A 57,095-nucleotide genomic window follows, 5' to 3' on the forward strand; every position below is an offset into this window, starting at 1 on the left:
CTGGTGGCCCAGGTGGTGAGGCTGGTGCCCAAAGAAGCGGACAAATACGGCTTCGTGCTCTGGGTTGATGAGCAGAGCCATCTCTTGCTGCGGGTTGACATGGTGGATCGGGAAGGCAACCTGGTGGAACAGGTGCTGGGCGTGGATCTGGACAGGCAATCGACCCCGGCTCCCTGGCTGGTGACCCTGGCCAACAGCAAGTTGCCCGAGGCGCTGGCGTTGGAAGACGCCTATCCCACGCCCCAGCAGACCCTGAGCTGGCACCTGACCTGGTTGCCGGTTGGATTCAAGGTACTCTCTCAGGATCGGCACCAGCTTGTCAGCACCAGCCAGCCGGTGGACTACATGATGCTCTCCGATGGCCTGGTGGATCTCTCAGTCTATGTCTCCCGAGTCGATCCCAAGCAGGCGGTGCGCCAGCAGTTGATACGCCAGGGCGCCACCTCGCTGGTGAGTTATGTCAACGAGGTCGGGGTGGAGATCACCGTAGTAGGTGAGGTCCCGGCCGAGACCGCAAAACGCATCGCCGAATCGGTGCAGCCGCTGGCTCGCAACGAGGCGGTGCAATAAAGTTCCCTCCGAGATACACCTATTTGGCTTGCCGCGGCGGAATGGGCGTGTTCAGATTGGATAAATCCACTGCTGTTAGTCTGGAGCCGTCAGGTGAGTAACATGAGCGAAGAGCTGGCGACCGTGGTCGCCATCGAGGGGACCCATGCCTGGGTGGAGTGCGAACGGCGCTCCGCCTGCAGTGGCTGCCATCAGCAGTCCAACTGCGGTACCGGCACTGTCGCCAAGGCCTTCCCCATGAAATCGCAGCGACTGCGGGTTGCCCTCACCGGTGAGGTGAATGTTGGCCAGCAGATCCGCCTCGGCATTCCCCAGGCGAGCATATTGCGCGGTGCGGCGCTGGTGTATGTGCTGCCGCTGTTCTGCCTGCTGCTCGGTGCCATTTTGGGTCAGCTCTGGCTGGCACCGCTGTTGTCGGCGGGGGAAGGGGTAACCATTCTCAGTTGCCTGCTCGGTGGCACCCTGGGTTTTTTACTGGTTCGTTACTTTTCCGCAAGGCTAGAGCAAGGGGAATATGGTCCTCGCATGCTCGGTGTGGTCCTCAGTACCCGCCACCTCTCCTGACACTGGCCAGATTCGATTTCTGGCTCTTTCATGCTCGGCGTGGCGCTCTATGCCAGCCAGCACGCGTGATTGGTAAGGTGCTATTTCTGGTGCCCGTCGACTAAAGATTGGCCGTCGACCGGGTTATCCAGTAAAATCCTGCCCTCATATCCGACCCTAACTTAATTTTGAGTGATTCTTGCTCGATGAAATACATTCGTAACTTTTCGATTATTGCGCACATCGACCACGGTAAATCGACCCTGTCGGACCGTCTGATCCAGACTTGCGGCGGCCTGTCCTCCCGCGAGATGCAGGCTCAGGTGCTTGACTCCATGGATCTGGAGCGCGAGCGCGGCATTACCATCAAAGCACAGAGTGTGACCCTGAACTACCAGGCACAAGACGGTAACACCTACCAGCTGAACTTTATCGACACCCCCGGCCACGTGGATTTCTCCTACGAAGTCTCCCGCTCATTGGCGGCCTGTGAAGGGGCGCTGCTGGTGGTGGATGCCGGTCAGGGGGTTGAGGCACAGACTCTGGCCAACTGCTACACCGCCATGGAGATGGAGCTGGAAGTAGTGCCAATCCTGAACAAGATCGATCTGCCGGCTGCCGAACCCGAGCGGGTCGCCGAAGAGATCGAAGACATCGTCGGTATCGATGCCATGGAGGCGGTGCGCTGCTCCGCCAAGACCGGCCTGGGTGTCGATCTGGTACTCGAAGAGATAGTGGCCCGCATTCCGGCGCCGGTCGGTGATCCCGATGCACCGCTGCAGGCGCTGATCATCGACTCCTGGTTCGACTCCTATCTCGGCGTCGTCTCCCTGGTGCGCATCAAGAACGGTTCGCTCAAGAAGAACGACAAGATCAAGGTGATGAGCACCGGTCAGGTGTGGGGTGTCGATCGCATCGGTATCTTCACGCCCAAGCAGGTGGATACCCAGGGCCTGGGTTGTGGCGAGGTAGGTTGGGTCGTCTGCGGCATCAAGGACATCCACGGCGCGCCTGTGGGCGATACCCTGACGCAAGCCAAGAATGGTGCCGACAAGGTGCTGGCGGGCTTCAAGAAGGTCAAGCCGCAGGTGTATGCGGGCCTGTTCCCCATCTCCAGCGACGACTACGAGTCCTTCCGTGACGCGCTGGACAAGCTGTCCCTGAACGATGCCTCCCTGTTCTTCGAGCCGGAAAGCTCCACCGCGTTGGGCTTCGGCTTCCGTTGTGGCTTCCTCGGCATGCTGCACATGGAGATCATCCAGGAGCGCCTGGAGCGGGAATACGATCTGGATCTGATCACCACGGCGCCGACCGTAGTGTATGAAATCGAGCTCAACGACGGCTCGACCATCCACATCGACAGCCCGTCCGCCATGCCTCCGGTAAACAACATCAAGGAGATGCGCGAGCCCATCGCCGAGTGCAACATCCTGCTGCCGCAGGAGTACATGGGCAACGTCATCACCCTCTGTATCGAGAAGCGTGGCGTGCAGACCAACATGGTCTACCACGGCAAGCAGGTGGCGCTGACCTACGAGATCCCGATGGCGGAAGTGGTGCTCGATTTCTTCGACCGCCTGAAATCTACCAGTCGCGGCTACGCCTCCCTGGATTACGGCTTCAAGCGCTTCGAGACCTCCGACATGGTGCGCCTCGACATCATGATCAACGGCGAGCGCGTCGATGCCCTGGCCATCATCACCCACAAGGAGAACGCTCAGTATCGCGGTCGCCAGGTGGTGGAGAAGATGCGTGAGCTGATCCCGCGCCAGATGTTCGACATCGCGATTCAGGCGTCTATCGGCAACCAGATCATCGCCCGCAGCACCGTCAAGGCCCTGCGCAAAGACGTGACCGCCAAGTGTTACGGTGGTGACGTGAGCCGGAAGAAGAAGCTGTTGAACAAGCAGAAAGAAGGCAAGAAGCGGATGAAGTCTGTCGGCCGTGTCGACGTGCCGCAAGAGGCCTTCCTCGCTATCCTCCACGTTGGCAAGGACTAACTAGATGGCAAGCACCTTTTCCCTGATCCTGGCGATTGTCACCGTCCTGACCGGCATCATCTGGACCGTTGACAAGCTGGTCTGGTCCAAGCAACGGGCGGCCAAGATTGCGGCGGCCCGCGCCAATGCCGGCCCGAATGTCGACGAGAAGACGCTGGCCAGTGTGGCCCCCATGCCGGTCTGGATCGAACAGACTGGCGGGGTCTTCCCGGTCATCGCGCTGGTGCTGATCCTGCGTTCCTTCATCTTCGAGCCGTTCCAGATACCGTCGGGTTCCATGATGCCGACCCTGCTGGTGGGTGACTTCATCCTGGTGGAGAAGTTCGCCTACGGTCTCAAGGATCCCGTGACCAACACCCAGTTCCTCGAGACAGGCAAGCCTGTTCGCGGCGATGTGGTGGTGTTCAAGTATCCGCTGGATACCCGGGTGGACTACATCAAGCGGGTGGTCGGCATGCCGGGAGACAGGGTCATCTATCGCAACAAGGAGCTGATGATCCGGCCCAAGTGCGAGGAGCAGGCAGGGAAAACGTGCCCGGGCTTCAAGAAGCTCGACGTCAAGTTTGAACAACGGGGCGAGTTCAGCCAGATGGGGATCCCGCTGGATCGCTACACCGAACAGCTCGGCAACGTCCCTCACGAAACCTTGCGCAATCCCCTGATGCCGGATCTGGTGGATCGTTACTACCGCCAGCCGGGCACCTACCCGGATGAGTGGGTGGTGCCGGAAGGCCACTATTTCGTGATGGGCGACAACCGCGACAACAGCACCGACAGCCGGTTCTGGGGCTTTGTGCCCGAGCAGAATCTGGTGGGCAAGGCCGTTGCCATCTGGATCAGCTTCGAATTTGAGCGCGAGGAAGGTTCCAGCTTGCCAAGCTGGGTGCCGACTGGCGTGCGCTTCAACCGCATCGGCGGAATACAGTAAATGAATATCAAGATGAACAGACTGCAGTCCCGTCTCGGGCATGTCTTTCAGGATCAGGAACGACTGACCCGGGCCTTGACGCACCGCAGCGCCGGCTCCCGTCACAACGAGCGACTGGAATTTCTGGGTGACTCCATCCTGAGTCTGGTGATTGCCGACGAACTCTTCCATCGCTTCCCGCAAGCGGCGGAAGGGGATCTCAGCCGGATGCGCGCCACCCTGGTGCGCGAGAAGACCCTGGCCGAGCTCGGCCGGGAATTTGACCTCGGCGATCATCTGATCCTGGGACCGGGCGAGCTGAAAAGCGGCGGATTCCGCCGCGAGTCGATCCTGGCCGACACGGTCGAGGCGGTGATCGGCGCCGTCTATCTGGATACCAATCTGGAGACGGTGCGGACCCTGTTGCTGAGCTGGTACGCCAGCCGCCTGGACGAGATCAAGCCAGGCATAGAGCAGAAGGACCCCAAGACCCGGCTACAGGAAATTTTGCAGGGAACCCGCAAATCCCTGCCGACCTACACAGTGACCAACGTCAAGGGCGAAGCCCACAACCAGGAGTTTACCGTCCAGTGTGAGGTAGATGGTCTGGCGGGTCCGCTGGTCGGGGTCGGCACCAGCCGTCGCAAGGCCGAACAGGCCGCGGCGCAGCAAGCATTGGAAAGACTGTCATGACTGCTATTGATGCAAGAGGCCACGGTCTTTCAACACAACAGGCATTGGAAAAACTGTCATGACAGATACGACTTATTGCGGCTTTGTCGCCATCGTGGGCCGCCCCAACGTGGGCAAGTCCACCCTGCTCAACAAGCTGCTCGGCCAGAAGGTCAGCATCACCTCGAAGAAGCCCCAGACCACCCGTCACCGGATCTTGGGGATCGACACCGAGGACAACTATCAAACCATCTTTGTGGATACCCCGGGTCTGCACATCGAGGAGAAGCGGGCCATCAACCGATTGATGAACCGCGCCGCCACCAGTTCGCTGGGGGACGTGGCCATGGTGGTATTCATGGTCGACGGTACCCACTGGACCAAGGATGACGAGATGGTGCTCGGCAAGCTGCGCCATCTGCCCTGCCCCGTGGTGCTGGCGGTCAACAAGGTAGACAACGTCAAGGACAAGGAAGACCTGCTGCCGCACCTGGAGTGGCTGGGTCAGCAGATGAAGTTCTCCCACATCCTGCCCATCAGTGCCGAGAAGGGCACCAACGTGGAGAAGATCCGCGAGTGGGCCAAGGATCTGCTGCCGGAAAACAACCACTTCTTCCCGGAAGATTACGTGACCGACCGCTCGTCGCGCTTCATGGCCTCCGAGATCATCCGCGAGAAGCTGATGCGCTTCACCGGTGAGGAGCTGCCTTACTCGGTGACGGTGGAGATCGAACGCTTCAAGGTCGAAGAAAACGGTCTCTACCACATCCACGGCCTGATCCTGGTTGAACGTGAAGGCCAGAAGAAGATGGTCATCGGCAACAAGGGTGAGAAGATCAAGACCATAGGCACCGAGGCGCGCCTCGACATGGAACGGTTGTTCCAGAACAAGGTGCACCTGGAGCTGTGGGTCAAGGTCAAATCGGGCTGGGCCGATGACGAGCGCGCCCTGCGCAGTCTCGGCTATGGCGATGACTAAGTGGCGCTGAGCGATTGCTGAGTCCGGCTTTCGTCATCCACAGTCGGCCCTATCGGGAGACCAGTCAGCTGGTCGAGGTATTCACCCAGGATAGTGGCCGCTTTACCCTGGTGGCTCGCGGTTCTCGCGGGCCACGCTCCCCTCTGAAGGGGCTGCTGCAACCCTTCACCCTGCTCACCCTGAGTTGGCGCGGCAAGGGGGATCTCAAGAACCTCGCCCAGGTCGAATGCCCGGATCACTCCCTGCGTCTCGGCGGCGATCGACTGTTTTACGGCCTCTACCTGAACGAACTGGTCTACTACCTGCTCGAAGCTCACACTCCCTTCCCCGAGGTGTTCGACGCCTATGCCCGCGCCCTGATGGCGCTGGCAGATGGCGAGACCCCGGAGCTTCCCCTGCGTCGCTTCGAGTTCCTGCTGTTGCAGGCCCTCGGCTACGCGGTGGATTTCGAATACGCCGCCGACGACGAGTCCCCGATCCAGCCAGCCCTGCTGTATGGCTTCGAGCGCGAACTCGGCTTTGTTGCTTGCGAGCGGGCGCCGGATCCCCGTACCCTGTTCCTCGGTGCCCACCTGCTGGCCTTCGCCGAGGGGCGTTTCGACAGCCCTCCCTTGCTGCAGGCGGCCAAGCGTTTCAGCCGGCTGGCGCTGCAACCCTATCTGGGGAAACGCCAGCTAAAGAGCCGGGAGCTGTTTTTAAAGCGTAAGGCGAGTGCATGAGGCTAGTATCGGCTGGCGCTGCAACCTCTCATGTTTCGGGAAACGCCAGTTGAAGAGTCGTGAGCTGTTTCTGAAACGCAGAGGCAGTGTTTCAGGCTGAATTAGATGAATTTAGTGATCTTTTATGTATATAAAATGATCACTTAAAGAATATAACACTGCCATCTGCGTGCAAATATTGACAGGTGGCGGCCCATGGACAGACAAGGCTGGCGCACTCGCCAACCCGCAGTGAACAGATGACCTGTATCAAGGAGTAAGCAATGAGCGAGATCTACCTGGGTGTGAACATCGACCATATCGCCACCCTGCGCAATGCCCGCGGCACCCAGTACCCGGATCCGGTACAGGCCGCCTTCGTGGCCGAGCAGGCCGGTGCCGATGGCATCACGATTCACCTGCGGGAAGATCGCCGTCACATCACCGACCGCGATGTTGAGGTCCTGCGCCAGACCATCCAGACCAGGATGAACCTGGAGATGGCGGTGACCGAGGAGATGATCGGCATCGCCCAGCGCATCCAGCCCCAGTTCGTCTGCCTGGTGCCGGAGAAACGCACCGAGGTGACCACAGAGGGTGGCCTGGACGTGGCCGGGCAGCTCGACAAGATCACCGATGCGGTGACCCGCCTCGCCACCGTCGGCGCTCAGGTGTCGCTGTTTATCGACGCCGATCCGCTGCAGATCGACGCCGCCGCCGCGAGTGGCGCCCCCTTCATCGAGATCCACACCGGCCGTTACGCCGATGCCACCACGGATGCGGAGCGCAACGCCGAGTTCAAGCGCATCGCCGCCGGTGCCTCCTATGCCGCCGGCAAGGGGCTGAAAGTGAACGCCGGCCACGGCCTGCACTATCACAACGTCAAGGCCATCGCCGCCATCCCCGAGCTCTATGAGCTCAACATCGGCCACGCCATCATAGGTCGCGCCGCCTTCGACGGCCTGGCCAAGGCGGTCAGCGACATGCGTCTGCTGATGCAGGAAGCCCGCCAGGGGATCTGATGCCGGATTATCGGGATCGCACGAACAAGGGACGCCACGGCGTCCCTTGTTGTTTTTCAGTGCAGGAATTCAGTGGGCCGGGAAGTAACGTTCCAGCAGTGCCATCAAGATGGCCTGGCTCTCGGCATCCGGCTCGCCATTGACCAGGGCGGGGCGAAAGTGGAGCTGGAAGGCGCGCAGCACGGCGCGGCTCTGCTCATCCCAGAGGCCGCTGGGGGCAATGCCATAGCCGTAGCGGGCGAGCCCCTGCTGCCACTGGAGGGCATCCCAGGCGGGTAGAGGGGCTTGTTGCAGGGTCGCGACCCTGGCCTCGTCCGGCCAGGCACCGACGCCGTACGTCAGGGCCAGCTCGCGCCAGGGGAAGAGTGGGCCGGGATCCTGCTTGCGTTCGGGGGCGACGTCGCTGTGCCCCAGCACCTGGGTTGGCGGTATCCGGTAGCGCTGGACCAGCTCCCGACTGAGGGCACCGACGGCGGCGATCTGGGCGGGGGTATAGGGTTGCCAGTGGCGAAGGTGAACGGGGAGATCGGCCTCCTGCTCGTCGTAGCCCAGGTTGACTATCTCGATGCCGAGCGAGCTGGCGTTGAGCCCCGCATACTGCTGCCAGCGGCTGCGGCCTGCGTGCCAGGCGCGCTGGCTGTCGGGCACCAGCTGATAGACGGGGAGCGGGCGTTGTTCGGTGTCGCGCGGGACCAGGTAGTGGGCACTCACCTTGTGCTCGGGCTCGGTCAGCAGACGCAGGGAGTGGGCGTCGTCCTCATCCGTGTAGTGCAGGATCAGGAAGGCGATGCGCTCATTCTGGTTGGCGCTGACATGGCGGGTATCGAAGCGGTAGGGGGCGGGCTCGGGCGCGGGCTGACAGGCGGTCAGCAGCAGAACAAGAAGACAGAGCGACCAGCACCGCTCACCGGCCATCCTGATGCGGGCTGACGGTGAGTGGCGCTGGTCCATGGCTTAGGCGCGGTGCCTATGTCAAGCGCGATGCTTGGCGGTGAGGCCAATGAGGAAGTTGCGCAGGATCTGATCCCCGCAATCCTGGTAGTGCTTGTGATCCTTGGAGCGGAACAGGGCACTGAGCTCGGACTTGGACAGGTTGAAGTTGGCGAGCTTCAGGGTGCTGAGCATGTCTTCTTCCTTGTAGTCCAGGCCGATCCGCAGCTTGCGCAGGATCAGGTTGTTGTTGATCCGGTTCGGGACCACCTGGGCGGGGGCGCCTTCTTTCACACCGCGGCGGGCGATGATGAAGCCGTCGAGGAACTGGCTCAGGGCGGCGTCGGGGCAGGCGACAAAGCCCGCTTCCTGCTCTTCCCCTTCCTCGGCGCCCTTGAGCAACCAGCTGTGCAGTTGGGCGTGATCGACGGTCAGGTTGCCCTTGGCAAACATATCGACCATCTGGTCGTTGCTGATGGTGAGGGCGTAGCGCAGACGGCGCAGAATATCGTTATTCGTCATGTTGACTCCTGTGGAAACGGCGCGATTTTACCATCTGCCGAGCTTACCGCCATAAAAAGCGGCTGCTTTGCCCGATCCCTGGTGGATGCCGCCCGCGCCGATGGGCCGCTCATCCTGCTGTCGCCTTTCATCACGACGGCTTATTCGGTCGCCCCGAGGTAGCGGGGGGCCTCCTGGCGCACCTGCTCCAGCGCATCCTGCAGCTCCAGCAGCTCGGGCTCCAGCTCGCTGACCGGCACCCCGTCGCGCAGCTGCTGCTCGAGCTGGGAGAGCAGACGTTGCAGGCCTGGCACCCCTGAGTAGGCACAGCCGCCGTTGAGGCGATGGAGCTGAGCCAGGACTTCGGCATCGTCCACCTCACCCGCCAGCGCCGCCTCCAGCACGGGCTCCACCTCATCGAAGCTGGCCAGCAGCATGCGCAGCATCTCCAGGGCGAGATCCGTCTTGCCGGCGGCCTGGCGCACTGCCAGTGACCAGTCTATCTGCTGATCCCCGTGATTCTGGTGGCGGCGATGGGCGAAGTCGGTGATGAGCTGCGCCAGCATGCTCTCGTCGATGGGCTTGGCCAGATAGTCGTCCATGCCCTGGCGGATCAGTCGCTCCCGCTCGCCGGGAATGGCGTGGGCGGTGACCGCGACTATGGGGGTCTCGGTGTTGAGGGAGTGGTGGCGTATCGCCTGGGTGGCGCTGATGCCGTCCATGATCGGCATCTGGATATCCATGAAGATGATGTCGAACGGCTGGCTCTGGGCCAGGCTGACTGCCTCCTTGCCGTTCTTGCACACTACCACCTGGCTCACCATCTCCTTGAGCATGGCCGCGATGAGCTTGAGGTTGGCGGCATTGTCATCCACCGCCAGCACCTTGACGTCCTGCACCTGGCGCTGTGACGGGGCCGGCAGCGGGATGCTCCGGACGGCGTCCGGGGAGAGCAGGGCGTTGAGCAGCTTGCGGTGATTGATGGGCTTGGAGAGGCAGTGCTGGGCGCCGTGAGCCTGCATGGCGTCATACAGGGCGGGCTCGTGGCTGCTGAGCACCACTATGGCGTTGTGTTGTCCGCTCAGGGCATCGAGGCGGCGGATCACCTGCTGCGGAGTGTGCAGGGTGCTGCTGCCGATGATGACGATGTCCTGACTGTTCATCTCGGGCCAGTCGGCGTCGATGGACAGGGATTGCACATCCAGCTGCCATTCGGCCAGCAGGACGTGCAGGGAGGCGTGGGCGAAGGGATCCGGCTCCAGCAGCCAGACCCGCTTGCCCTGGATCCCATCCAGCGGCAGTCTGTCGGTCTGGGGCAGGGGGGAGACGTCCAGCTCCAGGTTGAAGGAGAAGACGGAGCCCTTGCCGAATTCGGACTCGAACCGGATCTGGCCACCCATCTGCTGCACCAGCTTCTGGGTGATGACGAGGCCGAGACCGGTGCCGCCGTAGCGGCGCGAGATCGAGGAGTCGGCCTGGTTGAAGGCCTGGAACAGCTGGCGTTGCTGCTCCTCGGAGATACCGATGCCGGTATCGCGGATCAGCACCTTGAGGCGCACCTTGTTGCCATGGGCACCGCCGGTCTGCTCGACGCGGACATCCACGTTGCCGTGCTCGGTGAACTTGATGGCGTTGCCGGTGAGGTTGGTCAGCACCTGCTGCAGGCGCATGGGATCGCCGGTGAGATAGTCCGGCACCGCGGCATCCACCTGCAAGGAGAGCTCCAGCTGCTTGTCGTGGGCGCTGGGCCCCAGCAGGTGCATGGTCTCGTTGAGGGTGTCGCGCAGGCTGAAGGGGATGTGCTCCAGCTGCAGCTTGCCGGCCTCGAGTTTCGAAAAATCGAGGATGTCGTTGATGATGCCGAGCAGGTTGCGCGCCGACTTTTCGATGGTCTGCATGTAGTCGGCCTGGTTCGGGGTCAGGCTGGTCTTGAGCAACTGGCGGGTGAAGCCGATGACGCCGTTCAGGGGGGTGCGCAGCTCGTGGGACATGTTGGCAAGGAACTCCGACTTGACCCTGGCCGCCTCCTGGGCCCGTTTCTTCGCCATGTCGAGCTCGACGTTCTGGATCTCTATCTGTTCGAGGGTCTCGCGCAAGTCAGAGGTGGCCTGATCGATGTTCTGCTGCATCTCCTCATGGTATTCAGACAGCGCCTTGGCCATGGCGTTGATGCCGTTCTTCAGCATGTCCAGCTCACCGGTGAGCTGGCCGCTGACCCGGGTATCGAGCCGCCCCTCCCTGATCCGGTGCACCGCTTGCACCATGTCGGTGATGGGCTGGGTCACGCTCTTGACCAACCGGAAGCCGAACAGGGTGCTGATGGCGAGGCCGATGAGCACCATGAGCACGGCGAAGAAGGCATCCCGATACTGCAGGACGATGGCCCTGTCGGTGGCGAGCTGCATGGAGATGTAGCCGATCACCGGCGGCTCCAGATCGCTCGGCAGGGGGAAGCCGTCCAGGCTGGTCTCGGCCTGGATCGGGGTGCGCAGGATGATGTCATCACCGTTGAAGGAGACGCTGGTCAACTCCGGGATGGCGCTGCCATCGGGCAGGCGCAACTGGCCGAAGTCCCTGTGGTAGTTGGAGGTGACGAACAGCTGGTTGTCCTGGGTGAAGACGGCGATGGACTTGATGAAGGGCGAATTCTTGCGATGGGTGAGCCCGATCAGCCGCTTGAGGGACTCGCGGCTGTGCTGGGTCATGCCGTATTCGCTGGCGATGGCCAGGGGCTCGATGATGTTGATGCCCTGGTCGATCAGGTTGTTTTCCAGCTGATGATAGCGGTGGAAGGTGAAATACCCGGCAATCAGGCCGCCGATGATCAGGGTTGGCAATATGGTAAAAGCCAGCACACGGGCCCGCAGACCGTATCTAGTCATGCTGATAAACCACCGGCGATGATGAAGATGGGCAGGAAGATAAGGGTCATTGCAGCACGGGCTTGGGGGCCGTATCGGGTCATATCCATGGGCCACTTATGGTCAGCATTGGCGATAGGGTTGAATGCCACAGCCCGGGCCCTCAGACCGTATTTGGTCATACTATTATTCTTGTGGGACAATGGCCTGCTGCAGATTCCACAATCATGACATAGCCACCTATAGGCACCAAGTTTTATGGCCCAGTTTTTCAAGCCCCAAAAGAAATCCACCCAGCCCCAACGTATTGAATTTACGATAGACAGTCTGGATCACCACTGTGTCGGTATCGGCCGTCATCAGGGCAAGGCCATCTTCGTCGAAGGGGCGCTGCCCGGCGAGCTGATCAAGGCTCGCATCGTTGACGACAAGAAGCAGTATGCTCACGCCGCCCTGCAACAGATAGTGACCCCGGCGGCCAACCGCATCGCGCCCTTCTGCGCCCATTATCGCGAGTGCGGCGGTTGCAGCGCCCAGCACCTGAGTGAGGTTGATCAGCAGGCGGCCAAGGAGGTCGGGCTGGTCAGCCTGTTCGAGCGCCTCGGCAACATCCAGGCACCGGCGCTGGAGCCCGTGCTGACCGGGGAATCCCGTGCCTATCGCCGGGTCTGCCGCCTGGCCATCAAGTTTGACAAGAACGGTCGCTGCACCCGGGTCGGCTTCCGCCGTCGCCAGTCCAATGACCTGGTGGAGATCAGCGGTTGTCCCGTGCTGAGCGCGCCCCTGTCTGCCCTCATCAACCCGCTGCGCGACTGTCTCAATCGCCTCAAGAGCCAGCGTGAGCTGGGTCATGCCGAGTTCATCCAGGCCGAGCAGGGCATCATGATGCTGCTGCGCCACACTGGTCGTCCCAACGAGATGGACCGCGCCTTGCTGGTCGAGTTTGCCGAGGCTCAGGGCATCGATCTCTACCTGCAGGCCGCGGACGAGCAGATAGAACCCCTGCGTCAGCAATTCCAGCCGAGCTATTCGCTGGATGGCCTGGCTCTTGCATTCGCCCCCGGTGACTTCATTCAGGTCAATGGTCCCATCAACCAGAGCATGGTTGCCCAGGCGCTGTCCTGGCTGGGGGCGACCAAGGATGACAAGGTGCTGGATCTGTTCTGCGGCATCGGCAACTTCACCCTGCCGCTGGCCCGTCAGGCCCGCGAGGTGGTGGGGGTCGAGGGGGAGCTGGCCATGGTGGCGCGCGCCGAAGAAAACGCCCGTCGCAACGGCATCGACAACGCCCGCTTCTACAAGGCGGACTTGAGCGGTGACATCGTCGGCATGTCCTGGGCGCGGGAAGGCTTTGACCTAGTCTTGCTGGATCCGGCCAGGCCAGGTGCGCTGGAGGTGATGAGCCACGTGGCGGCACTTTCCCCGAAACGGGTGGTCTATGTTTCCTGTAACCCGGTCACCCTGGCGCGGGACAGTCAGGTGCTGGTGAAAGAGGGCTACCGGCTGACCCGCCTGGGGATGCTGGACATGTTCCCTCACACCGGCCATCTGGAATCCATGGCGCTGTTTGAGAGAAAATAAAGAAGGTAATCCGGCCCCGACAGTTGGCTTGTTGTAGGGGCTGGATGTGCTCTCTCATACTGGCTATCTGGCATCCAGGGAGCTGCTCGAGAGAAAATGGACAAGGTAATCCAGCCCCGGCAGCGAGCGCTTTCATGCTGGCCATCTGGCATCCAGGGTGCTGTTTGAGAGAAAAAGAATGAGGTAACCCGGCCCCGACAGTTGGCTTGTTGTAGGGGCTGGATGTGCTCTCTCATACTGGCTATCTGGCATCCAGGGAGCCGCTTGAGAGAAAATGAATAAGGTAATCCACCCCCGGCAGCGAGCTCCTTCATGCTGGTCATCTGGCATCCAGGGTGCTGTTTGAGAGAAAATGATTGGGGTAATCTAGGCCCGCAGGGATCGGCAAGGCTTGTTGGAGACTCCTGTCACCTTTGAGGATGACATGCCTTGAAAAGTCTCTTGTTTATCCCCATTTGAGGCATTCATCAGCTGATGAGGGGCAGGAAAGCACCGGCTTTCGACCCCACAATTTTAAGGATTGATACCATGGTTGCGGTGCGCGATATTCATTTGAAAGACAATTTCACCCTGGAAGAGTGGGTCAGTACCCTCTCCCTGAGTGAAGGCGACAAGAATCAGCTGCGAACCGCTTACCAGTATTGCCTGACCCTCGGTGACGAGGCGCTCACCAGCCGCCTGCTGGTGCGCGGGGTCGAGATGGTCGGCATACTGCTGATGCTCAGCATGGATCTCGCCACCCTCAAGGCAGCTATCCTCTACCCCTTCGTGGAAGCCGGCCTCCTCCAGCAGGAGAAGCTTGAAGAGGACTTTGGCCCCAAAATCGCCAAGCTGGTGGAAGGGGTGCTGGAGATGGAGGCCATCCGTTCCCTGCAGACCCTGCACCGCAGCGAAACCTCGCCGGAGCAGGTGGACAACGTGCGCCGCATGTTGCTCGCCATGGTCGAGGATGTGCGCGCCGTCGTCATCAAGCTGGCGGAGCGGATCGCCTGCCTGCGGGAGGCGAAGAAGGCGGATGAGGAGACCCGGGTGCTGATGGCCCAGGAGATCACCAACATCTATGCGCCGCTGGCCAACCGCCTCGGCATAGGTCAGCTCAAGTGGGAGCTCGAAGATCTCGCCTTCCGTTACCTGCACCCGGACACCTACAAGCAGATTGCCAAGCAACTCGACGAGAAGCGTCTCGATCGGGAGCGCTACATCCGTGAGTTCGTGCAGTCCCTGCGCGATGCGCTTGCCGAAGCCGGAGTCGAGGCCGAGGTCTATGGCCGGCCTAAACACATCTACAGCATCTGGCGCAAGATGCAGAAGAAGCACCTCGAATTCAACGAGCTGTTCGACGTGCGCGCGGTACGGGTGGTGACCAAGCGGCTGCAGGATTGCTACGCGGCGCTCGGCATAGTGCATACCCATTTCCACCATATTCCCCGTGAATTCGACGACTATGTCGCCAACCCCAAGCCCAACGGCTACCAGTCCATCCACACCGTGGTGGTAGGGGAGGAGGGCAAGACGGTCGAGATCCAGATCCGGACCGATCAGATGCACCAGGACGCTGAACTCGGTGTCGCCGCCCACTGGCGCTACAAGGAAGGTGCCCAGGTCGCCGCCAAGACCAGCACCTTCGAGGACAAGATCGAGTGGCTGCGCAAGCTCCTCGCCTGGCAGGAGGATCTGTCGGAAAGTGGCTCTCTGTTGGACGATCTGCGCAGTCAGGTGTTCGAAGACAGAGTCTATGTCTTCACCCCCAAGGGCGATGTCATCGATCTGCCGGCCGGCGCCACGCCGCTGGATTTTGCCTACCACGTGCACAGCATGATCGGTCACCGCTGCATCGGCACCAAGGTGGATGGCCGCATCGTGCCCTTCACCTACACCCTGCAGACCGGCGATCAGGTGGAGGTGATCACCCAGAAGGAGCCGAACCCGAGCCGCGACTGGATGAACCCCAACGCCGGCTTCCTGCGCTCCAGCCGGGCGCGGGCCAAGGTGGCGACCTGGTTCAGAAAGCTGGATCGGGACAAGAACATCGCCGCCGGCAAGGAGCTGCTGGAGAAGGAGCTGGACAGGCACAATCTGACCCTCTCCAAGGTGGACAAGGTAGTGCTGGAGCGCTTCCATGCCGAGGAGCTGGACGACCTGCTTGCCGGTATCGGCAGCGGCGACATTCGCATCAACCAGCTGCTCAACTATCTGGATACCCGTTACAACAAACCGACGGCGGAGGAAGAGGATCGCCGCCTGCTGGCGAAGCTGGAGCAGAAGGCCAATGTGCCGTTCCGGCCCAAGCCCAAGGATCACATCGTAGTGGAAGGGGTCGGCAATCTGATGACCCACATCGCCCGCTGCTGTCAGCCCATTCCGGGGGACGGCATCCAGGGCTTCATCACCATGGGGCGCGGCGTCTCCATCCACCGGGAGGACTGCGAGCAGCTCAAGGAGCTGTCCCGCCGCAACCCGGAGCGGCTGATCGAGGCGGTCTGGGGGGAGAACTACTCCGGCGGTTATGGCCTCACCATTCGGATCCTCTCCAACGACAGATCCGGCCTGTTGCGTGACATCACCACGGTGCTCGCCAACGAGAAGATCAACGTGATGGGGGTGCGCTCGCGCTCCAACGTGCGCGAGCAGACCGCGGAGATCGACATGGAGCTCGAGATCTACAACATCAACGCCTTCAACCGGGCCCTGGCCAAGCTCAGCCAGCTCAACGACGTGATCAGCGCCAAGCGCCTGTGACATCAACCGACCGGCCTCAGTGGCCGGTTGTTCTTTGACCCCTTTGATGAAGTGAACCGCTTATGTCCTCGCATTACGACTTGCCCCAGCTACTCGATATCATGGCTCAATTGCGCGACCCGAACGGCGGTTGCCCCTGGGACCTCAAGCAGGATTTCCAGACCATAGTCTCCCACACCCTGGAGGAGGCCTACGAAGTGGCCGACGCCATCGAAACCCGGGATTGGGAGGGATTAAAGGGTGAACTTGGCGATCTGCTGTTCCAGGTGGTGTTCTACGCCCAGCTGGGCAAGGAACAGGGGCTGTTCGACTTTGCCGATATCGTCGATACCGTGAGCGAGAAGCTCATCCGCCGTCATCCCCATGTGTTCGCCGATGCGGATCTGGGTGACGAGCAGGCGGTCAAGTTTAACTGGGAGGCAGAGAAGGCCAAAGAGCGGGCCGCCCTCGATAAAGAGAGCGTGCTGGATGACATTCCGCTCGCGCTGCCGGCCCTGAGCCGGGCCGCCAAGATCCAGAAGCGCTGCGCCACCGTCGGTTTCGACTGGAAGACCCTCGGCCCCGTGGTGGACAAGATCCACGAAGAGATCGAGGAGGTGATGGAAGAGGCGCTGATGGTCGACGTGGACGAGGAGCGGGTGAGCGACGAGCTCGGCGATCTGCTGTTTGCCACCGTCAATCTGGTGCGGCATCTGGGCAAGGATCCGGAGCAGGTACTGCGGGCCGCCAACGCCAAGTTCGAACGTCGTTTTCGTCAGGTTGAGCAGTTTATTGCTGCGGAAGGCTTGAAAATGACCGATTGTACTCTGGAGAAGCTGGATGCGGCCTGGGACAAGGCCAAGGAAACCGAGCAAAGTTGATTTGGCGCAAGACGGGGGCGCGGCGAGCCTGATAGATTTTTGTTCATTGTTTGGGAGAGGGGGTTTTGGTATACTGTTTCCCCGTCCTGCTTCATCCCCGAAGCACCCCTTAAAAATCCCTAAACTTCTTTCAGGTTCAGCATGACGACAAAATATATTTTTGTAACTGGTGGCGTTGTTTCATCCCTCGGCAAAGGCATTGCCGCAGCTTCTCTGGCAGCCATTCTGGAAGCCCGTGGTCTGGATGTGACCATCATGAAACTGGACCCCTATATCAACGTGGATCCGGGCACCATGAGCCCGACCCAGCACGGTGAAGTGTTCGTAACCGAGGACGGGGCCGAGACCGATCTGGATCTGGGCCATTACGAGCGTTTCATCCGCACCAAGATGACCCGTCGCAACAACTTCACCACCGGCCGTATCTACGCCGACGTGCTGCGCAAAGAGCGCCGTGGTGACTATCTGGGCGCCACCATCCAGGTCATCCCGCACATCACCAACGCCATCAAGGAGCGGGTGATTGCCGGTGCCGAAGGCCATCAGGTGGCCATCGTCGAAGTGGGCGGTACCGTGGGCGATATCGAGTCCCTGCCGTTCCTCGAAGCCATTCGTCAGCTGGCTGCCGAAGTGAGCCGCGACAATGCCATGTTCATGCACCTGACCCTGGTGCCTTACCTGGCCGCCGCCGGCGAGGTGAAGACCAAGCCGACCCAGCACTCCGTCAAGGAACTGCTCTCCATCGGGATCCAGCCGGACGTGCTGATCTGCCGCTCCGATCGCGCCATTCCGGCCAACGAGCGTGCCAAGATCGCCCTGTTCTGCAACGTGCCCGAGCGCGCCGTCATCTCCATGAAAGACGTCGACTCCATCTACAAGATCCCGGCGCTGCTGAAGTCCCAGAATCTGGATGACTACTTCATCGCCCGTTTCGGTCTGGCGTGCAAAGAAGCCGACCTGTCCGAGTGGGAACAGGTTGTCTACGAAGAGGCCAACCCGACCGCGGAAGTGACCATCGGCATGGTGGGCAAATATGTGTCCCTGCCGGATGCCTACAAGTCCGTCAACGAGGCGCTCAAGCACGGTGGCCTGAAGACCCGTCTGTCCGTCAACATCAAGTTCATCGACTCCCAGGACATCGAGACCCGTGGCGCCGAGCTGCTGGAAGGTCTGGACGCGATCCTGGTGCCGGGTGGCTTCGGTGAGCGCGGCGTGGAAGGCAAGATCCTGGCCGCCCAGTATGCCCGTGAGAACAAGATCCCCTATCTGGGCATCTGCCTCGGCATGCAGGTTGCCATGATCGAGTTCGCTCGCAACGTGGCCGGCATGACTGGCGCTCACTCCTCCGAATTCAAGAAAGATTGCGCTTATCCGGTCGTTGGCCTCATCACCGAATGGGTGGATGAAGAAGGCAACGTCGAGACTCGTACCGAGAAATCCGATCTGGGCGGCACCATGCGTCTGGGTTCCCAGCTCTGCCACCTGGTCGAAGGTTCCAAGGTGCGTCAGATGTATGGCAGCCCGACCATCTATGAGCGCCACCGTCACCGCTATGAGGTGAACAACAAGCTGCTGCCGCAGATCGAAGCGGCCGGCCTGAAGGTCACCGGTCTCTCCGCCGACAAGAAGCTGGTGGAAATTATCGAGATTCCGGATCACCCTTGGTTTGTAGCGGCGCAGTTCCACCCGGAGTTCACCTCGACTCCCCGCGATGGACACGCCCTGTTTGCCGGTTTCGTGAAGGCTGCCGGCGAGTATCAGAAGCGTAATTTGAAGTAATTTAAAATAAATGCGGTTGAGGCTCTGTGCCGCAGCCGCTTTTTTTGGCATATTTTTGTTGTTTTTTTACGAAACCTGAGGAAATACACATGTCCAAGATCGTTAAAGTGATCGGTCGTGAAATCATCGACTCCCGTGGTAACCCGACCGTTGAGGCCGAAGTTCATCTGGAAGGTGGTTTTGTTGGTATGGCAGCCGCTCCGTCTGGCGCGTCCACCGGTTCCCGCGAAGCGCTGGAACTGCGTGACGGCGACAAGAGCCGTTTCCTGGGTAAAGGCGTACTGAAAGCCATTGCCGCCGTCAACGGCCCGATCGCCCAAGCGTTGCTGGGTAAAGATGCCAAGGACCAAGCCGCTCTGGACCAGATCATGATCGATCTGGACGGTACCGAGAACAAATCCAAGTTTGGCGCCAACGCCATCCTGGCCGTTTCTCTGGCTGCCGCCAAGGCTGCTGCTGCCTCCAAGGGCCTGCCGCTGTACGCTCACATCGCCGAGCTGAACGGCACCCCGGGTGTCTACTCCATGCCGTTGCCGATGATGAACATCATCAACGGTGGTGAGCACGCCGACAACAACGTCGACATCCAGGAGTTCATGATCCAGCCGGTTGGCGCCAAGACTCTGAAAGAAGCCATCCGCATGGGTGCCGAAGTGTTCCACAACCTGGCCAAGGTACTGAAGTCCAAGGGCTACGCTACCGCCGTTGGTGACGAAGGTGGCTTCGCGCCTAACCTGAAGTCCAACGCCGAAGCGCTGGAAGTGATCGCCGAAGCCGTTGCCGCTGCCGGTTACAAGCTGGGCACCGACATCACCCTGGCCATGGACTGCGCTGCTTCCGAGTTCTACGACGCAGAGAAGAAAGAGTACAACCTGAAGGGCGAAGGTCGTATCTTCACCTCCAACGAGTTCTCTGACTACCTGGCCGATCTGACCACCAAGTTCCCGATCGTCTCCATCGAAGATGGCCTGGACGAATCCGACTGGGATGGCTTTGCCTACCAGACCAAGGAACTGGGTAGCAAGATCCAGATCGTGGGTGACGACCTGTTCGTAACCAACACCAGCATCCTGAAGCGCGGTATCGACAACGGCATCGCCAACTCCATCCTGATCAAGTTCAACCAGATCGGTTCCCTGACCGAGACTCTGGCTGCCATCAAGATGGCCAAAGACGCTGGCTACACTGCCGTCATCTCCCACCGCTCCGGTGAGACCGAAGACGCGACCATCGCCGACCTGGCCGTGGGTACCGCTGCTGGCCAGATCAAGACCGGTTCCATGAGCCGTTCTGACCGTGTTGCCAAGTACAACCAGCTGATCCGTATCGAAGAAGCCCTGGGTGCCAAGGCTCCGTTCCGCGGTCTGAAAGAAGTGAAAAACCACGCTTAATGCCGAGTTTCACTTGAGCTGCGCAAAGCCCCGCCACCTTGTGGCGGGGCTTTTTCGTCTCTGTTGCCTGGGCGGTACAAAGCCTCACCATCTTCTCTGTCTCGGTTTTTTCATATCCGCCCCCCGGATCCCGCCCGTTTTTTTATTCTCCCTTGCCCGTCTGGCACACCGGCTTCCTTTTGTCTTGCCTGCGAATATGGGAAACTAGGCCGCTTGAAGGAGATTCAGTGCATGCGGCTATTCACTCTTATCCTGCTCTTCCTGTTGGGAGGGCTGCAGTATGATTTCTGGCTGGGGAAGAACGGCCTCTCCGACTATCGGGAACTCTCCGATGCCATCAACCGGCAGCAGCAGGACAATCTGACTCTCAAGGATCGCAACAATTTGATTTATCGTGAGATCGACGATCTCACCTCGGGCCTCGAGGCCATCGAGGAGCTGTCGCGCAACGATCTTGGTTACATCAAGCAGGGCGAGACCTTCTACCGGATCATTCCCAAGGAAAAAGACCAGGTAACAGAGCCGGACGGTGCGCCCTACGATGATTGATCTGCCAACCGGGCTGACCGCCATAGTCCCGGCCGCCGGTATCGGCAGCCGCATGGGCGCCGAGTGCCCGAAGCAGTACCTGCCGCTGGCGGGGAAGACCATTCTGGAGCATACCCTCGGCTGTCTGCTGTCCCACCCGGCCATCGCCCAGGTGATAGTGGCGCTGGCGCCCCACGATGGCTGGTTTGATGCCCTGTCCATCGCGGCCGATCCACGTATCCTGCGGGTCGAAGGCGGCGCGGAGCGCGCCTACTCGGTGCTCAATGCCCTGCAGGTGGCGAGCTCGGACTGGGTGCTGGTGCACGATGCCGCTCGTCCCTGCCTCTGCCACGGCGATCTCGATGCGCTCATCGCGGCGGCCCTGGCCTGCGATGGCGCCATCCTCGGCAGTCGGGTGCGGGACACCATGAAGCGCACCGACGCAGCTGGCAACATAGTGGCGACCGTCGAGCGCGAACAGCTCTGGCATGCACTGACCCCGCAGATGTTCCCCACCGCTTCCCTGAGGCGGGCGCTGGAGGAAGGGTTGACGCTCGGCGCCAGCATCACCGATGAGGCCTCCGCAATGGAGCGGGCCGGTTTCTCGGTGCGCATGGTTGAGGGGCGCGCCGACAATATCAAGGTGACCCGGCCGGAGGATCTCTCTCTGGCGGGGCTGTTTTTAGATCAACAGAATTCATCGTTCAAGGAGCCATCATGATCCGCATTGGACATGGTTTTGATGTACACCGATTTGGCGGGGTCGGCCCCTGCATGCTGGGCGGGGTAGCGGTGCCGTACGAACAGGGGCTGCTGGCCCACTCCGACGGTGATGTGGTGCTGCACGCGGTGAGCGATGCGCTGCTGGGGGCGATCGGTGCCGGTGATATCGGCCGCCACTTCCCTGATACCGCCGCCGAGTTCAAGGGGATCGACAGCCGTATCCTGCTGCGGGACGTGTTTGCCCGGGTGCAGCAGGCGGGTTATGCCATCGGCAATCTGGACGTGACCATCATCGCCCAGGCACCCAAGATGGCCCCCCATATCGACGCCATGTGCGCCGTGCTGGCGGCGGATTTGAAATGTGATTTGAACCGGGTGAACGTCAAGGCGACCACCACCGAACAGCTTGGATTCACGGGGCGCAAGGAAGGGATCGCCACCGAAGCCGTCGTCTTACTGGTGAAACAATAATGTTGGAACAGCTTAGCTATCTGCACGGGGCGCCGACTGCCCGCGGCATCCTCAAGGCCGAGGCCAGTGACTTCGTGGTGGTCGAGGATCTAGGCTTCGAACCCTGCGGAGAGGGTGAACATATCTTCGTGCGGGTGCGCAAGACCGGCGAAAACACCGCCTGGGTGGCGGGCCTGCTGGCCGATGCGGCCGGGGTCAATCGCAACGCGGTGACCTGGGCCGGCCTCAAGGACCGCCATGCGGTGACCGAGCAGTGGTTCGGCATTCACCTGCCGGGCAAGGCCGAGCCGGATCTGTCGGTCATCCAGAGCGATGGCATCCAGATCCTGCAAGTCAAGCGCCACAACCGCAAGCTGCGGGTCGGTTACCTCAAGGGCAATCACTTCACCTTGCGCCTGACCGACATAGAGCAAGCCGATGGGCTGGCATCTCGTCTGCAGGCCATCGCCAGCCAGGGGGTGCCGAACTATTACGGCGAGCAGCGCTTCGGTCGCGGTGGCAACAACCTGGAGGCGGCCAAGGCGATGTTCGCCGGCAAGCGGATCAATGATCGCAACAAGCGCTCCCTCTATCTCTCCGCCGCCCGCAGCATGTTGTTCAACGCCATCGTCAGCGCCCGCATCGAGCAGGGGCGGGCTCACCAGTTGCTGGCTGGCGATTGTCTGATGCTCAAGGGCAGCCATTCCATCTTCAGTGAGGAGGCGGTGACGCCTGAGCTGGAGGCGCGGCTGGCCTCAGGTGACGTGCAGCTGACCGCTCCCCAGTGGGGCCGTGGCCGGCTGGCCAGTCAGGGCGCCGCCGCCGAATTCGAGCTGGGCGTGCTGGCCGCTTACCCCGACTGGTGCGCTGGCCTGGAGAAGGCCGGGCTGGATCAGGACAGACGCCCGCTGCTGCTGCAACCGGAAGGAATGAGCTGGGAGCTGGGCGCCGATGCGCTGACCCTGTCGTTCTTCCTGCCGGCGGGCGCCTTTGCCACCAGCGTGGTACGCGAGTTAATGCAGGCCGAAGAGGCCGATCACGGTTTCAGGAACCCAACCGATGCGAATTCTGGTCAGTAATGACGATGGAGTACATGCCGAGGGGATCCTTGCCCTCAGCACGGCACTGACGGCCTGTGGCGAGGTCATTGTGGTGGCGCCGGATCGCAACCGCAGTGGCGCCAGTCATTCTCTGACGCTGGAGGTGCCGCTGCGGGTCACCCGCATCAGCGACGCTGCCTTTCACGGGATCAAAAGCTATGCGGTCAAGGGGACGCCGACCGACTGCGTGCACCTCGCGGTCAATGAGCTGGTGCGCCCCGAGCCGGACATGGTGGTGGCCGGCATCAATCACGGTGCCAATCTGGGGGATGATGTCATCTACTCGGGCACAGTGGCGGCCGCGACCGAGGGACGTCACCTCGGCTTCCCGTCGCTCGCCATCTCCCTGGTGGGCAAGACCCACTTCGCCACGGCCGCCCACTATGCGGCCCAGCTGGTGCGAGGCCTGATGGTGCACCCCTTGCCTGCCGACCAGATCCTCAACGTCAATGTGCCGGATCTGCCGATCGAGCAGATCAAGGGGATCAGGGTGACCCGTCTTGGCAATCGCCATCGGGCCGAGGCGGTGATCCACACAGAGGATCCCCGTGGTCAACCCATCTACTGGATAGGTCCGCCGGGCAGCCAGCAGGATGCGGGGGAGGGCACGGATTTCGCCGCCATCGAGCAGGGCTATGTCTCTATCACCCCCTTGACCATCGACATGACGGCCTACGGCAGTCTGGCGAGTCTGGGAGCCTGGTTGGATCTGCAGGGATGACGCGGTGATCGTACAGCGCCTGTTGAACCAGCTGATCGCTCAGGACATTCGCGATTTCCGCGTGCTCGCGGCGATTGCGAAAGTGCCGCGCCAGCTATTTGTAGATGAAGCCATGGCGCACAAAGCCTGGGACAACACGGCTCTGCCCATCGGTCAGGGCCAGACCATCTCGCAGCCTTACATGGTGGCGCGGATGACCGAGCTGCTGATCCAGAACAATCCGGCCCATGTGCTGGAAATAGGCACGGGTTCCGGTTATCAGACTGCGGTGCTGGCTCATCTTGTGGAGCATGTCTATACGGTGGAGCGGATCAAGTCGCTGCAATTTCTGGCCCGGCGCCGGTTGCGTCAGCTCGATCTGCACAACGTTTCGGCCAAGCATGGTAACGGCTGGCTGGGCTGGCCAAATAAGGGGCCGTTCGATGCGATTCTGGTGACGGCGGCGGCGAGCGAGGTGCCCAAGGCCTTGACCGATCAACTGGCCGATGGCGGCCGTCTGGTGTTGCCGGTGGGTGACAGCCAGCAGACGCTGCAGCTGATCGAACGTTCTGGTTCCCAGCTGACCAGCCGGGTCCTGGAGCCGGTGCGTTTCGTTCCTCTTATCGACGGAGATGTTGAGTGACGCTGTTCTCCCGACTCTATGCCGTGGTGATGCGCTGGGCCCGCCATCAGTACGCACCTTATTATCTGGCGATCACTGCCTTTATCGAGTCGGTGTTCTGGCCCATCCCGGTGGATGTGATGCTGGCCCCCATGGCGCTGGCCAAGCCCCGGCGGGCCTGGCACTATGCCGCCCTGGCGACCCTGTGCTCGGTATTGGGGGCACTGTTTGGTTACCTGCTTGGCTACGCCTTATGGGAGCCCGTGGTACAGCCGCTGGTGGTCTCGGTCGGTTATGAAGACAAGATTGCCCTGGCCGAGCAGTGGTTTGAACAATGGGGCATCTGGGTGATTTTTATTGCCAGTTTCACGCCGATCCCCTACAAGGTGTTTACCGTCACGGCGGGTCTGCTCCACATGGCGCTATTGCCCTTCATCCTGACCTCGCTGATAGGTCGTGGTATGCGCTTCTTCCTGGTGGCGGGCCTGATGCGCTGGGGCGGTGAGAAGATGGAGCGCAAGCTGATGCACTATGTGGATGTGCTCGGCTGGCTCTGTATTGGTTTGGCCATTGCGGCCTATTTCTGGTTTAGTCGTTAAGGATCCACTATGCGTTCGCGTGTTTGGCAAGGAAGTAGTGTCGTCGTGTTGTCATGGCTGCTGCTTGCCTGCTCTTCCAGCAAGACTGCTGCCCCGGTACAGAGTCTCGGCAATGACCCCATTGCCTCGACCATCCCGACTCGTCAAAACATGGCCAATTCGGGCATGCAGGGTGGCAGTTACACAGTGGTGAAGGGGGATACCCTGTACTCCATCGCATTCCGTTCGGGCATGGATGTCGCATCCCTGGTCAGCCTCAACGGCATCAGCCCTCCCTACAACATCTATCCGGGCCAGCAGCTCAGGTTGGATGGCGCATCATCCGGTACTGTGGTGAGCACAGCTAGTGCTGTCAGCCATAGCAGCGGGGCCAGTAACGGCACTTATGAAGTACGCCGTGGCGACACTCTGAGCAGCATTGGCCGCCAGTTCAATGTGTCCAATCAGACGCTGGCACAGCGCAACAACCTGCAGGCACCCTATGGGCTGCATGTCGGCCAGGTGCTGAGCGTGCCGTCGTCCGGTGCGGCGAGCGGCGGTCAGATGGTGGCGGTGACGACACCGGCTGTGGCCAGTTCCGGCCCCAAACCGCTGGCGACTGCACCAGCAGGTACGACCACCCCATTCATCTCACAAAAAAGCATTGCTCCGGCATCTTCAACAGCATACGCTCAGTCGACAGAACAAAAAAACAGCAACTCCCAGTCGACACTCTCGTGGCACTGGCCGACACAAGGCCGGATCGTCGAAGGTTTCTCTGTTGCGGAACAGGGTAACAAGGGTATCGATATCTCGGGCCAGAAGGGGCAACCCATCTACGCCGCGAGTGGTGGCAAGGTGGTCTACGCGGGTAGCGCACTGCGGGGTTATGGCAAGCTGATTATTCTCAAACACAACGATGACTACCTCTCGGCTTATGCCCACAACGACGAGTTGAGGGTGAAGGAGGGAGACTCCGTCAAGGGCGGAGCTGTCATCGCCAATATGGGTAGCACGGATGCGCCGGATGTGCGCCTGCACTTTGAAATCCGGTACAAAGGCAAGTCAATCAATCCGATGGGCTATTTGCCAAAGCGTTAACCCAGAGAGCTGAGTCTTGCTCTGGTTCAGGTCAGGGAGACATATCATGAGCCAAGAACAACTGGTAATGCAGGATGCAGAGTTAGAGTTCGACGAGGAGCTGGAGTCTCGAGAGGAAGAAGTTCAGGAAGTCACCGCCGAGGCTGAGGAGACTATCTCCGACGAGCTCATGGTGCCCGAACTGAACAAGGTAATGGATGCCACCCAGCTCTACCTGGGGGAGATAGGATTCTCCCCCTTGCTCACGGCCGAAGAAGAAGTCTATTACGCCCGTCGTGCCTTGCGCGGTGACAAAGCCGCCCGCAAGCGCATGATCGAATCCAACCTGCGTCTGGTGGTCAAGATCGCCCGACGCTACAACAACCGGGGCCTGGTGCTGCTGGATCTCATCGAAGAGGGCAACCTCGGTCTCATCCGCGCGGTCGAAAAATTCGATCCCGAGCGCGGCTTCCGTTTCTCCACCTATGCCACCTGGTGGATCCGCCAGACCATAGAGCGGGCCATCATGAATCAGACCCGCACCATCCGTCTGCCCATCCATGTGGTCAAAGAGCTGAACGTCTACCTGCGCACCGCTCGCGAGCTCTCTCATCGTCTCGATCATGAACCTACCGCCGAGGACATTGCCCATGCGCTGGATCGCTCGGTCGATGACGTGAATCGCATGCTCAAGCTCAATGAGAAGATCACCTCGGTGGATACCCCCATCGGCGGCGATCGGGACAAGGCGCTGCTGGATGTGCTCTCCGACGAGCGCGGCATGGGCCCGGAGCTGGAGTCCCAGGACGACGACATGCGTGCCAGTATTGTGCACTGGCTGGAGGAGCTTAATCCCAAGCAGCGTGAGGTACTGGCTCGTCGCTTCGGCCTGCTCGGCTATGAACCTGCCACCCTGGAAGACGTGGGGGCCGAGATTGGCTTGACCCGGGAGCGGGTGCGCCAGATCCAGGTGGAGGGGCTGCGCCGTCTGCGGGAGATCCTGATGGGGCAAGGGCTCTCCATCGAGGCATTGTTCCGCACAAACTAAGCTTTGCAGTCAGAAACAACAAAAAGGGGCCTGAGGCCCCTTTTTTATATTGCAATGGATCTTGTGGATCACACCGGATCCAGGGTGTCCAGCGGCCAGCGTGGCACCGCCTTGATGACCAGGGGTTCAAACACGCCAGCCTTGAGGCGTTGCATGCCGGCGTAGGCGATCATGGCGCCGTTGTCGGTGCAGTATTCGGTGCGGGGATAGAATACCTCGCCCTTGAGGCTCTCCATCAGCTCGGCCAGCTGGGTCCGCAGATGGCGGTTGGCGCTGACGCCACCGGCGACAACCAGGCGCTGCAGACCCGTCTCTTTCAGGGCACGGCGGCACTTGATGGCCAGGGTGTCGACCACCGCATCCTCGAAGGCGCGGGCGATGTCGGCACGAGTCTGCTCATCGTTGTCATTGGCGGCGATAGTATTGGCGGCAAAGGTCTTGAGGCCGGAGAAGCTCATGTCGAGGCCGGGTCTGTCGGTCATGGGGCGCGGGAAGACGAATCGTCCGGTAGTGCCCTTCTCGGCAAGGCGCGAGAGCAGGGGGCCACCTGGATAGTCCAGCCCCATCAGCTTGGCGGTCTTGTCGAAGGCCTCACCAGCGGCGTCGTCGATGGACTCTCCCAGCAGCTGATAGCTGCCGATACCATCGACCCGCACCAGCATGGAGTGACCGCCGGAGACCAGTAGCGCCACGAAGGGGAATTCGGGGGCTTTCTCTTCCAGCATGGGGGCCAGCAGATGACCCTCCATGTGATGCACGGCAATGGCCGGTTTGTTCCACGCCATGGCAAGGGAGCGGCCTATGGTGGCACCGACCAGAATGGCGCCAACCAGACCTGGACCGGCAGTGTAAGCGATGCCGTCGATGTCATCTTTGCCCAGTCCCGCCTCTTGCAATGCGGCCTGGATCAAGGGGATCGTCTTGCGCACATGATCCCGGCTGGCAAGCTCGGGGACGACGCCACCGTAGTCCGCATGCAGCTTGACCTGGCTGTATAACTGATGGGAAAGGATCCCTTTTTGATCATCGAAGATCGCGATCCCGGTTTCGTCACAGGATGTCTCTATGCCCAATACACGCATTGCTAAAAAATTTCACTGCTAAAATGAGACGGCTATGGTAACCTTCGCGGGTTTTTTAAACCAGAGCGATCTCTACGGGTTTACTTTCATTCCCTGTCCAGAGTATAATTTCGCACCATTTTAAGACATGCTGATCGACTGATGGTCAGCTAACAATATATCACTGAGGTGAAAGGCACATGCCAGTAATCAAAGTCCGTGAAAATGAGCCGTTTGACGTTGCTCTGCGTCGCTTCAAGCGTTCTTGCGAAAAGGCCGGTATCCTGTCTGAAGTTCGTAGCCGTGAGTTCTACGAGAAGCCGACTACCATCCGTAAGCGCGCCAAAGCGTCTGCCGTTAAGCGTCACGCCAAGAAGCTGTCCCGCGAAAACGCACGTCGTATCCGCCTGTACTAATTGGGGGTAATGCCGTGTCTCTGAAGGATCAACTCAAGGATCAACAAAAACTCGCCATGCTTGCCAGAGATAAGGCTCGCCTGGGGACGATCCGTTTGTTGATGGCAGAAATCAAGCAGCGTGAAGTTGATTCCCGTATCGAGCTCAATGATGAGGATATCCTCGCTGTCGTGACCAAGATGGTCAAACAGCGCCGCGATTCCATCAGCCAATTTGAAGCTGCCGGTCGTCAGGATCTTGCCGACAAAGAGTCTGCCGAGATCTTGGTTCTGCAGGAATTCCTGCCGCAACAGCTGACCGCAGACGAAATTGCCGCGTTGATCGAGCAAGCCATCGCTGAAAGTGGTGCTGCCGTCATGGCTGATATGGGCAAGGTCATGGCTGTTTTGAAGCCAAAGATTCAGGGGCGTGCCGATGTCGGCGCTGTCAGCGCTCAGGTGAAAACCCGCTTGGCATAACAGGCATTTCTCTTGTTAGTCGAAAGAAGCCGTGCTTCCCTGTGAATGCGCGGCTTTTTTATTTTCCGAGTCATGAAACAGGACGGTTATGGCAGGCAGGATCCCACAATCCTTTATCGATGATCTGCTCGTACGCACAGACATAGTCGAGCTGATCGACTCACGAGTGCGTCTGAAAAAAGCCGGCAAGAACTATCAGGCTTGCTGCCCTTTTCATAACGAAAAAAGCCCCTCTTTCACCGTCAGCCAGGAGAAGCAGTTTTATCACTGTTTCGGTTGTGGCGCCCACGGCAACGCCATCGGCTTTGTCATGGAGTACGACGGACTCGAATTCCCCGATGCCATCGAAGAGCTTGCCAACCTGCAGGGCATGCAGGTGCCCCGTGAGCAGAATGCGGGCGGGACGGGCAAGGCACAGCCTGCTGTCAGCAAGGATCTTTTTGAGCTGATGAGCCAGATTGCCCGCTTCTACGAGAGCAATCTGAAGAATGCCCCCCAAGCTGTTGAATATCTGAAGGGCCGTGGTCTGACCGGGGAAGTGGTCAAGCGTTTCAATATCGGATATGCCCCTGCAGATTGGGATCAGGTCAGACGCCGTTTTGGTGCCAGCCGGGATCACGAGCTGTTGCTCATCTCAGGCGGTATGCTGATCACGCGTGATAGCGGCCCCGGCAGTTATGATCGCTTCCGCGATCGCATCATGTTCCCGATCCGTGACAAGCGTGGCCGGGTCATTGGCTTCGGTGGCCGGGTGCTGGGGGACGGCACGCCCAAGTACCTCAACTCGCCGGAAACCCCCATCTTCCACAAGGGACGAGAACTGTTTGGCCTCTACGAGGTGAAGCAGGCACACAAGGATCCTCGCCGGATCCTGGTGGTGGAAGGCTACATGGACGTGGTGGCGCTCGGTCAGTATGACATCGACTATGCGGTGGCTGCGCTTGGTACGGCCACCACCAGCGACCATATCCACACCCTGTTCCGTACCACGGCCGAAGTGGTCTGCTGCTATGACGGTGACAATGCCGGTCGTGAAGCGGCCTGGCGGGCGCTGGACAATGCGCTGCCTCACCTGCAGGACGGGCGGGAGCTCAAGTTTGTGTTCCTGCCGGATGGTGAGGATCCAGATTCCCTGGTGCGCCAGATTGGCAAGGAGGGCTTCGAAGCCCTGCTGGACGAGGCACAACCTTTCGCCGATTTCATGTTCGAGCGTCTGGGACGGGATGCCGCCCTCTCCGGTGAGGCGGGCAAGTTCGAAGTCGCCAACAAGGCGGCCGAGCTTATTCGCCGGGTGCCGGAAGGTTTCACCCGGGAGGGACTTATCACCCGACTCTCCAGCATGATGCGCTGGGGAGAGAACAAGCAGCGGATCGCCGAGCTGTTTGCCCGCAACAGTCAGCCAAAGACCGAGCTGACCAAACCCAAAGCCGCCAAGCTGACTCCGATCCGCCGCGCGCTGGCGTTGATGTTGCAATATCCGGCGGTGACGGCCGAGCTGCCGGCCATGCCGGAGCTAGCCGGATTGCGAGTGCAGGGCATCAAATTCCTGCTGCAACTGCATCAACAGATCTTGTCCCAACCCGCTGTCACCACCGGCATCTTGCTGGAGCATTGGCGCGGTACTCGGGAGGGGGAGATCCTCGCTCAGCTAGCGATGCATGACCTGTTTGAAGATATCAAGCTCGACCAGGAGCCGGATATTTTGGGGGAGTTGCAGGATACCTTCGTCGGATTCATCAATCAGTTCCTGAAGCAACGAATTGAAGAATTGCAGGCTAAGGTGGCTCAGGAGGGACTAAGCTCTGAGGAAACACAGGAGCTGATGATGCTGATCAAAGAAGTACAGACCGAGAAAAGAAATGAGAGCGGGGCTTGATATTTGAGTGATGGGCCCCAATATGTCTACTGTTGCCCGAATCGACGGGATTAAAAGCAAAAATTTTATAACCGCCTGGCCCCGACAATACTGCGGGCAGGGGTTTCTCATGACCGACGCCGCAACCAGACATAGCATGTCTGGCGGTTTTCTATTAGAATTGGCTATTTGCGCAGCAGCGCACTGTACGCGCAACCTAGCAACACCAACCGGATGAGTTCTATGGAGCAAACCCCGCAGTCTCAGCTTAAACTCCTCGTTGCCAAAGGTAAAGAACAGGGCTACCTGACCTATGCCGAGGTGAACGATCACCTCCCGCAAGACATTGTCGACTCTGACCAGATCGAAGACATCATCCAGATGATCAACGACATGGGTATCCAGGTGGTGGAGAACGCCCCGGATGCCGACGACTTGATCATGGCTGAAGGTGGTACCGCCGATGAGGACGCTGCCGAAGCAGCGGCCCAGGCTCTGGCATCTGTTGAATCTGAGATTGGTCGCACGACCGATCCCGTCCGCATGTACATGCGGGAAATGGGTACCGTCGAACTGCTGACCCGTGAAGGCGAAATCGACATCGCCAAGCGGATTGAAGACGGTATCAACCAGGTACAAAGCTCCGTTGCCGAGTACCCCGAAGCTATCACTTACCTGCTCGAACAGTACGACAAGTACGAAGCCGAGCAGCTGCGTCTGTCCGATATCATCTCCGGCTTTATCGATCCGAACGAAGCGGATGACGTGGCGCCAACCGCCACTCATATCGGCTCCGAGCTCAGCGAAGATGACCTGGCTGACGAAGACGAAGACGAAGACGAAGACGAAGATGGGGATGGCGACGACGCCGATGACGAGGGGGACGGTGGTCCGGATCCTGAAGTCGCCCGTGAGAAGTTCGGTGAGCTGCGTGCCCAGTACGAAGTAACCCGTCTCTCCATTCAGAAGAATGGTCGTGCCCACGATGACACCCAGGCCGCTATCGCCCAGCTGGCCGATGTGTTCCGTCAATTCCGCCTGATGCCCAAGCAGTTCGATCGCCTGGTCAACAACATGCGCGAGATGATGGAGCGGGTTCGCGTGCAGGAACGCATCATCATGAAACTCTGCGTTGAGCAGGCCAAGATGCCGAAGAAAACCTTCGTCGCGGCCTTCACCAACAACGAGTGCGAGACCGCCTGGTTTGAATACCAGAAACAGGCTGGCAAGGCCTGGTCTCCGCGTCTGCTCGAGATGGACGAAGACGTGCTGCGTGCCATCGGCAAGCTGCAGCAGATCGAAGAGGAAACCGGCCTCTCCATCGCCCAGATCAAAGACATCAACCGTCGTATGAGCATCGGTGAGGCCAAGGCCCGCCGTGCGAAGAAAGAGATGGTTGAAGCTAACTTGCGTCTGGTGATCTCCATCGCCAAGAAATACACCAACCGCGGTCTGCAGTTCCTGGATCTGATCCAGGAGGGCAACATCGGTCTGATGAAGGCTGTGGACAAGTTTGAGTACCGCCGTGGCTACAAGTTCTCGACCTATGCCACCTGGTGGATCCGTCAGGCCATTACCCGCTCCATCGCGGATCAGGCCCGTACCATCCGTATCCCGGTGCACATGATCGAGACCATCAACAAGCTCAACCGTATCTCCCGTCAGATGCTGCAGGAGATGGGTCGTGAACCGAACCCGGAAGAGCTGGCGATGCGCATGGGCATGCCGGAAGACAAGATCCGCAAGGTGTTGAAGATCGCCAAGGAGCCCATCTCCATGGAGACGCCCATCGGTGATGATGAAGATTCCCACTTGGGCGACTTCATCGAAGATACCACCCTGGCCTTGCCAGCGGATGCGGCCACCAGCGAGAGCCTGCGCAACGCGACCCGCGAAGTGCTGGCTGGCCTGACTGCCCGTGAAGCCAAGGTGCTGCGGATGCGTTTCGGTATCGACATGAACACTGACCACACCCTTGAGGAAGTGGGTAAGCAGTTCGACGTGACCCGTGAGCGTATTCGTCAGATCGAAGCCAAGGCCTTGCGTAAACTGCGTCATCCGAGCCGCTCGGAAGTGCTGCGCAGCTTCCTGGACGAGTAGTCTCAGGGTAGGGGGTAGTCAACCCGATACAGCCTTGTCAAAAGCCCCGCCATGCGGGGCTTTGTTTTATCAGGTGTCCCGTCCTGAATATGGTTTACACCTTTCCCCCCCAATAAATGGAGAACCCGATGGGACAAGGTGTGAAACGGACACAGCGCGATTACTCGCTGACTTTTAAACTGGCGCTGGTCGAGCAGATTGAAAAAGGCGAGCTCACCTACAAACAGGCTCAGGCCCGTTATGGCATTCAGGGCCGCTCCACCGTTCTGGTATGGTTGCGTAAACATGGTCGGCAGGATTGGAGCCAGGGGGCTTCTGTGCGCGCCGACAGGAGTATCACCATGCCTGACCCCGACAACCAGACGCCCGAACAGCGTATCAAGGAACTCGAACAGCAGCTGGCGCTGATGAGCCAGAAGGCCCAATTCTTTGAGGCCGTCGTCGATGTCCTGAAGAACGACTACGGTGTCTCCATCGTAAAAAAGCGACCCGGCAAGTCCTCTCGCAGCGGCAAGTCGAGAGGCTGACCATCGTCAGGGCTTGCCTGTTTCTGGGAATCAGCCGTCAGGCTTACTACAAGCGCAATCGAGTTGCAGACCTGCGCCATGCACAGGGGCTGCAGGTGGTGCGCTTCGTGCGTCAGGTACGGTTACGCCAGCCACGGGTCGGCACCCGCAAGCTGCATTATCTGCTTCAGGGTCAGGATGATGGCTGGCTCAAGGTCGGGCGGGACAGGCTGTTTCAGATATTGGCCGAGCATCGTCTGCTGGTGCAGCCCAGGCGGGCGTATCACAAGACCACCCACAGTTTTCACCGCTTCTACCGTCATCCCAACTTGCTCAAGGCCGGGGCGGAGCAGGTCACGCCGGTGGCTCCAGAGCAAGTCTGGGTCGCCGACATCACCTATCTGCCAGCCAGGAGCGGGTCGCTGTACCTGAGCCTGGTGACGGATGCTTACTCACGCAAGATAGTGGGCCATCACGTGCACGAAGGGATGCACGCCGAGTCGGTCGCGATGGCGTTCAAGAACGCGCTGAAGCAACGGCGTGGCGGCGGGGAGCTTATCCATCACTCGGACCGCGGCGTGCAGTATTGCTCGGGCCTGTATCAGTCATTGCATGAACGGCACGGGGTCCGGTGCTCGATGACAGACGGATATGACTGTTACCAGAATGCGTTGGCGGAGCGGGTGAACGGGATATTGAAAGGGGAGTTGTTGTTGCAAAGCCCGCAGGACCTGGCGCAAGCGCGGGAGATGGTGCGTGAGGCGGTGGATATTTACAACCTGGAGCGACCGCATCATGCGTTGAAATACAGAACCCCCGATGCGGTACATCGGGGGTTCTGAGTCACGTGAAGCTAGACGAAAATGTGTAAACCTATTTCAGGACTAGACAAGGGTTTCACGAGTCGGGGGGATCACGCATATTGGCGGGGGCTGTACAAAATATCAGCAAGTGATTGATCTGCCTATGGACGAGGTATCTCGCATCCCCTATAATCCACGCCGCAAAACCAAGATTCTGGCCCCTTAGCTCAGTTGGTTAGAGCAGTCGACTCATAATCGATTGGTCGCCTGTTCAAGTCAGGCAGGGGCCACCAAATTCAGACAAAGCCGCTCATCATGAGCGGCTTTGTCGTTTCTGGCGTTACCAGCGCCGGTCCAGATCCTCGGCGTAGAGCGTGATGGCGCGTCTATAGGGAATCAGATCGGGATCCGTCGTCGTCTCCGCCAGTACCCTCAGCAGCGTCTCGATCCCCTCCTTGTGGTTCCCCAGGTTGTAGCTGGCCATGGCACCAAACACTTTGAACTCATTGGCCTCGGGGAAACGGGCCTGTCCCTGCTCAAAGGCGGCCAGCGCCTCGGCATATTGGCCGATGCTGCGATAGGAGCTGCCGAGGCCGAGCCAGGCACCGCGCAGTGTCACTCCCCCCAGCCCCAGTGCTATGGCCTTCTGGTAGAGGGGGATGGCCTGGGTCTCGCGCCCGAGCATGTCGTGCAGACAGGCCACCTCGTAGTGCAGCTCGGCGTGCTGCGGATGCTCGGTGAGCTGCAGCAGGCCGTGTTGACGGGCCTCTTCAATCCTTCCCTCGGCCTTGAGGGCTTCCAGCTGTTTCATATGCGCTCCTGCATGGGGATGTCGATCCAGTATGCCTGTGAGTCGGCGGTCGGGAAATGGGGTAAGCGAGGTCCCTTGGCGGCGGAGGAGAAGGCAGGAGAATATTCGGCTGGGAGGTCGGGGTGTGAGGGGGAGAGCGAGTAGAAAAATGTCACCGGGTCGATGACCCGGTGACACGGCTTCATTATGGTGGCGGATCTGCTTCGGTGGCAATCGGCATGGGTACCGTCTGCCGCCGGAGCATTCTCGCCCTAGGCTTATTGGGCGCTCAGGCTGTAGGCCAGCGTCTGGTCGTTGAAGCGCACCACATAGGCACCGACCACGGCTGTGGCGATGTCAGCCCCTGCCGACTCGGCCACCCCATCCTTGTTGGTGTCGCCGTAGTTCTGGGTCCAGTCTCCCTTGACATCGAACTTGAAGCGTTGCCCTCCGTTGGCATCACCGGTGCCACTGAAGTTGACGCTAGCCTGCCACAGGTGATCACCGACCAGGGTCAGGGGGGTGGTTCCCCAGTTGTTGGGGGTGCCACGCAGGTTCAGGCTGGGGAAGGTCTTCGCATAGCCGACGCTGACCGGGGTCAGGCTGTAGGCCAGGGTCTGGTCGTTGAAGCGCACGCGGTACAGGCCGGTGACAGTGGTGGCGATGTCGGCACCGGCCTGCTCGGCCACGCCATCCTTGTTGGTATCGCCGTAGTTCTGGCTCCAGTCCCCCTTGACGTCGAACTTGAAGCGCTGATTGGTCTGGCCGTCGAAGCTGACCAGCGCTTCCCACTGGTTGTCGGCGACCAGCGTCATGGCAAGCGTCCCCCAGCCGTTGGGAGTGCCACGGAAGCTCAGGGTCGGCAGCACGCTGTTGTAGGCGCCGTTGCTGTCGGTGACGGTCACCGTGGCGCTGGCACTGGCGGTCAGCCCCTCGGCGTCGGTGACGGTGACCGTGATGGTGCGGGTACCCAGGGCATCGAACAGCACCGTCTCTGTCTTGGCGCTGCCGCCGGTGGACCAGGCGTAGCTCAGTACACCGGCATCGTCGCTGGAGGCGGAGGCGTCGAACACCACGCTCTCACCCAGCTTGACGCTGATGGTCTTGGGAGAGAGGACGGCGACGGGGGCCTGGTTGTCGTTCAGCGGAGAGATCTGGTAGCTGAGATCGCTCTCCTTGAGGGAGATGCGATACTGGCCGGCGCCGCTGATGAAGATGTCCTTGGTGCTGCCCTTGTCGGCGATGCCATCCCCTTCGCTGTCACCATAGTTTTCGGTCCAGTTGCCGAAGACGTCGAATTTGACGCGCTGAGCCCCGGTGGCATCACCTGTGCCGGTCAGGTTGACGGTGGCGGACCAGACGCGGTTGGCATCGACTGTCATAGGGGTATTGCCCCAGGCATTGTGGGTGCCGCGCAGGTTCATGCTGCTGAACTTGTTGCCAGGCAGGGTGGTCCCGCCACAGGGGCTGGCCTTGGTACAGCCGGCCAGGATGGCGGCGGCCTTCATGCCGGCGAGGTTCAGGTTGGCCTTGCCGCTGCCGTCGACTGTGATGTAGGCGCCGCTGCAGTAGTCGTTGCCACTCAAGATGTTGCAATACTCGCCGGCCGGCAGGCCGGTCTGCACCGAGGCCACCAGGCTGCCGCCCTCGTTGTTGATGGCGACGAAGCCCTTGTCACCCCGGCCGAAGGCGATCTGGTTGTTGCCGTTATCCCACCAGTTGCTGACAGCCGTGCCCTCGGTGCGGTTGTGGAACAGGGCCATGTTCATGATGGCCGGGCGGCGCTGCTCGCAGTTCCACTGGCTGTCGGAGCAAGGCGTGCTGCCTGGCGCCCCCTTATCGGTCTCGTATTTTCCCATGTCGGCGAAACGATAGCCTGACATCACCTGCTTCCAGCCATAGGGCCAGGCCATCATGAAGACGTTGGCCAGCTCATAGCGGGCGCCGTTCATGAAGGTGAGCATGCCGCCGCCACCGTGGCCGCGCTCGCGGTCGTGGTTGACCACGAAGATGAAGGACTTGTCGGAGGGGAGCAGGCCCCAGCTCTCGCCCAGGGTCTTGAGGTTCTTGATCTGGCCGTTGAAGTTGGCGGCCAGACTGGTGCCGTATTTGAAGTCGGTGACGCGGTCGATATAGGTGTAACGGTTGGGCTGGATCTCGGCGGACTCACCGCCGGCGCCTATCACCTCAAGGTAGGCCTTGGGACTGCCCGCCCTGTCGAGGATCGCCTTCACCTCGCTCGGGGCCATGTGCTTGGCCGCGTCGATCCTAAAACCGGCGACTCCCCAGCCGAGCAGGGTCTTCATGTAGGTGGCTATCTGATCCTGCACGTAGACGGAGCCGGTGTTCAGATCCGGCATGCCGTAGAGGGCGCCGTTCCAGACGTTGTTGCTGTCACCGTAGTTGGTGATGTCGCCGCTGTGGTGGAAGTCGTTGTAGCCAAACTGGGGATACTGGAACTGGCCCGAGTTGTAGCTGCCGCCGCCGGTGGCGGTACCGGTCCCGGAGGCGAGCTGGTTGAAGACGGCATCGGCGTAGATCTTGACCCCGGCGGCGTTGCAGCGGGCGATCATGCTCTTGAGCTCCGCCTCGCTACCGCCGAAGCTGTTGAAGTTCTTGAAGCTGACGGGCTGGTAGACGGTCCACCAGTACTCGCTGCCCTGCTTGTGTTCGGCCGGTGGCGTGATCTGGACACCCCCGAATCCCTTGGGCCCGAGCACGGTCTCGCACTCGTTGGCGATGTCGTTGAACTTCCATTGGAACAGGTGGACCATGACCCCTTCGGCGCTGGCGCTGTGGCTGAATGAGCCAAGCGCCGCGGCGAGCAGGGCGGTTCGAAACAGTGTGTTGTGCATGACGATTTTCCCTTCGACTTTGTTATTGGTTATCACTGCCTGAGTCTCGAACGGACGACGAACAACCTCGTTCGGTCAGTAGCATTCATGAAATCGAAATGGTTGAAAATCGAACAGCGGGATTTAGTTAAGAACTGTGAATGAAAATGCTTTCATATGAGGCTCATCAAAAGGCTGTATTGAGACCCAGATCGGACATTTGTGCCATCTCGGTCAGGGGTTGGACGCCGGAAGTCGGGGGCATGTTCAGCGGGGGGGAAGTGGCGCCATGCAAGATGGCATCGGGTCGACTGGCGGGATAATGGAACGAGCACCCGAAGTGGGTGCCCGTCTGGCTCAGGAGTGGGTTTCTTGCCGGGCCGGGGTTGCGCGGCGGCGCGTTGGCAGCATGCGCGCGACCAGGTTGTTGCGCTGGCACCAGGAGGTATAGACGATGGCGCCCAGGTGCAGGGCTATCATGGCCTGCAGCGCCCAGGTGCACCACTGGTGCCAGTCATCGGCACCGAGCTCGAAGCCCAGCTCGGTGTTCTGGAACCAGCCGCTGCCGGCGGTGGCCAGGATGATCAGCCAGAGTGCCCAGACCGCCAGCTTGCCGCTGCCGTGATGGCCGGGGGCGGGAGGGGTGCGCTCGCGCAGCGCCGCCGCCTGCTGGCGGAACTCGACCCGGTTCGGGATGAGGGCACTCAGGCGGGCATGACCCCGCGCAAAGGAGAGGCCCCAGCCCAGCCGGACACTGATCAGAATGATGGCCAGATAGCCGAGCCGCTCGTGCCAGGTCTCCCCGGCTTCGTTGAACCAGAGGTTGGCGACACAGGCGGCCGCCACCCCCCAGTGGGTGAGGCGGACCAGCGCATCCCAGCGAAAGGGATTAGCCCTTCTGCTTGGCATAGGTGTGGTACTCCTTCTTCAGGTCGTTGATCTTGGCCAGGTGAGCGCGGGCCTTTTCCTGATCACCGGCCTGCAGCGCCGCCAGGCTGGCATCCAGCTCGGTCTGCACCTCGTTCATGCCTTCCAGGAACTTCTCTTTCTTGGCGGTCGGCATGTTCTTCGCTTTGGCGATGTCGAGCTGGGCCTTCATCTCCTTGATGTGTTTCTCCATGGTGGCGGCATCGTCAGCCTTGACGGCCTGCTTGTAGTTGAAGCCGATATTTTTCATCGGCTGCTCCAGATCGCCGGCCATGGCAGGCAGAGCCATCAGGCCGAACATCAGGGGCAACAGCAGGGGGCGCACAGTTTTCAACATGGGATTTCCTTATGAAGTAACGACATTGCAGTTTCTTATGGCACTCATTTGAGTGCGGTGTCATGCAGCATGATGCCATGAAAGCGGTGTCAATTGTATGGATAAAGTGCGACCAATTGTGACTAAGTGTGCGCATTGTGCTGATGATATGTAGCCAGCCAGTGAGGAAAACCAGAGGGGAATCGGGCCTGAGACTGCCGTCACGGGCAGCAAAAAGGGCCCGCAGGCCCTGATGTTCAGTTTGAGACGAGTGCCCGATTATTGGGCCTGCTCACGTTCGATGGCGCGCCAGCCGATGTCGCGGCGGTAGAAGACGCCGTCCCACTGGATGCGGTCCGCCAGCAGGTAAGCGCGTCGCTGCGCCTCGGCGACAGTGTGGCCCAGGGCGGTGGCGCACAGCACGCGGCCACCGGCGGTGACGACGGTATCCCCTTCGAGACGGGAGCCGGCATGGAACACCTTCTCGCCGCTCGCCTCTTCCACCGGCAGGCCGCTGATGGGCTTGCCCTGGACATAGTCACCGGGGTAACCGCCGGCGGCCAGTACCACGCCGATGGCGACGCGGGGATCATAGATAGCCTCTACCTGATCCAGCTTGCCGGCGCAGGCGGCGAGGCACAGCTCCACCAGATCGGAGCGCATGCGCAGCATGATGGGCTGGGTCTCGGGGTCGCCGAAGCGGCAGTTGAACTCGATCACCTTGGGATTGCCCTGGCCATCGATCATCAGGCCGGCGTAGAGGAAACCGGTGTAGAGGTTGCCCTCGGCCGCCATGCCGCGCACCGTCGGCATGATCACCTGTTCCATCACCTTTTTGTGCACTTCATCGGTCACCACGGGGGCTGGGGAATAAGCTCCCATGCCGCCGGTGTTGAGACCGGTGTCGCCATCGCCAACCCGCTTGTGATCCTGGCTGGTGGCCATGGGCAGCACGTGCTCGCCGTCCACCATGACGATGAAGCTCGCCTCTTCCCCGTCCAGGAACTCCTCGATCACCACCCGGGCGCCGGCATCGCCGAACGCATTGCCGGACAACATGTCGATCACGGCCTCTTCGGCCTCTTCGAGGGTCATGGCGACGATGACGCCCTTGCCGGCGGCCAGGCCGTCAGCCTTGATGACGATGGGAGCGCCCTTCTCGCGCAGGTAGGCCAGTGCCGGCGCCACCTCGGTGAAGTTCTGGTAGTCGGCGGTCGGGATGGCGTGACGGGCCAGGAAGTCCTTGGCGAAGGCCTTGGAGCCTTCCAGTTGGGCGGCGGCGGCGGTCGGGCCGAAGATGGCGAGCCCTTCGGCGCGGAAGGCATCCACCACCCCTTTCACCAGCGGGGCCTCGGGGCCGACGATGGTGAGGCCGATCTGCTGGGCCTTGGCGAAGGCCAGCAGGGCCGCGATGTCGGTGGGCTCGATGGCGACGTTCTCTATGCTGCCTTCGTGGGCCGTGCCGGCATTGCCGGGGGCGACGAACACCCGGGTCACCATGGGAGATTGCTTGGCCTTCCAGGCCAGGGCATGTTCACGGCCACCATTACCAATGATCAGTACTTTCATCGTCTCGCTCGCTTCTATTCGTGATAACCCACTGCATTTGCAGGTGCAAACCAGTCAGTTGAAATAGTCCGTTGAAAAGAGGGCCACCCCGGGGCGGCCCTGTCTCATCAGTGACGGAAGTGGCGCATGTTGGTGAACAGCATGCACATGCCGTGCTCGTCGGCGGCGTCGATCACCTCTTGATCCCGCATCGAGCCACCGGGCTGGATGACGCAGGCGATGCCGGCGGCGGCGGCGGCATCGATGCCGTCGCGGAACGGGAAGAAGGCGTCGGAGGCCATGACGGAGCCCGCTACGGTCAGCCCTTCATCCTCGGCCTTGATGCCGGCAATCTTGGCGGAGTAGACCCGGCTCATCTGGCCGGCGCCAACGCCTATGGTCTGGCCGTCTTTGGCGTAGACGATGGCGTTGGATTTGACGAACTTGGCGACCTTCCAGCAGAACAGCAGGTCTTTGAGCTCGGCCTCGGTGGGCTGGCGCTTGCTGACGACCTTCAGATCCCCGAGCGTGACCATGCCCAGATCGCGCTCCTGCACCAGCAGGCCACCGTTGACGCGCTTGAGATCAAACCCTTGCGCCGGTGCGGTCCACTGGCCGCATTCCAGCAGGCGCACGTTCTGCTTGGCCGCGACGGTGTCACGGGCCTCCTGGCTGACGCTGGGGGCGATGATCACCTCCACAAACTGGCGCTCGACGATGGCGGCGGCGGTGGCGCCGTCCAGTTCACGGTTGAAGGCGATGATGCCGCCGAAGGCGGAGGTGGGGTCGGTCTGCCAGGCGCGCTCGTAGGCCGCCAGCAGATCGGCACCTATGGCCACGCCGCAGGGGTTGGCGTGCTTGACGATGACGCAGGCCGGCTCGCTGAACTCCTTCACGCACTCCAGCGCCGCGTCCGTGTCGGCGATGTTGTTGTAGGAGAGTGCCTTGCCCTGCAGCTGGACGGCGCTCGCCACCGAGCCAGGGGCGGCCTGCTCCTCGGCATAGAAGGCGGCGGCCTGATGGCTGTTCTCGCCGTAACGCATGTCCTGCTTCTTGATGAACTGGCTGTTGAAGGTGCGCGGGAAGCGGGACTCGGCGTCGCCTTCCTTGTTGTCACCGTAAGAGGGGACCAGGGTGCCGAAGTAGTTCGCGATCATGCCGTCGTAGGCGGCGGTGTGCTCGAAGGCCGCGATGGCGAGATCGAAGCGGGTGGAAAGGCGCAGACTGTTGCCGTTGCCGTCCATCTCGGCGATCACCCGACCGTAGTCGGCGGCCTTGACGACTATAGCCACGTCTTTGTGGTTCTTGGCGGCGGAGCGCACCATGGTCGGGCCACCGATGTCGATGTTCTCGACCGCGTCTTCCAGAGTACAGCCTGGCTTGGCGACGGTGGCGGCAAAGGGATAGAGGTTGACGACAACCATGTCGATGGGGGAGATAGCGTGCTGGGCCATGATGGCGTCATCCCGATCGCGGCGGCCGAGAATGCCACCGTGCACCTTGGGATGCAGGGTCTTGACCCGGCCGTCCATCATCTCGGGGAATCCGGTGTAGTCGGAGACCTCGGTCACCGGCAGACCCGCCTCGGCGAGCAGCTTGGCGGTGCCACCGGTGGAGAGCAGGGCAACGCCACGCTCAACGAGAGCCTCGGCAAATTCCAGGATGCCGGTCTTGTCAGACACACTCAGCAGCGCACGGCGAATGGGTCGAGCTTGTTCCATCACACTATCGTCCTCAGCATAACGGGGACCGTTCCATGGGAGGCGAGGCTCAACACAGAGAGTCCCCAAATAAATGGAAGTGGGGGATTTCGCAAAGCACTCTCACCGGCACTGGGCAAGAGTATTTTAGGAAATACCCGCTTGACGCGACGCTCTCTTGTGGGCGCATATTCTACACAGAAAATGTGAGCCGTGGTGGATTTTTTGAAATGGCGAAGCCTTTTGTGGCGCGGCGTTAAACGTTTTCCGCTCGTATTTTGTGAAACGTTTGTCTTTTCAGTGTATTGATTGGAAATGACCGGGCGGGAGCCCGTTATCTACTGCTTTCCTGCCTTTGGCTGGTAATCGGCAGGCAAAGGGGAGATAGTGAGAACCGCTTCATATTGAGTACCAACGCCGGCGGGAGAGCGGACATGTATCGGATCGGAGAACTGGCCAAGGCATGCGGAGTAAAGGCGGATACCCTGCGCTTTTACGAGAAGAACGGGTTGCTCTCGCCGGGTCTGCGCAACGACTCCGGCTACCGTGTCTATGGCGAGCAGGACAGGCGGCGGCTGGAGTTTATCATCCGTGCCAAGTCGGTGGGCTTCTCCCTTGCGGACATAGGCGAGCTGCTGGATCTGGACACCAACAAGGCCAGCGTCACCTGCCAGGAGGTGAAGGCGGTGGCCGATGCCAAGCTGGCGCAGGTGGAGCAGAAGATCATCGAGCTGACCCGTTTTCGCGAGAACCTGCGCGAGCTCTCCAACATCTGCTGCGGTGGCCCGCGCTCGGCGGAGCACTGCGCCATCCTGGAGACCCTGGAGTCCGGTGCGCCCGCTCAACATGAGCATCACGATCATGAGCACTGAATCCCTGAGCACCAAGCGCCGCCCCAGCATCAGTGCCTTCCTGGCACTCTCCCTCGACGGCTTCATCGCGGGGGAGGGGGGCGATCTGGACTGGCTGACCCCCTTCTCCAGCGACTCACCGCAAGAGACCGGCTACAGCGCCCTGATGGCGAGCGCGGATGTGCTGCTGATGGGGCGTAACACCTTCGATGTCGTGCGCGCCTTCCCCGACTGGCCCTACGGCGACAAGCCGGTGGTGGTGCTGACCCACAGGCCGGCCGAGCCCGGTGCCAACCTCTCCTTCCGGCAAGGGGAGCTTGGGCAAGTGCTGCGCGATCTGTGGCAGGAGGGGGTACGGCACCTCTATCTGGACGGCGGCGAGCTGGTGCGCCAGGGCTTGCAGGCCGGACTGGTGGATGAGCTGACCCTGTTCTGGGTGCCGGTCACCCTGGGGCGCGGCGTTCCCCTGTTCGCGGGGGCCCTGCCCGGACGGCTCACCCCGGTCTCCAGCACAGTATTGCCAAGTGGCCTGGTGCGAGTGATCTACAGTCCCGCCCCCTGATCACTTGCGAGATGGCCGCGGCAGGCGCACAATCGGCGCGTTTTTATTTCCCCTGGCGTTTTTTCAGCCAGTTCCAACGGCAATGACAGGAGCCAATATGGCCAAGAAGAAGCTGGTCGATGTGATCGACCAGGCCCACGACCATCAGCGTGGCATCATTCAGGACAATCACCTCAAGGCACTGGTGACTTCACCGCTGTTCCAGGCCAGGGTCGAGCCGAGCAAGAAGGGCAAGGGCAGCTATCAGCGCAAGGCCAAGCATGGCCAGCGGTGGGAGCCCGGCCAACAGCAGATGTTGAGCGTCTGTTGCTGAGCGGGTTTCTGCCGCAAGGCATGGGGTAAAACAATCAGGGCGCCAATGGCGCCCTGATTGTTTTATGGGGAAGAAGCCAGGTCAGGCTCCTCATTCGTCCATAAAGAGTTCGAGCAGCACGTTCAGATAGCGATGGCCGAGGGACGTCAGCTGCCAGCTGTCGCCGAGATCCTCGATCAGCTCCTTGGTCTGGGCAACCGCCAGCATGGTCTCCACCCGCTCCAGCGCCAGACCGGTATAGGCCTCGAACTCCGCCTTGGGAGCCGGTTCAAACAATCTAAAGCGGTTCATAAAGTATTCCAGCGGCAGATCGTCCTCGGTCACCGTCCACCGGTTGTCCAGGTAGGGACGGGCAGGATCCAGATAGCCTTTCGGGTGCTTCACCTTGGCGCTGCGCAGGATCCGCTGGTTGGCCAGATCCGTCATCTTGCCGTGGGCACCGCAGCCGATACCTAAGTAGTCGCCGAAGCGCCAGTAGTTGAGGTTGTGGCGGCACTGATAGCCCGCCTTGGCGTAGGCCGAGATCTCGTACTGGTGGTAACCCTGGGCGGTGAGCATGGCGTGGCCCTGCTCGTAGATGTCCCACAGGGTGTCATCTTCCGGCAGCTTGGGCGGCTTGGAGGCGAAGGCGGTGTTCGGCTCTATGGTGAGCTGATACCAGGAAAGGTGCGGCGGCGCGCAGTCGATGGCCTGCTGCAGATCGTAGAGCGCATCCTCCAGGCTCTGATCCGGCAGGCCGTGCATCAGATCCAGGTTGAAGGTGGGCAGTTTGATGGCGTGAGCCAGTTCGGCGGCCTTGCGCGCCTCCTCGGGGCCGTGGATGCGGCCGAGCCGGGTCAGCTTCTCCTGCTGGAAGCTCTGCACCCCGATGGAGATGCGGTTGATGCCCGCCCGCTGGAAGCCGGCGAATTTGTCCGCCTCTACCGTACCCGGGTTCGCCTCCATGGTGATCTCGCAGTCCGGGGTCAGGGCGATGCGCGCCCGCACACCGTCCAGCAGGGTCTGCATGGCTTCGACGCTCAGCAGGCTCGGGGTGCCGCCACCGATAAAGATGGAGGAGAGCGGACGCCCCTGGGCCCAGTGCAGATCCTGATCCAGATCCTCCAGCAGGGCCGCCACATACTCGAGGTGCGGCAGCTCCCCCTTCTGGGCGTGGGAGTTGAAGTCGCAGTAGGGGCACTTCTGGACGCACCAGGGCACATGGATATAGAGGGAGAGGGGCGGCAGTTGCAGCATGGGGTTTCCAGTAATCAAAAATCAGAACGGGGGCCGATGGAACTGACCCCCGTTGCAGATGACAATGTGTGTTTGCAGATCGGCGATGCAGCGAGCAAAACGGGGGCCGACGGCCCCCATTGTAGATGAAATGCGCTCCGGCGTATCCGGAACCCGGTCGGGTCTCAGTGCGCCGCCGCCAGGGCGGCCTTGAGCTTGGCCAGCGCCTGACCACGGTGGCTGAGCTGGTTCTTCAGCTCCGCCGGCATCTGGGCCGAGGTGCAGTCGTGATCCGGCACGAAGAATACGGGATCGTAGCCAAAGCCGTGCTGGCCGCGGGGCTCATCGAGGATTGTCCCCTCCCAGCTCGCCTGGCAGATGATGGGAGTGGGGTCGTCGGCGTGACGCATGTAGACCAGCACACACCAGAAGCGGGCGCTCTTGAGGTAATCTGGTGCACCCTTGAGCTCTTCCAGCAGCTTGTCGATGTTCTCCTTGTCGCTGGCGCCCACACCGGCGAAACGGGCGGAGTAGACACCGGGGCGACCGTGCAGCAGGTCCACTTCCAGACCCGAGTCGTCGGCGACGGCAGGCAGGCCGGTGATGCGGGCGGCGTGGCGGGCCTTGATGATGGCATTCTCGACGAAGGTGGTGCCGGTCTCCTCGGCATCGGAGACGGCGAACTCGCTCTGCGGGATCACCTGGATCTTCATATCGGCCAGCATGGCGGCCAATTCCTTCACCTTCTTCTGGTTACCTGTTGCCAGGACAAGCTTGCTCATCACGCATCTCCGCAAAAATTATCTGCGCATTCTATGCGGGGCAGGCATTTAGTCAAAGCTCAATTACCCCTTGGCAGGGCCGCCCCGGGCCCGGATCACGGGACGCTGAGGAGCAAGTAAAATACATCTTTCCATAATGGAATAACCGAAGTGATTAAATACCATTTCAATTCATTACTCTGAGTCAGTAGACTCGCGCCCCAATCGAAATTCCCCACGGCTTGAGGTGACTGATGCCATTGATTCTTCTGCTTGTACTCCTGGTGCTGTTCAGTCCGCTGGCCATCGACATCTACCTGCCCGCCATCCCGCAGATGGCCGAGCAGCTCGGCGCCGAGGTCACCCTGATGCAGGGCACCATCACCTGGTTCCTGTTCAGCATGGGGCTGGGCCAGCTGCTGGTGGGGCCGCTCGCCGATCGCTATGGCCGCAAACCCATCGCCCTGGGCGGCGTCTTGCTCTACGGCCTGAGCGCCCTGGCTGCGGGTTTTGCCGCCAGCCTGGGTGAGCTGATGCTGGCGCGGGTGCTGCAAGGCTTCGGCGCCTGCGCTACCTCGGTCGCCGCCTTCTCGGTGGTGCGTGACAGCTATGGCCCCAAGAAGAGCGGCCAGATGATCTCCTACCTCAATGGCGCCATCTGCTTCATTCCCGCGCTGGCACCGCTGCTCGGTGGCTGGCTCACCGCCAAGGCGGGCTGGTCGGCGAACTTCTGGTTCATGGCCGGTTACGCGGTTATCGTCGGTAGCTGGCTGCTGTGGCGCATGCCGGAGACCCGTCCGGAGGAGACCAGCAGCCACGGCCAGTTGATCAGCTGGTCCCGCTACAGCCCTGTGCTGCGCAGCCCAAGCTTCCTGTTCAACGCCAGCCTCTGCATGTTGGCGATGGCGGTGATCCTGGCCTATGTCACCGCGGCACCCGTTCAGCTGATGGTGAAACTGGGTCTCGACATGAACGGCTTCAGCTACTGGTTTACCGCCAACGCGGCGCTGAACATCCTGGCCTGCTTCCTGGCGCCGCGCTTCATTGCCAGTGTGGGCCCGAGACGCACCCTGCGCATCGGCCTGCTGGTGTTGCTGGTATCGGCCGTGGTGCTGACGCTGAGCATGCACCTCGAGCACCCGCTGGCGATGATGGGGCCCGTGTTCCTCTCCAGCATCGGCTTCGCCATGATCCTGGGGGCCGCAGCCGGCATGGCGCTGGCACCGTTCGGCCACTGTGCCGGCACCGCGGCGGCCCTGCTCGGCCTGTTCCAGATGAGCGGCTCCGGCGCCCTGGTGGGGATCACAGGCGCGTTGATGCCGGACCCCCTCAGCCAGCTGGCGCTGCACATGTGGCTGCTGTTGCCGCCGCTGTTGCTGCTGATGACCCGTCAGGGCCGTCGCCTCTGCCTGCAGCCTTGATGGTGCGGGCCGCCCATTTCCTCAGGGCTGATGGATAACGCGGCTTGTGTTGGCAATAAATCCTGTGCTCTGATGAGCACAAACGGGGGCTTAGGCCCCCTTTTCTTTTGCAGGCAACTCGCCTGATACTCATGACACAGATGCCCGTGGAGACAACCGGATGAGTCACACAATCAATGCCGCCCTGGTGGGCTATGGCTTTGCAGGCCAGACCTTTCATGCCCCCTTCCTGACCAGCACCCCGGGTCTCTCCCTCGGTTGGGTGGTGAGCCGGGATGCCGCCAAGGTGCAGGCCGAACTGCCCGGCTGCCAGGTCGGCTCGCTGGAGCAGGTGCTGGCCGATGCGAGCGTGGATCTGGTGGTGATCGCCACGCCGAACGACACCCATGCCCCCATCGCCCGTCAGGCGCTGCTGGCCGGTAAGCACGTGGTGATCGACAAGCCGTTCGCGCTGGACTTGGCCGAGGCCGAGGCCCTGGTGGCACTGGCACAGAAGCAGGACCGGCTGCTCAGCATCTTCCACAACCGACGCTGGGACGGGGACTTTCTCACCGTGCGCCGCCTGCTGGCCGAGGGAGCCTTGGGCGAAATTGCCCAGTTCGAGTCGCACTTTGACCGCTACCGTCCCGAGGTGCGTCAGCGCTGGCGGGAGGCCGGTGGCCCAGGCTCGGGTCTGTGGTTCGATCTCGGCCCTCACATCCTCGACCAGTCCCTGCAGCTGTTCGGTCAGCCCGACTGGATCCAGGCCGATCTCGCCCAGCAGCGTCCTGGCGCCCTGAGCGATGACTACTTCCACGTGGTGCTGGGCTATGGGGCGCTGCGGGTGATACTGCACGGCAGCTGCCTGGTGTCCGCCGCCATGCCGCGCTTCGTGATCCACGGCAGCACCGGCTCCTTCATCAAGTTCGGCATGGATGTGCAGGAAGAGCAGCTCAAGCTCGGGCTGCGTCCACCCGCCGCCGACTGGGGCCGGGATCCCGAGTCGGGCCAGCTGAGCCGTGTGGTTGACGGGCAGTCTCAATCCCAGCCGGTAAACGGCGAGGCCGGTGACTACGGCGCCTATTACCGCGGGGTCTGCGCCGCCATCAGGGGAGAGGCCGCCAATCCGGTGCCGGCGCAGGAGGCGCTGGCGGTGATGGCGCTGCTGGATCTGGCCAGGGAGAGCGACAGCCAGGGCAAACGGTTGAGCTGTCAGAAGCTGTCTGACTGAGGTTGATTTTCGGGGCCGGTGCCGGCTGGCTGAAACGGCAATTCATGGCTGACAATGACCATGATGGTGGTGTTTTATTATGCAACTTTCGGCTATTTATAGTGGATTGTATTAATATTTGTCGTTGCAGTAGTCCTTTTCATCCAGCCCACGAGAAAATATCATTGTGATATGCGTTTTCATTGGCGGCGTATGGCGCTATATTTCGCGCGCCTCTTGGCTCCCGGTGTATGGCTTTGCTTACCGGGGGTGAAGACGCACAGTGATGGTCGTCGAGACTATCTCTCCATCTTTTTTTGAGGGTATGCACATGAACAAAGTACTGGTAGCCGGTATCCTGGGTCTGATGTTGACCGCCTGTGGTCAAAAAGAAGAAGCCGCCGCTCCGGCCGCTACTCCGGCCGCCGAAGTTGCTGCAACTGTTAGCGAAGCTGCCTCTACCGTAGAGAAGGCTGCTTCCGAAGCCTCTGCTACCGTCGAGAAGGCTGCTGCTGACGTAGCCACCAAGGCGGAAGCTGCAGTGAGCGATGCCAAGGCCAACTAAGCCTGCACCTCATCTGAAGACGGGCCCGGCGCTTGTGCGCCGGGCCCGTTTTTTTATGGGGCTCTCACGAGGTTATGAGGCTGGTGCCGCGCTCAGGTCAGCGGCTCCACCAGCAGGATGTGGGAATCCGCACCCACCACCCTGACCTTGCTGCCCGCCGGCAGGGCGACCTCGCAGCGTACCGTCCAGACGGTGTCGTCCAGGTGCACCCGACTGGTGCTCTGAGTCACATCATCCAGCAGCGTCAGCTCCCGCCCCAGGTAGCTGTGCATCCGCTCGTTGATGGTGCTGGCCGCATCCTGACTCGAGCGATCGCGCCTGTGCTGCCAGCGCCACCAGGCCCAGGTGGTGAACAGGGACTGCACCGCGAACAGCAGCAGCTGTGCCTGCCAGCCGAAGGGCCACAGCAGCAGCAGGATCCCGACCTCCAGCGCGGCTATGCCGGTCCAGAGCAGGAAGCCCACCGAGCCCAGCACCTCGATGGCCAGCAAGGCGAAGCCCAGCCCCAGCCAGTGCCAGTGCGTCAGCCCCTCGAACAGGGCTGTCATGATTTGCTGCCCTTGCCATCCTTGTTGAACAGTTCGGCCATGCCGGCGACCGAGCCTATCAGGCTGCCCGCCTCCAGCGGCATCATGATGATCTTGCTGTTGGGGCCTTCACCGATGCGGGCCAGCGCCTCTGTGTATTTCTGGGCCACGAAGTAGTTGATGGCCTGCATATCCCCCTCGGCAATGGCTTTGGAGACCATGTTGGTCGCCTTGGCCTCCGCCTCGGCGGCCCGCTCCCGTGCCTCGGCGGCGAGGAAGGCGGCCTGGCGTTCACCCTCGGCCTTGAGTATCTGGGACTGCTTCTCGCCCTCGGCTTTCAGGATCTTGGACTGACGCACCCCTTCGGCCTCCAGTATCTCGGCCCGTTTCTGCCGCTCGGCCTTCATCTGGGCGTTCATGGCTTCCACCAGCGCCAGCGGCGGGCGCACATCCTTGATCTCGATCCGGGTCACCTTGATGCCCCAGGGGGCGGTGGCCGCATCCATGGTGCGCAGAAGCTTCTCGTTGATGGTGTCGCGCTGGGAGAGCATCTCGTCCAGCTCCATGGCCCCCAGCACCGTCCGCATGTTGGTCATGGTGAGATTGCGGATGGCGCTGGTGAGATCGTTGACCTCATAAGCGCCCTTGCGGGCATCCACCACCTGCACGAAGCTGATGGCGTCTATGGTGACGTTGGCGTTGTCGCGGGAGATCACCTCCTGGGCGGGGATGTCGAGCACCTGCTCCATCATGATGATCTTGTGGCCCACGCGGTCCACATAGGGAATGAGCAGGTTGAGGCCGGGTGTCAGGGTACGGGTGTAGCGGCCGAAGCGCTCCACCGTCCAGTTATAACCCTGGGGCACTATCTTGATGCCGGCGCTCAGGGTAGCGAGCACCAGGAATACAAAGATCCCCAATACAATCAATGACTCATTCATTATTAAGCTCCTTATGAAACACTTTCATTAGCCTAGAGTCTGGTGCCCGGCACCACAAGGACATTCACTCGCCTTTGCCAGCTTGGGGCTTTACTAATTACCAAAACGCATTAAAGAGCATTTTTTATTATTTTGAAGGAATAAGCAGCCTGCCTATAGTCGCCCCAGATGTCGTCGTATGCCGAGGAGCGGGCCCTGATGGATTATTTACCTATGTTTGCCAAGTTGGAAGGGCGCCCGGTATTGCTGGTGGGGGGCGGCGAGATTGCCCTGCGCAAGGCGCGCCTGCTGCTGGCGGCGGGTGCCAGGCTGACCCTGGTCTCTCCCGAGCTCGATCCGGCGTTTCATGAATTCGGCGACCGTTTCACCCATCTGGCGGAGCGCTTCACCCCGGATCACCTGGCCGGCCAACAGCTGGTGGTGGCCGCCACCGACAGCCTGGAAGTCAATGCTTTGGTCTACCAGAGTGCCGATGCGCTCGGCCTGTTCGTCAATGTGGTGGACGATCCACAGCGCTCCAGTTTTATCTTCCCTTCGATCATCGATCGCAGTCCCATCATGGTCGCCGTCTCCAGCGGTGGCAAGGCGCCGGTGCTGGTGCGCCTGTTGCGCGAGCGGCTGGAAAGCCTTCTGCCCCGCCATCTCGGCGGGCTGGCGGAGCTGTCCGGTCGGGTGCGCGGCAAGGCCAAGCAGGTGCTGGTGTCTCTGTCCGATCGTCGCCGCTTCTGGGAGCGGGCCTTCGCCTCCAACAGCCTCGGCAGCCTGATCGAGCAGCAGGATTGGCAAGGAGCCGAGCGCTGGCTCAACGAGGGGCTGGACAAGGCCCGGACCGAAGTGGGCGAGGTGGTGCTGGTGGGAGCCGGTCCCGGCGATCCGGGCCTGCTGACCCTCAAGGCGCTGCAACAGATCCAGCAGGCGGAAGTGGTGCTTTACGATCAGCTGGTCTCCCCCGAGATCCTGGATCTGGTGCGCCGTGATGCCACCCTGGTGTCGGTCGGCAAGAAGGCCGGCGCCCACAGCGTGCCCCAGGAGGAGACCAACCGCCTGCTGGTGGAATATGCCAGGGCGGGCAACCGGGTGGTGCGTCTCAAGGGGGGCGATCCCTTCATGTTCGGCCGTGGTGGCGAGGAGCTGGAAGTGCTGGCCGCCGAGGGCATTCCCTTCTCCGTGGTGCCCGGCATCACGGCCGCCGCCGGCGCCACCGCCTATGCGGGCATTCCGCTCACCCACCGTGATCATGCCCAGAGCGCCGTCTTTATCACCGGCCACTGCCAGGGGGATGGCAAGGAGCCGGACTGGCAGCAGCTCGCCGTCACCAACCAGACCTTAGTTGTCTACATGGGGCTGATGCGCTCCGAACACATCCAGCAGCAGCTGGTGAGCCATGGTCGTAGTGCCGCTACCCCCATCGCCATCATAGAGCGGGGCACCCAGGCCAGTCAGCGCGTGCTGACCGGCACGCTCGCCGAGCTGGCAAGCCTGGCCCAACAGGCGGCGAGCCCCTCGCTTATCGTCATCGGCGAGGTGGTGGCCCTGCGCCAGCAACTTGCCTGGTTTGGCGAGCAAGGGCGAGAGCAGGCTGCCGATGCGGGCAGCACGGATCTGAAGCTGGTCAGCCTGGCCTGAGCCATCTCCCGCCAAAGACGAATCGATTTTTTGGCGCCGCCAACGCGGCGCCGCACTGAACCCACGGCACGCCAAGGCGTGCTGGTAATGACCGAGGACCCAGACATGGATCGTGAAAGACTAACCCACCTGCAACAACTGGAAGCCGAGAGCATCCACATCATCCGCGAGGTGGCTGCCGAATTTGAGAACCCGGTGATGATGTACTCCATCGGCAAGGACTCCTCCGTCATGCTGCACCTGGCCCGCAAGGCCTTCTACCCGGGCAAGATCCCTTTCCCGCTGCTGCACGTGGACACCAACTGGAAGTTCAAGGAGATGATCAAGTTCCGGGACGAGACCGCCGCCAAGTACGGGCTGGATCTCATCGTCCACAAGAACCCGGACGGTCTGGCCATGGACATCAACCCCTTCGTGCACGGCAGTGGCAAGCACACAGACATCATGAAGACCGAGGGGCTCAAGCAGGCGCTCAACAAGTACGGCTTCGATGCCGCCTTCGGTGGCGCGCGCCGGGACGAGGAGAAGTCCCGGGCCAAGGAGCGGGTCTACTCCTTCCGTGACAAGTCCCACCGCTGGGATCCCAAGAACCAGCGGCCCGAGCTGTGGCGCGTCTACAACAGCCAGGTCAACAAGGGGGAGAGCATCCGGGTGTTCCCGCTCTCCAACTGGACCGAGCTCGATATCTGGCAATACATCTACCTGGAAAACATCGACATAGTGCCGCTCTACTTCGCCGCCGTGCGCCCCGTGGTGGAGCGCAGCGGCATCAAGATCATGGTGGATGACGAGCGCATGCCCATAGGCCCGGAAGACGAGGTGAAGCAGGAGCTGGTGCGTTTCCGCACCCTCGGCTGCTACCCGCTGACCGGGGCCATCGAATCCGATGCCACCACCTTGCCGGAGATCATCGAGGAGATGCTGCTGACCACCTCGAGCGAGCGGCAGGGACGGCTCATCGACCACGATCAGGCGGGCTCCATGGAGCAGAAGAAGCGTCAGGGATATTTCTAAGGAATCGACACATGAACAACCACATTCAGACCGCCATCACAGAGCAGGGCATCGAAGCCTACCTGCACGCCCAGCAACACAAGAGCCTGCTGCGCTTTCTCACCTGCGGCAGCGTGGACGACGGCAAGAGCACCCTGATCGGCCGCCTGCTGCACGACTCCCAGCAGATCTATGAAGATCAGTTGAAGGCGCTGGAGTCCGACAGCCAGAAGCTCGGCACCACCGGCGAGAAGCTGGACCTGGCACTGCTGGTGGACGGCCTGCAGGCCGAACGCGAGCAGGGCATCACCATTGACGTGGCCTACCGCTATTTCTCTACCGCCAAGCGCAAATTTATCATCTCGGACACCCCGGGCCACGAGCAGTACACCCGCAACATGGCCACCGGCGCCTCCACCTGCGATCTCGCCATCATCCTGATCGACGCCCGCAAGGGGGTGCTGGATCAGACTCGTCGCCACAGCTTTATCGCCAGCTTGCTCGGCATCAAGCAGTTCGTGGTGGCGGTCAACAAGATGGATCTGGTGGAGTTCAGCCAGCCGGTGTTCGAGCGCATCAGCGCCGAGTACCGCGAGTTCGCCAAGAAGCTCAGCGTCGACACCATCCACATAGTGCCGGTCTCGGCGCTGGACGGGGACAACGTGGTCAACCAAAGCGACAAGCTGGCCTGGTATCAGGGGGAGACCCTGCTCTCCCTGCTGGAAACTGCGGAGGTGGAGCGCGAGCTGGAACGCCATCCGGTGCGCCTGCCGGTGCAGTACGTCAGCCGTCCGAACCTGGATTTTCGCGGCTTCGCGGGGACGCTCGCGGCGGGTATTTTGCGCGTCGGTGACCGGCTGGCGGTGCTGCCGTCCGGTAAAGAGAGCAAGGTGACGCGCATCGTCACCTTCGACGGGGATCTGGAATATGCCCTGCCGGGTCAGGCCATCACAGTCACCTTCGCCGATGAGATCGACATCAGTCGTGGCGATCTGCTGGTGGATGCCGCACGCCAACCCCAGGTGACCCAGAACCTGCTGGCCCACATCGTCTGGATGGGGGAGGAGTCCCTGCAACCGGGCCGGGTCTATGACGTCAAGCTGGCCACCAAGAAGAGCCGCGGTCAGGTGGAGGCCATCCGCCATCGCATCGAGATCAATAAGTTGGGCGAGCTGGCGGCGAGCGAGCTGAAACTCAACGAGATCGGCCTGTGCGAGCTGAGCCTCACCGACCCGGTGGCGTACGATCCCTATACGGATATCCGCGACACCGGCAGCTTCATCCTCATTGACCGGCTGACCAACGTCACCGTCGGCGCCGGAATGATAGTGGAAGGGCTGGCCGCGAAAGTGGTGACTCTTGGTGGCAAAGCGGAGCAGTACAGCGAGTTTGAAATCGAGCTCAACGCCCTGGTGCGCAAGCACTTCCCCCACTGGCAGGCGCTGGCAGTCGGCAACGACAGCGGCAAGCAATAGAGCCTGGTGCCCTCTCCCTCTGGGAGAGGGCAAAAGCCGTAGAGAAGGAATCTGGATGAATAACGTCGTGTGGCATCAGCATGCCGTCAGCAAGCAGAGCCGATCGCAGTTGAAGGCGCAGAAACCGCTGGTGCTCTGGTTTACCGGCTTGTCCGGGGCGGGCAAGTCCACCCTGGCAGGGGCGCTGGAGCAGGCGCTGGCGGCCGAGGGCAAGCACACCTATCTGCTGGATGGAGATAACGTGCGCCACGGCCTCTGTGGTGATCTCGGCTTCGACGATGCGGCCAGGCAGGAGAATATCCGCCGAGTTGGCGAAGTAGCGAAATTAATGGTGGATGCAGGCCTTATCGTCCTGACCGCCTTTATCTCACCGTTTCGTGCCGAGCGGGATCTGGTGAGAAGTCTCTTGGGAGCGGACGAGTTTATCGAGGTATTTGTGGATGCACCGCTGTCCGTCTGCGAAGAGCGCGATCCCAAGGGGCTCTACAAGAAGGCGCGAGCCGGGGAGATCCGTAACTTCACCGGTATCGACTCCGCCTATGAGGCACCGGAGTCTCCTGAAATCCATCTGCTTAACGCCGGCAAGCCGGTGGATGCGTTGGTGGATGAGCTGCTTACCGTCCTACGCCAAAGGGGGCATATCGACTGACATCGATATGGCCTGTCGAGCATCAAGTGTGAGGGGGCGGTTGCCCCCTTTTCATTTCCTCTACCGAGGGTGTGGGGGGATTGATGTGGCTACGCCACATGGGATGCGATGGCATAGCCCTCGAAAGGTTTTCGCCCTACGGGCTGTGGCGAGTGATTTTTCTTTGCATTGCCAAAGAAAAGTCATCAATCGAGTTGTCACCCCCGCCAACCCGACCGCTGCGGCCGCGCCATCATCCCTGATAATGCCTCTGGTTTTGTGTCTTCCCCTCGGCGGATTGGATGAGGAGCCAATATCATGCCCGTCCGATCTTTGAGGGGAGTATTGCTGTTCTTCAGGCCGCAGAGAACTGTGGGTGTCCTAAATTTAGCGGTCAGCATCGATGATGCTTGGCCGTGTTCTTACGTCTCTACTTTTCGATAATTACAGGATGCGCACGATCATTAGGTTGTCCTGGGAATTTTGAATATGAAATCAGGCTACCATTCTGAACGCTTTTCGCACCATAAAGACTATGAACACTGAAGAACACATCGTGATCCCGACCTTTAGCAAATCCACTGTAACCGTTCTGGATTAGTCGATATACAGTCGCTTTATGGCGGCTAGATGTCTGATAGCATAAGTTTTGGCACATTTTAACCAAGCCATCAGCAGTGGGGCGTTTAGCTGGGTCGTACTCTAGACAACTATCGACGATACTTTGAAGCTCGCGACATAAAGGAGCAAACTGAGGATTATCGGTCATGAATGCAGGCCAATCGAGTCGCTCTTGGTTTTTAACGTTCACCGCAGCATCAAGGAACACACCAAAGGGATACTCACCAGCCATCAGCTTGAACATCATTGCACCAATAGACCAGATATCTATTGCACATGTAAGTTGATCACCCTTCTTGCGGAACATCATTTCGGGGGCCATAAATGGTAGTGCGCCTTTTACTGTTCCTGATGTCGAGCGAGTAATATCTCCTGACTGTGCCTCCTCGTTAAATACCTCTTCAGTAAACGTAGCGATACCAAAGTCAGTGATCTTTAACTCCTCAATGCCAGCACTGGAGTCAATCATGATATTGCTAGGCTTCAAATCCCGATGAATGACACCTTGTAGGTGTGAAGCTCGAATCCCCTTTGCTAACAAGTGCAAGGTTCTTGCTGCGAGGTGAGGATCAAGGAAATCACGATGCTGAATTTTATCTTCGAGTGTCTGTCCATTTACAAATTCTTCGATTAGATAAACTTTGCCATTTTCTTCAAAATAGTCGAGAGTCTTAGCGACGTTATGATGGTTAACTTTACCTGCAATTACAGCACTTGCTTGGAAGCGGCGAGTCTTTTGTCCCGGTTGAGGCGTTTTCAAGGCAACTTCACCACCGAGAAAATTATCTTTAGCACGATACACATCTTGCATGCCACCAGCACCGACATGTTCAAGCACTTCGTAGCGCCCACCAAAAAGAGTATTCGGAACAATCATGAAACCACCTCTGGATTAGAAATGTCGAAGGTTACAAAACCTCTGTTTGAACCAGAGCCTAGAGTGATCACTGATGCACCTGGCATTACATATCCAACGCTCACTGGGTCGTTGTTGACCGTAGTGCTGCCTACATACGCAGCTACTTTGAAGTCGTAGCCATCGTATTCGATAGTAATTTCAGCTCCAACACTAGATATAATCTTAGCTCTACGGTTTTGGCTATTGAGTTCCTTGACCTGATCGTCCATCACCATGAGACCTTTGTGCTTATCCTTTAGAAGATGCCTTCTCAACACCTTCTCAACGTCAGCAATGCTTGGCCTGTCAGTTGGTGAATACGCTAAGCATTGT

53 protein-coding genes and 1 tRNA gene (2 of these 54 cut by a window edge) are annotated in these 57,095 nt (G+C 60.6%); 38 read left to right on the forward strand and 16 right to left on the reverse strand.

The window, feature by feature from the left end:
- The 8 genes from MM194_RS03495 to pdxJ form a co-directional block, all read left to right on the forward strand.
- Positions 1 to 570: the 3' portion of a MucB/RseB C-terminal domain-containing protein gene (locus MM194_RS03495; RefSeq protein ID WP_033128851.1), read on the forward strand. 411 nt of this gene lie to the left of the window's left edge; 570 of the gene's 981 nt are visible here — the last part of the coding sequence; the start codon falls outside the window, past its left edge; its stop codon occupies positions 568 to 570.
- Positions 571 to 672: 102 nt separating this feature from the next.
- Positions 673 to 1,134: a SoxR reducing system RseC family protein gene (locus MM194_RS03500; protein WP_241342665.1), complete on the forward strand. Its 462-nt coding sequence runs from the start codon at positions 673 to 675 to the stop codon at positions 1,132 to 1,134.
- A gap of 185 nt (positions 1,135 to 1,319) precedes the next feature.
- Positions 1,320 to 3,113, forward strand: a complete 1,794-nt coding sequence (lepA, locus tag MM194_RS03505) for a translation elongation factor 4 (protein ID WP_241342666.1) — start codon at positions 1,320 to 1,322, stop codon at positions 3,111 to 3,113.
- 4 nt (positions 3,114 to 3,117) lie between these two features.
- Positions 3,118 to 4,041 carry a signal peptidase I gene (gene lepB / locus MM194_RS03510; RefSeq protein WP_241342668.1) on the forward strand — a complete coding sequence of 308 codons (924 nt, stop codon included), beginning with the start codon at positions 3,118 to 3,120 and terminating at the stop codon, positions 4,039 to 4,041.
- Positions 4,042 to 4,713, forward strand: coding sequence for a ribonuclease III (gene rnc, locus MM194_RS03515; protein ID WP_033128848.1), 672 nt, complete (start codon positions 4,042 to 4,044; stop codon positions 4,711 to 4,713). It begins immediately after the preceding gene.
- 58 nt (positions 4,714 to 4,771) lie between these two features.
- The gene (gene era / locus MM194_RS03520; protein ID WP_033128847.1) at positions 4,772 to 5,671 is read left to right on the forward strand and encodes a GTPase Era; all 900 of its coding nucleotides are present in this window, start codon (positions 4,772 to 4,774) and stop codon (positions 5,669 to 5,671) included.
- Positions 5,672 to 5,685: 14 nt separating this feature from the next.
- Positions 5,686 to 6,390 carry a DNA repair protein RecO gene (gene recO, locus MM194_RS03525; protein WP_241342669.1) on the forward strand — a complete coding sequence of 235 codons (705 nt, stop codon included), beginning with the start codon at positions 5,686 to 5,688 and terminating at the stop codon, positions 6,388 to 6,390.
- Positions 6,391 to 6,653: 263 nt separating this feature from the next.
- A complete protein-coding gene (pdxJ, locus tag MM194_RS03530) occupies positions 6,654 to 7,391 on the forward strand; it encodes a pyridoxine 5'-phosphate synthase (protein WP_033128845.1) in 738 nt (245 codons plus the stop codon).
- Between the two features lie 69 nt (positions 7,392 to 7,460).
- Here pdxJ and MM194_RS03535 read toward each other — a convergent pair whose 3' ends face one another.
- The 3 genes from MM194_RS03535 to barA all read right to left on the reverse strand — a co-directional run bounded on the left by MM194_RS03535 (position 7,461) and on the right by barA (position 11,704).
- Positions 7,461 to 8,342, reverse strand: a complete 882-nt coding sequence (locus tag MM194_RS03535; protein ID WP_241342670.1) for an N-acetylmuramoyl-L-alanine amidase — start codon at positions 8,340 to 8,342, stop codon at positions 7,461 to 7,463.
- A gap of 21 nt (positions 8,343 to 8,363) precedes the next feature.
- Positions 8,364 to 8,843 carry a DUF1456 family protein gene (locus MM194_RS03540; RefSeq protein ID WP_033128843.1) on the reverse strand — a complete coding sequence of 160 codons (480 nt, stop codon included), beginning with the start codon at positions 8,841 to 8,843 and terminating at the stop codon, positions 8,364 to 8,366.
- A 140-nt stretch (positions 8,844 to 8,983) separates the two neighbouring features.
- Complete coding sequence (gene barA / locus MM194_RS03545) at positions 8,984 to 11,704, reverse strand: two-component sensor histidine kinase BarA (RefSeq protein ID WP_033128842.1); 2,721 nt, start codon at positions 11,702 to 11,704, stop codon at positions 8,984 to 8,986.
- A 237-nt stretch (positions 11,705 to 11,941) separates the two neighbouring features.
- Between barA and rlmD the strand changes: the two genes are divergently transcribed.
- The 14 genes from rlmD to rpoS all read left to right on the forward strand — a co-directional run bounded on the left by rlmD (position 11,942) and on the right by rpoS (position 26,862).
- The gene (gene rlmD, locus MM194_RS03550) at positions 11,942 to 13,264 is read left to right on the forward strand and encodes a 23S rRNA (uracil(1939)-C(5))-methyltransferase RlmD (protein ID WP_241342671.1); all 1,323 of its coding nucleotides are present in this window, start codon (positions 11,942 to 11,944) and stop codon (positions 13,262 to 13,264) included.
- A gap of 528 nt (positions 13,265 to 13,792) precedes the next feature.
- Positions 13,793 to 16,003, forward strand: a complete 2,211-nt coding sequence (relA, locus tag MM194_RS03555) for a GTP diphosphokinase (protein WP_241342672.1) — start codon at positions 13,793 to 13,795, stop codon at positions 16,001 to 16,003.
- Positions 16,004 to 16,065: 62 nt separating this feature from the next.
- A complete protein-coding gene (gene mazG, locus MM194_RS03560; RefSeq protein WP_241342673.1) occupies positions 16,066 to 16,863 on the forward strand; it encodes a nucleoside triphosphate pyrophosphohydrolase in 798 nt (265 codons plus the stop codon).
- A 141-nt stretch (positions 16,864 to 17,004) separates the two neighbouring features.
- Complete coding sequence (gene pyrG / locus MM194_RS03565) at positions 17,005 to 18,642, forward strand: CTP synthase (glutamine hydrolyzing) (protein ID WP_042643633.1); 1,638 nt, start codon at positions 17,005 to 17,007, stop codon at positions 18,640 to 18,642.
- A gap of 89 nt (positions 18,643 to 18,731) precedes the next feature.
- Positions 18,732 to 20,033 (forward strand): phosphopyruvate hydratase, encoded by a 1,302-nt coding sequence (eno, locus tag MM194_RS03570; RefSeq protein ID WP_033128837.1) that lies wholly within the window; start codon positions 18,732 to 18,734, stop codon positions 20,031 to 20,033.
- A 231-nt stretch (positions 20,034 to 20,264) separates the two neighbouring features.
- On the forward strand, positions 20,265 to 20,582 hold the full coding sequence (ftsB, locus tag MM194_RS03575; protein ID WP_033128836.1) for a cell division protein FtsB: 318 nt from the start codon (positions 20,265 to 20,267) through the stop codon (positions 20,580 to 20,582).
- Positions 20,575 to 21,282, forward strand: coding sequence for a 2-C-methyl-D-erythritol 4-phosphate cytidylyltransferase (gene ispD, locus MM194_RS03580; protein WP_241342674.1), 708 nt, complete (start codon positions 20,575 to 20,577; stop codon positions 21,280 to 21,282). Before ftsB ends, ispD begins: the two co-directional genes overlap by 8 nt.
- A complete protein-coding gene (gene ispF, locus MM194_RS03585) occupies positions 21,279 to 21,755 on the forward strand; it encodes a 2-C-methyl-D-erythritol 2,4-cyclodiphosphate synthase (RefSeq protein ID WP_241342675.1) in 477 nt (158 codons plus the stop codon). The genes ispD and ispF overlap by 4 nt, the downstream gene beginning before the upstream one ends.
- The gene (truD, locus tag MM194_RS03590; protein ID WP_241342676.1) at positions 21,755 to 22,813 is read left to right on the forward strand and encodes a tRNA pseudouridine(13) synthase TruD; all 1,059 of its coding nucleotides are present in this window, start codon (positions 21,755 to 21,757) and stop codon (positions 22,811 to 22,813) included. Before ispF ends, truD begins: the two co-directional genes overlap by 1 nt.
- Positions 22,794 to 23,555 (forward strand): 5'/3'-nucleotidase SurE, encoded by a 762-nt coding sequence (surE, locus tag MM194_RS03595; protein WP_241342677.1) that lies wholly within the window; start codon positions 22,794 to 22,796, stop codon positions 23,553 to 23,555. Before truD ends, surE begins: the two co-directional genes overlap by 20 nt.
- 4 nt (positions 23,556 to 23,559) lie before the next feature.
- Positions 23,560 to 24,177, forward strand: coding sequence for a protein-L-isoaspartate(D-aspartate) O-methyltransferase (locus MM194_RS03600; protein WP_033128831.1), 618 nt, complete (start codon positions 23,560 to 23,562; stop codon positions 24,175 to 24,177).
- On the forward strand, positions 24,174 to 24,755 hold the full coding sequence (locus MM194_RS03605) for a YqaA family protein (protein WP_241342679.1): 582 nt from the start codon (positions 24,174 to 24,176) through the stop codon (positions 24,753 to 24,755). Before MM194_RS03600 ends, MM194_RS03605 begins: the two co-directional genes overlap by 4 nt.
- A 9-nt stretch (positions 24,756 to 24,764) precedes the next feature.
- Positions 24,765 to 25,835: a LysM peptidoglycan-binding domain-containing protein gene (locus MM194_RS03610; protein WP_033128829.1), complete on the forward strand. Its 1,071-nt coding sequence runs from the start codon at positions 24,765 to 24,767 to the stop codon at positions 25,833 to 25,835.
- Positions 25,836 to 25,881: 46 nt separating this feature from the next.
- Positions 25,882 to 26,862, forward strand: coding sequence for an RNA polymerase sigma factor RpoS (gene rpoS, locus MM194_RS03615; protein ID WP_241342681.1), 981 nt, complete (start codon positions 25,882 to 25,884; stop codon positions 26,860 to 26,862).
- Positions 26,863 to 26,930: 68 nt separating this feature from the next.
- Here rpoS and tsaD read toward each other — a convergent pair whose 3' ends face one another.
- Positions 26,931 to 27,944, reverse strand: a complete 1,014-nt coding sequence (gene tsaD / locus MM194_RS03620) for a tRNA (adenosine(37)-N6)-threonylcarbamoyltransferase complex transferase subunit TsaD (protein ID WP_033128827.1) — start codon at positions 27,942 to 27,944, stop codon at positions 26,931 to 26,933.
- Positions 27,945 to 28,123: 179 nt separating this feature from the next.
- Here tsaD and rpsU point away from each other — a divergent pair, with 179 nt between their 5' ends.
- The 6 genes from rpsU (at position 28,124) to MM194_RS03650 (ending at position 34,354) form a co-directional block, all read left to right on the forward strand.
- Positions 28,124 to 28,339, forward strand: coding sequence for a 30S ribosomal protein S21 (gene rpsU / locus MM194_RS03625; RefSeq protein ID WP_005309452.1), 216 nt, complete (start codon positions 28,124 to 28,126; stop codon positions 28,337 to 28,339).
- Between the two features lie 14 nt (positions 28,340 to 28,353).
- Positions 28,354 to 28,797, forward strand: coding sequence for a GatB/YqeY domain-containing protein (locus MM194_RS03630; RefSeq protein ID WP_241342682.1), 444 nt, complete (start codon positions 28,354 to 28,356; stop codon positions 28,795 to 28,797).
- An 88-nt stretch (positions 28,798 to 28,885) separates the two neighbouring features.
- Entirely contained in the window at positions 28,886 to 30,673 is a 1,788-nt protein-coding gene (gene dnaG, locus MM194_RS03635) for a DNA primase (RefSeq protein WP_241342684.1), read from the forward strand.
- A gap of 183 nt (positions 30,674 to 30,856) precedes the next feature.
- Positions 30,857 to 32,752, forward strand: a complete 1,896-nt coding sequence (gene rpoD / locus MM194_RS03640) for an RNA polymerase sigma factor RpoD (protein WP_338010722.1) — start codon at positions 30,857 to 30,859, stop codon at positions 32,750 to 32,752.
- Positions 32,753 to 32,880: 128 nt separating this feature from the next.
- A protein-coding gene (locus MM194_RS03645; RefSeq protein ID WP_241342685.1) for an IS3 family transposase occupies positions 32,881 to 34,100 on the forward strand; the annotation gives its coding sequence in 2 pieces (ribosomal slippage) (positions 32,881 to 33,229 and positions 33,229 to 34,100; 1,221 coding nt in all).
- Positions 34,101 to 34,277: 177 nt separating this feature from the next.
- Positions 34,278 to 34,354, forward strand: a tRNA-Ile gene (locus MM194_RS03650).
- A gap of 47 nt (positions 34,355 to 34,401) precedes the next feature.
- Here the strand turns inward: MM194_RS03650 and MM194_RS03655 are convergent.
- The 6 genes from MM194_RS03655 to purH form a co-directional block, all read right to left on the reverse strand.
- Positions 34,402 to 34,872: a tetratricopeptide repeat protein gene (locus MM194_RS03655; RefSeq protein WP_241342687.1), complete on the reverse strand. Its 471-nt coding sequence runs from the start codon at positions 34,870 to 34,872 to the stop codon at positions 34,402 to 34,404.
- Positions 34,873 to 35,129: 257 nt separating this feature from the next.
- Entirely contained in the window at positions 35,130 to 37,706 is a 2,577-nt protein-coding gene (locus MM194_RS03660; protein WP_241342688.1) for an alpha amylase C-terminal domain-containing protein, read from the reverse strand.
- Positions 37,707 to 38,042: 336 nt separating this feature from the next.
- Positions 38,043 to 38,594, reverse strand: coding sequence for a cytochrome b/b6 domain-containing protein (locus tag MM194_RS03665; protein ID WP_241342689.1), 552 nt, complete (start codon positions 38,592 to 38,594; stop codon positions 38,043 to 38,045).
- Positions 38,575 to 38,949 carry a cytochrome b562 gene (locus MM194_RS03670; RefSeq protein WP_033128820.1) on the reverse strand — a complete coding sequence of 125 codons (375 nt, stop codon included), beginning with the start codon at positions 38,947 to 38,949 and terminating at the stop codon, positions 38,575 to 38,577. Before MM194_RS03670 ends, MM194_RS03665 begins: the two co-directional genes overlap by 20 nt.
- A gap of 258 nt (positions 38,950 to 39,207) precedes the next feature.
- On the reverse strand, positions 39,208 to 40,497 hold the full coding sequence (gene purD / locus MM194_RS03675) for a phosphoribosylamine--glycine ligase (protein ID WP_033128819.1): 1,290 nt from the start codon (positions 40,495 to 40,497) through the stop codon (positions 39,208 to 39,210).
- 107 nt (positions 40,498 to 40,604) lie between these two features.
- Entirely contained in the window at positions 40,605 to 42,197 is a 1,593-nt protein-coding gene (purH, locus tag MM194_RS03680; RefSeq protein WP_241342690.1) for a bifunctional phosphoribosylaminoimidazolecarboxamide formyltransferase/IMP cyclohydrolase, read from the reverse strand.
- Between the two features lie 413 nt (positions 42,198 to 42,610).
- On the opposite strand from purH, the gene zntR reads away from it, so the two are divergent.
- From zntR to MM194_RS03695, 3 genes are all read left to right on the forward strand, one after another.
- Positions 42,611 to 43,048 (forward strand): Zn(2+)-responsive transcriptional regulator, encoded by a 438-nt coding sequence (gene zntR / locus MM194_RS03685; protein WP_033128817.1) that lies wholly within the window; start codon positions 42,611 to 42,613, stop codon positions 43,046 to 43,048.
- Positions 43,038 to 43,589 carry a dihydrofolate reductase family protein gene (locus tag MM194_RS03690; protein WP_241342691.1) on the forward strand — a complete coding sequence of 184 codons (552 nt, stop codon included), beginning with the start codon at positions 43,038 to 43,040 and terminating at the stop codon, positions 43,587 to 43,589. The genes zntR and MM194_RS03690 overlap by 11 nt, the downstream gene beginning before the upstream one ends.
- A gap of 97 nt (positions 43,590 to 43,686) precedes the next feature.
- Entirely contained in the window at positions 43,687 to 43,902 is a 216-nt protein-coding gene (locus MM194_RS03695) for a ribosome alternative rescue factor ArfA (protein ID WP_241342692.1), read from the forward strand.
- A 90-nt stretch (positions 43,903 to 43,992) separates the two neighbouring features.
- Here MM194_RS03695 and hemW read toward each other — a convergent pair whose 3' ends face one another.
- Positions 43,993 to 45,138 carry a radical SAM family heme chaperone HemW gene (gene hemW / locus MM194_RS03700; RefSeq protein WP_241342693.1) on the reverse strand — a complete coding sequence of 382 codons (1,146 nt, stop codon included), beginning with the start codon at positions 45,136 to 45,138 and terminating at the stop codon, positions 43,993 to 43,995.
- Positions 45,139 to 45,302: 164 nt separating this feature from the next.
- A complete protein-coding gene (locus MM194_RS03705) occupies positions 45,303 to 45,899 on the reverse strand; it encodes an XTP/dITP diphosphatase (RefSeq protein WP_033128813.1) in 597 nt (198 codons plus the stop codon).
- A gap of 233 nt (positions 45,900 to 46,132) precedes the next feature.
- On the opposite strand from MM194_RS03705, the gene MM194_RS03710 reads away from it, so the two are divergent.
- The 3 genes from MM194_RS03710 (at position 46,133) to MM194_RS03720 (ending at position 49,053) form a co-directional block, all read left to right on the forward strand.
- Entirely contained in the window at positions 46,133 to 47,299 is a 1,167-nt protein-coding gene (locus MM194_RS03710) for a multidrug effflux MFS transporter (protein ID WP_241342694.1), read from the forward strand.
- 160 nt (positions 47,300 to 47,459) lie between these two features.
- Positions 47,460 to 48,509 (forward strand): oxidoreductase, encoded by a 1,050-nt coding sequence (locus tag MM194_RS03715; RefSeq protein WP_241342696.1) that lies wholly within the window; start codon positions 47,460 to 47,462, stop codon positions 48,507 to 48,509.
- A gap of 310 nt (positions 48,510 to 48,819) precedes the next feature.
- Entirely contained in the window at positions 48,820 to 49,053 is a 234-nt protein-coding gene (locus MM194_RS03720) for a hypothetical protein (protein ID WP_033128959.1), read from the forward strand.
- A gap of 92 nt (positions 49,054 to 49,145) precedes the next feature.
- On the opposite strand, the gene MM194_RS03725 is transcribed toward MM194_RS03720, so the two are convergent.
- Positions 49,146 to 49,601, reverse strand: a complete 456-nt coding sequence (locus MM194_RS03725) for an NfeD family protein (protein ID WP_241342698.1) — start codon at positions 49,599 to 49,601, stop codon at positions 49,146 to 49,148.
- Positions 49,598 to 50,521 (reverse strand): SPFH domain-containing protein, encoded by a 924-nt coding sequence (locus tag MM194_RS03730; protein WP_033128809.1) that lies wholly within the window; start codon positions 50,519 to 50,521, stop codon positions 49,598 to 49,600. The genes MM194_RS03725 and MM194_RS03730 overlap by 4 nt, the downstream gene beginning before the upstream one ends.
- A gap of 198 nt (positions 50,522 to 50,719) precedes the next feature.
- Between MM194_RS03730 and cysG the strand changes: the two genes are divergently transcribed.
- The 4 genes from cysG to cysC all read left to right on the forward strand — a co-directional run bounded on the left by cysG (position 50,720) and on the right by cysC (position 55,264).
- On the forward strand, positions 50,720 to 52,147 hold the full coding sequence (gene cysG / locus MM194_RS03735; RefSeq protein WP_241342700.1) for a siroheme synthase CysG: 1,428 nt from the start codon (positions 50,720 to 50,722) through the stop codon (positions 52,145 to 52,147).
- Between the two features lie 105 nt (positions 52,148 to 52,252).
- Complete coding sequence (gene cysD / locus MM194_RS03740; RefSeq protein WP_033128808.1) at positions 52,253 to 53,161, forward strand: sulfate adenylyltransferase subunit CysD; 909 nt, start codon at positions 52,253 to 52,255, stop codon at positions 53,159 to 53,161.
- A gap of 11 nt (positions 53,162 to 53,172) precedes the next feature.
- Positions 53,173 to 54,615: a sulfate adenylyltransferase subunit CysN gene (cysN, locus tag MM194_RS03745; RefSeq protein ID WP_241342701.1), complete on the forward strand. Its 1,443-nt coding sequence runs from the start codon at positions 53,173 to 53,175 to the stop codon at positions 54,613 to 54,615.
- Positions 54,616 to 54,670: 55 nt separating this feature from the next.
- Entirely contained in the window at positions 54,671 to 55,264 is a 594-nt protein-coding gene (cysC, locus tag MM194_RS03750; protein WP_241342703.1) for an adenylyl-sulfate kinase, read from the forward strand.
- Positions 55,265 to 55,673: 409 nt separating this feature from the next.
- On the opposite strand, the gene MM194_RS03755 is transcribed toward cysC, so the two are convergent.
- Both MM194_RS03755 and MM194_RS03760 read right to left on the reverse strand, forming a co-directional pair.
- Positions 55,674 to 56,741, reverse strand: a complete 1,068-nt coding sequence (locus tag MM194_RS03755) for a serine/threonine-protein kinase (RefSeq protein WP_241342704.1) — start codon at positions 56,739 to 56,741, stop codon at positions 55,674 to 55,676.
- A protein-coding gene (locus tag MM194_RS03760; protein WP_241342705.1) for a serine/threonine-protein kinase crosses the window boundary here: on the reverse strand, positions 56,738 to 57,095 show its end. It continues 686 nt past the right edge of the window; only the last 358 of its 1,044 coding nucleotides appear in the window; its start codon lies off the right edge, out of view; it ends in the stop codon at positions 56,738 to 56,740. Before MM194_RS03760 ends, MM194_RS03755 begins: the two co-directional genes overlap by 4 nt.

Origin of the sequence: Aeromonas sp. MR16 (genome assembly GCF_022549315.1) — a bacterium.
GTDB classification, from domain to species: Bacteria; Pseudomonadota; Gammaproteobacteria; order Enterobacterales; family Aeromonadaceae; genus Aeromonas; species Aeromonas aquatica.

Bases quoted from the DNA above. Each gene is read 5' to 3' on its own strand.
- MM194_RS03500 (WP_241342665.1), top strand. From the start codon at position 673: ATGAGCGAAGAGCTGGCGACCGTGGTCGCCATCGAGGGGACCCATGCC.
- lepA (WP_241342666.1), top strand. From the start codon at position 1,320: ATGAAATACATTCGTAACTTTTCGATTATTGCGCACATCGACCACGGT.
- lepB (WP_241342668.1), top strand. From the start codon at position 3,118: ATGGCAAGCACCTTTTCCCTGATCCTGGCGATTGTCACCGTCCTGACC.
- rnc (WP_033128848.1), top strand. From the start codon at position 4,042: ATGAATATCAAGATGAACAGACTGCAGTCCCGTCTCGGGCATGTCTTT.
- era (WP_033128847.1), top strand. From the start codon at position 4,772: ATGACAGATACGACTTATTGCGGCTTTGTCGCCATCGTGGGCCGCCCC.
- pdxJ (WP_033128845.1), top strand. From the start codon at position 6,654: ATGAGCGAGATCTACCTGGGTGTGAACATCGACCATATCGCCACCCTG.
- MM194_RS03535 (WP_241342670.1), bottom strand. From the start codon at position 8,342: ATGGACCAGCGCCACTCACCGTCAGCCCGCATCAGGATGGCCGGTGAG.
- MM194_RS03540 (WP_033128843.1), bottom strand. From the start codon at position 8,843: ATGACGAATAACGATATTCTGCGCCGTCTGCGCTACGCCCTCACCATC.
- barA (WP_033128842.1), bottom strand. From the start codon at position 11,704: ATGACTAGATACGGTCTGCGGGCCCGTGTGCTGGCTTTTACCATATTG.
- rlmD (WP_241342671.1), top strand. From the start codon at position 11,942: ATGGCCCAGTTTTTCAAGCCCCAAAAGAAATCCACCCAGCCCCAACGT.
- relA (WP_241342672.1), top strand. From the start codon at position 13,793: ATGGTTGCGGTGCGCGATATTCATTTGAAAGACAATTTCACCCTGGAA.
- mazG (WP_241342673.1), top strand. From the start codon at position 16,066: ATGTCCTCGCATTACGACTTGCCCCAGCTACTCGATATCATGGCTCAA.
- pyrG (WP_042643633.1), top strand. From the start codon at position 17,005: ATGACGACAAAATATATTTTTGTAACTGGTGGCGTTGTTTCATCCCTC.
- eno (WP_033128837.1), top strand. From the start codon at position 18,732: ATGTCCAAGATCGTTAAAGTGATCGGTCGTGAAATCATCGACTCCCGT.
- ftsB (WP_033128836.1), top strand. From the start codon at position 20,265: ATGCGGCTATTCACTCTTATCCTGCTCTTCCTGTTGGGAGGGCTGCAG.
- ispD (WP_241342674.1), top strand. From the start codon at position 20,575: ATGATTGATCTGCCAACCGGGCTGACCGCCATAGTCCCGGCCGCCGGT.
- ispF (WP_241342675.1), top strand. From the start codon at position 21,279: ATGATCCGCATTGGACATGGTTTTGATGTACACCGATTTGGCGGGGTC.
- truD (WP_241342676.1), top strand. From the start codon at position 21,755: ATGTTGGAACAGCTTAGCTATCTGCACGGGGCGCCGACTGCCCGCGGC.
- surE (WP_241342677.1), top strand. From the start codon at position 22,794: ATGCGAATTCTGGTCAGTAATGACGATGGAGTACATGCCGAGGGGATC.
- MM194_RS03610 (WP_033128829.1), top strand. From the start codon at position 24,765: ATGCGTTCGCGTGTTTGGCAAGGAAGTAGTGTCGTCGTGTTGTCATGG.
- rpoS (WP_241342681.1), top strand. From the start codon at position 25,882: ATGAGCCAAGAACAACTGGTAATGCAGGATGCAGAGTTAGAGTTCGAC.
- tsaD (WP_033128827.1), bottom strand. From the start codon at position 27,944: ATGCGTGTATTGGGCATAGAGACATCCTGTGACGAAACCGGGATCGCG.
- rpsU (WP_005309452.1), top strand. From the start codon at position 28,124: ATGCCAGTAATCAAAGTCCGTGAAAATGAGCCGTTTGACGTTGCTCTG.
- dnaG (WP_241342684.1), top strand. From the start codon at position 28,886: ATGGCAGGCAGGATCCCACAATCCTTTATCGATGATCTGCTCGTACGC.
- MM194_RS03655 (WP_241342687.1), bottom strand. From the start codon at position 34,872: ATGAAACAGCTGGAAGCCCTCAAGGCCGAGGGAAGGATTGAAGAGGCC.
- MM194_RS03660 (WP_241342688.1), bottom strand. From the start codon at position 37,706: ATGCACAACACACTGTTTCGAACCGCCCTGCTCGCCGCGGCGCTTGGC.
- MM194_RS03665 (WP_241342689.1), bottom strand. From the start codon at position 38,594: ATGCCAAGCAGAAGGGCTAATCCCTTTCGCTGGGATGCGCTGGTCCGC.
- MM194_RS03670 (WP_033128820.1), bottom strand. From the start codon at position 38,949: ATGTTGAAAACTGTGCGCCCCCTGCTGTTGCCCCTGATGTTCGGCCTG.
- purD (WP_033128819.1), bottom strand. From the start codon at position 40,497: ATGAAAGTACTGATCATTGGTAATGGTGGCCGTGAACATGCCCTGGCC.
- purH (WP_241342690.1), bottom strand. From the start codon at position 42,197: ATGGAACAAGCTCGACCCATTCGCCGTGCGCTGCTGAGTGTGTCTGAC.
- zntR (WP_033128817.1), top strand. From the start codon at position 42,611: ATGTATCGGATCGGAGAACTGGCCAAGGCATGCGGAGTAAAGGCGGAT.
- MM194_RS03690 (WP_241342691.1), top strand. From the start codon at position 43,038: ATGAGCACTGAATCCCTGAGCACCAAGCGCCGCCCCAGCATCAGTGCC.
- MM194_RS03695 (WP_241342692.1), top strand. From the start codon at position 43,687: ATGGCCAAGAAGAAGCTGGTCGATGTGATCGACCAGGCCCACGACCAT.
- hemW (WP_241342693.1), bottom strand. From the start codon at position 45,138: ATGCTGCAACTGCCGCCCCTCTCCCTCTATATCCATGTGCCCTGGTGC.
- MM194_RS03705 (WP_033128813.1), bottom strand. From the start codon at position 45,899: ATGAGCAAGCTTGTCCTGGCAACAGGTAACCAGAAGAAGGTGAAGGAA.
- MM194_RS03710 (WP_241342694.1), top strand. From the start codon at position 46,133: ATGCCATTGATTCTTCTGCTTGTACTCCTGGTGCTGTTCAGTCCGCTG.
- MM194_RS03715 (WP_241342696.1), top strand. From the start codon at position 47,460: ATGAGTCACACAATCAATGCCGCCCTGGTGGGCTATGGCTTTGCAGGC.
- MM194_RS03720 (WP_033128959.1), top strand. From the start codon at position 48,820: ATGAACAAAGTACTGGTAGCCGGTATCCTGGGTCTGATGTTGACCGCC.
- MM194_RS03725 (WP_241342698.1), bottom strand. From the start codon at position 49,601: ATGACAGCCCTGTTCGAGGGGCTGACGCACTGGCACTGGCTGGGGCTG.
- MM194_RS03730 (WP_033128809.1), bottom strand. From the start codon at position 50,521: ATGAATGAGTCATTGATTGTATTGGGGATCTTTGTATTCCTGGTGCTC.
- cysG (WP_241342700.1), top strand. From the start codon at position 50,720: ATGGATTATTTACCTATGTTTGCCAAGTTGGAAGGGCGCCCGGTATTG.
- cysD (WP_033128808.1), top strand. From the start codon at position 52,253: ATGGATCGTGAAAGACTAACCCACCTGCAACAACTGGAAGCCGAGAGC.
- cysN (WP_241342701.1), top strand. From the start codon at position 53,173: ATGAACAACCACATTCAGACCGCCATCACAGAGCAGGGCATCGAAGCC.
- cysC (WP_241342703.1), top strand. From the start codon at position 54,671: ATGAATAACGTCGTGTGGCATCAGCATGCCGTCAGCAAGCAGAGCCGA.
- MM194_RS03755 (WP_241342704.1), bottom strand. From the start codon at position 56,741: ATGATTGTTCCGAATACTCTTTTTGGTGGGCGCTACGAAGTGCTTGAA.